Below are 57,671 nucleotides of genomic sequence, written 5' to 3' on the forward strand. Positions count from 1 at the left end.
TTGTGTCATTACCAGGTGTACCTTACGAAATGAAAGCACTCATTACAAATGAAGTCCTTCCAGAATTAAGAAAAAAATATCATTTTCCATACATAAAGCATAAAACATTGCTTACTTATGGTCTTGGAGAGAGTGCCATAGCCAATAGAATTGAAGCTTGGGAAGATGCTTTACCAAGTTTCATAAAGTTAGCCTATTTACCCAATTTAGGTAAGGTTAGGTTACGCTTGTCGGGTAAATCTATGGACAAGAATTTATTGGAGACCGAACTAAAAAAACAAATACAATTAGTATTACCTCAGATCGAAGACATATTTGTTGGTTTTGAAGAGGACGCTTCGTTAGAAGCCATTATTGGTAAGCAACTAATAGCACTTGGTAAAACTGTAGCTGTCGCCGAAAGTTGTACTGGAGGACAAATAGCTAAAGCCATAACAACTAATGCAGGTGCTTCAAAATACTTTAATGGAAGCATCGTAACTTATGCCACAGCATCAAAAGTTAATACTTTAGGTGTTTCTAAAAAAGACATTGAAGCACATTCCGTAGTCAGTAAAGAAGTTGCCGAAGCTATGGCATCTAAGGTTAGGGTATTATTCAATACGGATTATGGGATAAGTACTACTGGAAATGCCGGACCATCAAAAGGCGACTCCGACGCAGAAGTAGGTACAGTTTGGATCGCCATAGCCAATGAACATAACGTGTATTCTGAAGTCTTTAATTTCGGGAACCATCGCGATAAGGTGATTATGAAAGCTACCAATAAGGCTTTCGAAATGCTACAAAAAGAAATTTTGAAAAAGTAGGATTTTAGTTTTGTCAAACTTTAATTATTTACTAAATTTGCACCCTGTTAAAAATTAACACACCTTAAAGAAAGAGTACAATGTCTAGAGTTTGTGAACTTACTGGGAAAAAAGCGATGGTCGGAAACAATGTTTCCCACGCGATGAATAAAACGAAGCGCAAGTTTAATGCTAACTTAATTAAAAAGCGTTTTTACATTCCTGAAGAAGATAAGTGGGTAACATTAAAAGTTTCTACATCTGCATTAAAAACAATCAACAAAATTGGTATTACTGCAGCTTTAAAGGAAGCTAGAGAAAAAGGGTTTTACAAATAATAGCTTGCGGGCTAAAGTCAATTTACAATGGCAAAAAAAGGAAATAGAATACAAGTTATCTTAGAGTGCACAGAGCACAAAGCTTCTGGTATGCCAGGAACTTCAAGATATATTACAACAAAAAATAAGAAGAATACGCCAGGTCGTATGGAGATTAAAAAGTTTAATCCTATCCTTAAGCGTATGACAGTTCACAAAGAGATAAAATAATTAAATCATGGCAAAGAAATCAGTAGCGTCTTTACAGACAGGATCAAAGCGTTTGACAAAAGCTATTAAAATGGTGAAATCACCAAAAACTGGTGCTTACATGTTCGTAGAATCAGTAATGGCGCCAGAATTTGTCAATGACTTTTTAAGTAAGAAATAAGCTTTAAAAATATAAAGTTTTGTAAAACTGCTTTCGTTTGAAAGCAGTTTTTTTATGGCTATATTTGAACGAATCTGACAACTTAGCAGTAAATCATTAAAGGCAAGGTTGTTGTTTCATAGTTTTGGGCGTTACCCTGACGGTAAACATCAGGGTCGGGCTTTTCGCTATATCCAAGACGATACAGTCTGGGGATGTCGCTTCAATCCCTAACGCAAGGCAGAGCAAACAAACGAAAAACGATTAAACGATAGAATGAGTTTTTTTAAAAAAATATTTTCTTCTGAAAAGAAAGAAACCCTAGATAAAGGATTAGAGAAATCTAAATCCTCCTTTTTCACTAAATTGAATAAAGCCGTAGCCGGAAAATCTAAAGTTGACGACGATGTTTTAGATAATCTAGAGGAAGTCTTGGTTACCAGTGATGTTGGAGTTAACACCACGCTCAAAGTTATAGAGCGTATAGAAGAACGCGTAGCAAGAGATAAGTATTTAGGTACTTCAGAGCTTAATCAAATTTTAAGAGAGGAAATTGCCGGATTATTATCAGAAACTAATGTTGGTGAAGATACGGACTATACCATACCAGAGTTGCCCAACCAAGAGAATGGTAATAAAACACCTTATGTCGTTATGGTTGTTGGCGTTAATGGTGTTGGTAAGACTACAACTATTGGTAAGTTAGCCTATCAGTTTAAGAAGAAAGGACTAAAAGTCGTATTAGGAGCAGCAGATACCTTTAGAGCAGCTGCCATAGATCAGTTACAAGTCTGGGCAGACAGAGTTGATGTCCCCATGATAAAACAAGATATGGGATCAGATCCTGCATCGGTGGCTTTTGATACCTTACAATCTGGTGTTAATCAAGATGCAGATGTTATTATCATTGATACTGCAGGGCGTTTACACAATAAGGTGAATCTAATGAACGAGTTGACCAAGGTAAAGCGCGTAATGCAAAAAGTGATCGCCGATGCGCCTCATGATGTATTATTGGTTTTAGACGGCTCTACAGGACAAAATGCCTTTGAGCAAGCCAAACAATTTACAGCAGCAACGGAAGTAACGTCTTTGGCAGTTACCAAATTAGATGGTACAGCAAAAGGAGGTGTCGTTATTGGCATTAGCGACCAATTTAAAATTCCTGTAAAATATATTGGTGTAGGCGAGGGCATTGAGGATTTACAAGTCTTTAATAAATACGAATTTGTAGATTCGTTTTTTAAATGATAAAACTTCATTTTGTCATACTGTCCCGATAGCTATCCGGATTGTTTCAGCATCTCATCAATAAGTCGTAAATAGTCAAACCTTAAAGTTTGTTTGCTGAGGTTGTCTAAGTACAAAACCTGTGAGGTCTTTGTATTATCTTTATAAAGACCGATTGTGATATCAGTATGGCGCTTATAGTATTAAAGTGAACACTGATTAGTAAAAAAAGTAAAAAGTCCTAGTCTATCCGTAAAAAAAGATATCGCAGCTAAACGGAATATCTTATTTTTACCTAAATGGAAAAAACGTACGACATACCAAAGTTTCTTTCCTACTTCAATGGAGAACAACCCAAAAATCATCATATACACTTTACCAAGTACGAGGATTGCCAAAGTATGCGCCTGCAATCGCAACCTATTTCTATAGATTTTTATCTATTGGCAATAAAATGTGGCTATGACAAAAGCCTTGACATTGGGCAAACAACGTACGATATAGCAGATTCATACATTTACTTTTGCCAACCACAAAAAACGCTCGAATGGCAGATTACCCAGCCACTTTCGGGCTATCATATTTTATTGGATACTAAAATCTTCAAGCGTTTTGCTCAAGAATATTCTTTTCTGCATTACAAAAACCACGAGGCACTTTTTCTTAACAAAGAAGAGGAAACAGAACTGTTGGATTTGTTTCAAAAAGCATATAATCTGTATTCAAAAAACAATTTTTCGCAAGACGTATTGTTGTCCTACGCATCATTGATTTTATCTTACACGAACTCGTTTTACAAAAGGCAATTTGAAACGCGTAAAAACATATATAACAAAGTAGTTTCAGATTTTTATAAGGATTTGGAAAACTATTACGACCTTAAAAACGAATCTAAACTGCCATCGGTTCAATATTTTGCCAACAAAGCGAATCTTACGACTAATTATTTTGGGGATTTAATTAGGCATTTCACAGATAAATCACCTCAGAAGCACATTAATACATTCTTGGCGCATATTGCCAAAGACAGATTGCGAAAAACAAGCCATTCCATAAGTGAAATTGCTTACGCCTTAGGTTTTGAATCACCGTCGTATTTTACCCGATTTTTTAAAAAAGAAACAGGGATTACACCTTCCGTATTTCGTCAACAGTAAATAGTGGTACTGATTCCGTAAATAGTTAAAGTCCCAAAGGGGGTTTGTATTTTATCTTTGATGTATTATGCAACTAAAGCAACATCAAAACATGGAGCAAACACGATTTCCCGACACGATTGACCATACCTTAAAAAGCCGAATGGGCGAGCAAGCCTACAAGCGTGCACTTGAACAACAACAAATCATTTCAGAAGAGCATTACGCCGTTATAAGAGGCTTGGCGGAATTTTCGGTGCGTCCGCCATTTAGAACACCAGTTCACAAATTGCCATCGGAGCATGGTATGAACACCTGGGAAGACATCTTTTTCCAGTCTGCCGATGGCGTGCCGTTAGAAGGTTGGTACATACCTGCCGTTATGGGCGAAAGCGATAAGTTAATCATCATCAATCATCCATTTCCATTCAGCCGCTCTGGTTTAGTAGGTCATTTTGGCGAACCCTTTTCGGCTGTAGATGATTTAGAAGTTGATTTTGTGGCGCACATGTCGCATTTGTCAAAAGCAGGCTATAACATTATAGCTTACGATTTACGAAATCATGGGAATAGCGGTACTGCCAACAACAATATCTGTGGTATTGGGCGCTACGAATGGAGAGATTGTGTAGGTGTAAAGCAATACGTGGATAACCATCCGAAATACAGCAAAATGAAAGTAGCACTTTACAGCCGTTGTACAGGTGGTAATGCACAAATTGAAGCTATTTACAGATGCCCTGAATTGTTTGAAAACGTGGTTTGCTTTTTTGGTCCGATGACCATTGAAATGGACGCCTGTATGCAAACCTTTGCCAACCTATCGGGTGTTGGGCAATATTTTGACCTAATGACCTATGAGCAGGTTAAGTTGGGTGGATTCACTAGTGAAGAAATGACACCGATTCCATTCAGTTCTGCAGTAAAAATGCCGTATTTTATATCACAAGTGAAGAATGATAGTTGGACGGATAATCCGGCTTCTGGCCAACGATTATTTGATGCCATTGGCTCAGAGGAGAAAGAACTGTTCTGGATTGAAGGCACTACACGAAGGTTTGATGCCTATAATTACTTCGGAATATATCCTGAAAGAATGGTAGGTTTCTTCGATAGGTATATGAAATAAAACAAATACCAAAAATGCGAATGTATAGAAGACTTGAAAGTCTTTAATAAATACGAATTTGTAGATTCGTTTTTTAAATAGAAATTGATCGCATTTCGTATTTTTATAAAAAATACCAACCATGCGCTACTATTTATTCCTTTTTACCTTTTTGCTTGTTTTTTCTTGTAAAGATTCTGAATCTAGAGAAGCACGAGAACCGATATCAGAATCAGAAACTATTGAAACTACGAAGCCTAAAGACAATTTAAGTGCTATTTCAACCAAGGATTTTAGGGAGTTTAAAGTGCTGGACTCAAAAAATTTGACTAAGGCAGACATTTGGGCCGAGATCAATCCGCAAATGACAGCCTTTACGGAAGGCGATTACAAACGCTTAAAGCCACTTATTCTCGAACAAGATATTCCTACACTTCAAAAACATATTTCGGAGGGTAATTTTGGTTATGAAGAATTGACCAAATTTTACTTATATCGAATCCGTAAGTTTGATCGCGAAAACGAATTATCTCTAAATTCAGTGATTTCAATCAATCCGAATGTGATTAATGAAGCAAAAACACTTGATCAGGCAGACAAGTTAGATGTGGAATTTACACATCCAATTTTAGGGATGCCAATTCTCCTAAAAGATAATATTAATGCTTCTGGTATGGCTACAACTGCAGGTGCGGTGGCTTTAAAAAGCAATGTTACAGACGATGCATTTATAGTAAAACAACTCAAATCCAAAGGCGCTTTAATCCTAGGTAAAGCTAATCTCAGTGAGTGGGCCTATTTCTTTTGTGGCGAGTGTCCAAGTGGCTATTCGGCTATTGGGGGACAAACCCTTAACCCTTATGGAAGGCGTATCATTGATACAGGCGGATCGAGCTCGGGAAGTGGCGTAGCAGCTTCGGCCAACTTTGCCGCAGCAACTATAGGTAGTGAAACCTCAGGGTCAATACTATCACCAGCAAGTCAGAATTCGGTGGTAGGCCTAAAACCTACTATTGGGTTGGTCAGTCGAACTGGTATTGTACCGATTTCTTCAACTTTAGATACTGCTGGTCCAATCACAAGAACAGTAATAGATAATGCCATTGTTTTAGATGCTATATTTGGAGAGGATCAGGCAGATTCTAAAGCGTTTATGATCATGTGGGAATCTGGCTTTTACACTAAGGATTTAAAGAATTCAAGCTTGCAAGGTAAACGATTCGGTGCACCAAAGCGATTGTTGGAAGACACCTTATTTACTAAAGCCATTACAGTATTAAAACAACAAGGTGCAGAGATTGTGGAGATTGACGAAGAGCAACTCGGCTTGCCAAATTTTCTGAATTTACTCAATCTTGACATGAAAAATGATTTGCCAGCTTACATGGAAAATTACGCAAACAAATCCATTACTTTAAGAACAGTTGCCGATATGATGGCTTTTAATTTGGAGGATTCTTTAAAAACCATGCCTTATGGACAAAAGTTATTTCAGGGCATTGTAGATGATAAAGGGGATGCTGTCTTTTTAGAACGTATAAAGGATACCCTAAGCAGAAATGGGAAAAAGTATTTTGATACACCATTTGAGGCGCATCATTTAGATGGCTTCTTGTCAATTAATAATCAACATGCTGGTTTTGCCGCAGTAGCCGAGTATCCTGCACTAACAGTTCCTATGGGCTATACCGATAAAGGTGTTCCTAAAGGGTTGACCTTTATTGCAAAGCGACTTCAAGAAAAGCAATTATTAGAGTGGGCTTATGTCTATGAACAAGCTTCAAGAGCGAGAGTAGCCCCAAAAGATTATAATTAACAAATTCCAAATTCCAAATTCGTAAATCGTAAATCGTAAATCGTAAATCGTAAATCGTAATTTGTTATGTATCTTTGCAAACCGATTTATAAAGACATGCGTACAAAAACACTCAAGAAGAATAGAATTAATGTTGTGACACTCGGTTGCAGCAAAAATGTTTACGATAGTGAAGTGTTGATGGGTCAATTGAAGGCGAGCGGAAAAGATGTGGTCCATGAGGAAGAGGGTAATGTTGTAGTCATTAATACTTGCGGTTTTATAAATAATGCCAAAGAAGAAAGTGTCAATACCATTTTGCATTATATGCAGAAAAAAGAGGAAGGCGAAGTTGATAAGGTATTTGTAACAGGGTGTTTAAGTGAGCGCTATAAGCCCGATTTAGAAAAAGAGATCCCTAACGTTGACAAATATTTTGGCACTACAGAATTACCAAGTTTGTTAAAGGCATTGGGTGCAGATTATAAGCACGAGCTTATAGGAGAGCGCTTAACAACTACGCCAAAGAACTATGCCTATTTGAAGATCGCTGAAGGTTGCGACAGACCTTGTAGTTTTTGTGCTATCCCATTGATGCGTGGTAAGCATAAAAGTACGCCTATTGAAGATATAGTAACAGAAGCAGAAAAGCTAGCCGCCAATGGCGTAAAGGAGCTTATTCTCATAGCTCAGGATTTAACATATTACGGGTTAGACCTATACAAGAAAAGAAATCTAGCCGAATTGCTTGAGCATTTGGTGAAGGTTGAAGGTATTGAATGGATTCGTCTACATTATGCATTCCCAACAGGCTTTCCTATGGATGTTTTGGACATTATGAAGCGCGAACCTAAAATTTGCAATTATTTAGATATTCCACTGCAACACATATCCGATGCCATTCTTAAGAGTATGCGCCGAGGGACTACTAAAGAAAAGACCACAAAGTTGCTCAAAGCATTTAGGACTAAAGTACCTGAAATGACCATAAGAACGACACTCATCGTTGGTTATCCAGGCGAAACAGAAGCCGATTTTGAAATACTCAAGGAATGGGTCAAACACATGCGTTTTGAGCGCTTGGGATGCTTTACGTATTCTCATGAAGAAAATACCCACGCTTACAATTTAGAGGATGATGTTCCGGAAGAAGTGAAGTTACAACGTGCCAATGAAATTATGGAAATACAATCACAGATTTCTTGGGAACTCAACCAAGCTAAGATAGGACAAGAATTCAAAGTAGTTATAGATCGAAAGGAAGGGAATTACTTTATAGGACGTACAGAATTTGACTCACCAGATGTGGATAATGAAGTCCTAATAAATGCTACACAAACCTATTTAAAAACAGGAGAGTTTACCAAAGTTAAAATTATTGAGGCTGAAGACTTCGATCTATACGGAGAAGTTGTTTAAAGCTTAAAATCAATAAGATTTCCTTGCAATTCGAATGGATGAAAGCGTGAGAACAATTCTTCAGAATACCAACCTAATTCTCTGGTTTTCTTAATCATTTCTGTATGTTTTTTGTTTTGGTAGGCGTATTGCATCATAGCGTCACCAGTTTTCCAAAGTGAAAATGTGGCCTGCATTAAGAGTGGCCATTCTCCAATACCTTTCGAAAAGATTAATCCAGCATAACCATCCATAGATTTAGAAACCGAGGGAACGTATTTCCAGAATCTATAAGCTAACTTTGGCTTTATGGTGGCTCTTGTTATTACTGCTAGGGGCTTGGATTTATCATAAACCTTAGTCGCTACAAATGGTTCTTGTTTGCTCCATTGACCGTGTGCTTTTATGGTATGCATTAACACATGGGTGTGTTTCATACATTCTTCGATATATAAACCCATAATATCTGAGGCTAAGAAATCTTTAGCTTCAGTTTCGGAATCGAAGACCGTAAGCAATCCATAAGTCGAAAAATCTGGCCAAATTGAAAATCCATTCCCACTACCACTTCCTAAAGCTTTCCAAAATGTTAAACCTGGTATTATTTCATTGATAAGTGGTGGCCTGCCCATACGAGCTAAGGCGCTCCATTTTCTGCGCTTACCTTGGTATTTAAAGAAAGAAACAACTACTGTTTGAGGCATTTAGCTAATGGAATTCAAGGTATAAAGAAAACTTAATTCAACAATACTGGTTTCCCAAGTCCTAGACCTTCAAGTTTCTCTAATTGTGTTTCTGCATCTCCAACGATGAGATAAATCATTTGGTCAGGTTTGATATAGTTTTCAATTAAAGTTTTAATGTCATTAAGGGTCATATTATTAACAATGGTTTCACGTTGTTTAGCATAGTTATCTGTCAAACCGTAATTACTGATATTGCTTAGCATATTGAGTTTTGCACCAAGTGTTTCAAATGCGCGAGCGGTGCTTTTTATGGTAAAACCTTTTGTGACTTCTAAATCGTTTTCATCATAATTTTTGCCATAGTCTTCCAAGATTTTTTTTACTAGGCTCGTCGCTTCATAGGTAACATTGGTACGTATGCCACTGCTTATTGTAAAGGTGCCTTCATAGGCCGTACCATTGAATCTTGATCTAATGCCATAAGTATAACCTTTGCCTTCACGTAATTCTTGTGTAAGTTGCGAAGCAAAACCTCCACCTCCCAAGCGGTAGTTCATAACTGTTGCTGGGTAATAGTCCTTATCTGTAGCCTTAGGTGCTGGATATCCAAAACGGATAACAGATTGTTTAGCACCAGGAACATCATAAAAATATAAAGTAGATTTTTCAGGATACTTTGGAATAGGTAATTCAGGAATTGCCAATTCTTTTATTTTCCACTCATTGTTGATTTTTTCTAATGCCTTAACCACTTGGGCTTCAGATATAGCACCTACAATATGCATATGAGTTAAGGTAGGTGATAGATTAGTAGTGTAATATTTTTTCAAATCTATCAAGTCAATGCTGTTTACAGATTCCTCACTTCCATTGTTGTTAAAGGCCAAGATGTTATTATCGCTGTATAATAATTTGGCAAACTCATTTTCTGCAATGCGATTTGGATTGGCTTTGCTGCGTCGTATACCACTAATAGTGCTTTGCTTTATAAGTTCGAATTCTTTTTCATCCCAACGAGGTTCTAACAAGATTTCTGTCACTAGTTTCATCGTAGTGTCAAAGTGTTTAGAAAGTGTAGTTCCTGATATGGTAATATTGTCATTGGTTGCATAAGCGTAAATACTTGCTCCGATACTTTCAATAGCATTCTCAAGTTCTTCAGGTGTCTTATTTTTAGTGCCTCTAGTTATGAGTTCTGCTAAAAGATTAGAAACACCAATCTTATTCTTATTTTCAAACAATAGCCCGCCGTCAATTTGTATTTCAAATTGTACTAGAGGGACTTCATCATTTTCAATACCTAAAAGTGCAATACCCGACTCCAATTCTTTTTTCCAAACTTTTGGAATATTTAACTCTGGGCTTTCCCCGTATGGGGGTTCTATACTTCTGTCAAACCTGCTTGGCGTTCTTTCGTAAGTCGCAACAATGCTAGCATCGAAAGTCTCTTCAGCACCATCAATAATTTTTTCTTCGACAACACTTGCTAACTGAGAATTGTCTAATATCAAGTTCTTTTGACCTTTAGGAACAAAACTTGTGGCAATATGATTCTTATCCTTAATGTAGGTATTGTAAACGCGCATCACGTCTTCTGGTGTCACCGCTAAAATGTTTTTTACATCTTGATTAATAAAACCAGGATCACCAGCAAAAATTTCGTATTGTGCTAATTGAAAGCCTTTGCCTAAGACGCTAGACAGACCTTGATAAAAATCGGTTTCCTGTCCTGCTTTGATTCGATTGAGGTCTTTTTCGGAAATACCATTCAACTCAAAATCCTTCAGTCCATCTTTTATTGCAGAGGCAACCGTATTTAAGTCCGTTTGATTAAATGCCGTAACACTTAATGCCAACTGACCAGTAACTTCAGAAGACCATTGATACATGCTTACGTTACTGGTAAGTTGTTGGTCTTCAATAAGAATCTTATATAATGGTGCCTTTTTTCCTTGCGTTAAGTATTGGGATAATACGCGCAATGGATAAGAATCTGGATGATATTGATATACCGTAGGCCATGTCATTGTTAACCTTGGTGCTCGTGCAAAGTTATCCTCATAAAATAAACGCTTAGAGGATTTTAAGGTCACAGGTTGTTTTTCCATTTTTGGAATGTCTTCGCCTCTTGGGATTTCATCAAAATACTTTTTAACCCAAGTTTTGGTTTGCTCAACATCAATATCTCCGGCTATAGTTAAAGTCACATTATTTGGAACATACCAACGTCTAAAAAACTCTTTAACATCATCTAACGTGGCATTTTGTACATCTTCCAGAGAACCGATGACTTCCCAACTATAAGGATGGCCTTCGGGGTATAAATTGGTGTTAATCACATATGAATTATGACCATAAGGTTGATTGTCTATAACTTGTCGTTTTTCGTTTTTAACTACTTGTTTTTCTTTCGCCAAAACAGGTTCAGTAACCGTATTGATGAAGAAACCAAGTTTATCTGCTTCTGCCCAAATCATTTTTTCCAATGCGTCTTTTGGTACGGTTTGAAAATAATTAGTTCGGTCTCGACTTGTCGAGCCATTGGCGCCAGAACCACCAATACGCGCACTCATTTGGTCTAAACCGCCTTTACCAAGATTCTCGGATTCTAGGAATAAGAGATGCTCAAACAAATGGGCAAATCCTGTCCGACCTTCTTTTTCCCTAGCAGAACCGACGTGCGCTGTTAATGCTACGGCCACCACAGGATCAGATTTATCAATGTGAAGAATTACCTGTAGGCCATTATCTAAAGTAAATTTTTCAAACTCTACTTTAAACTCTGTTGCCTCTTCTTTACTTTCTTTCTGCTGGCAAGCAGAGATTATAAAAAGAATTGAAAAACTTAAAATTAAAAGTCTAAAATATTTCATGATTTATTTTTGATAGATGATTGTTTGATGTTTTATAGTCGTCAGTTCAAGTATCTTGACGTTTCCGTAAGGATCTATCGAGGACTATAATTCATAAGCATTATTATTAACTAAGAAAATAGAATTGACTAAAAACAGTTTCCCATTTTCCCAAAAACTTCTAAATAAAGTATTATCGACAAAATAGATAAAGCTTCCACTTCCCATGCGTTCTTCACCAAATACTAACGTTTTGTTGAGGTTACTTAGTGCATCTTTCCCTGCAAAACCCGAATAAACTTTAGTATTGTCTAAATAAGCAATATTATAACCTCTATCTAAAAGGCTATAAGCCGAACTTCCTAATTTTAATGTAAAGTAGTAGTTATCGTAACCGAAAGCCATAGGGTGTGTATGGTCTACTTTGGTTTTAAAAATGGCACCAGTAATAAGGTTATTGGTATACTCGCGTTCACGTTGGGCATATGGTGTAAGATTATCACTATCATTTTCATTTTCCGACGGCTTAAATTTTAAGCTAAAACCATCCTTGCCAGCAAAACTTCGTAATGCGTCATCTATAGCTATAACCTTTCCTCCAGAACGCACCCAATCTTTGAGTTTATTCATATTATTCTCGTTCAAAACACTTCCATAATAGCCGCTTGGTATGATTAGAATATTGTATTTGCTAAGGTTGATGCCACCAAAATCATCAGTATTTAGAGAGGTTAAAGGATAATGCAATTGCTGTTCGAAAAAATGCCAAATAGCACCATAGCTCAAAGATGAAGTACCTTCTCCAGAGAGTACGGCAACTTTTTGTTTGTTGATTAGTTTAACATCTGGCGAACCAATATCTGGCACATTTTGTGAAAAACCAGAATTAATCTGCATTAAGGATCGATCGTGTTTTTGGGCTAAACTATTTAACTTACCAACAAAATCTTCAATATGTTTATTGTCTCCTTTAGTAATGATTAATGCGCCACGTTCAAACTTTGAACCATTTGAGCTAAAAGGTTTTTCAGTAAATCTAATTTTGAAATCCTGTTGTAGCAGGTCTCCTAAAAATTTTGCGTCTTCTATAGAATTCCATTTGCTGACGTAGCCATAGGCATTCTGTAAAGCTTGTGTTGTATTTTGTTCTGAAAATTTATCACTGCTAACTTTTGTAGTACTCGCTATTGCTTCTAAACCATAGGCATAAGGTACTGACCAAGCCGTAATATCGTAAGTGAGAGAGTCGGTCAGTTTGGCATTGGGTTCAAACAGTACTTTGACCATTTTACCCTTAGGCTGACTCGTATGAACGACTAAAGTATTAGAATCAACAGTCATACTTCCTTGCTGGCCTGTGTTATAATCATAGCCTGAAACTCTAGAGCCGTTAGCATTCTCGTATGTAATATCATGCTTATTCAGAAGTGTCTTAAGACTATTTAAGTGGTCTGCATTGCCTTTTATGACGTAACTCTTGTATTTTAAGTTTGAATTATCAAAGAACTTGGCAAACTCGGTATTGATTTGTTTGGCATTTTTTGAAGCCATTTCAACCGTAGAAAGACTTGTTACCGTGTGATGCGTTAAGCGTTCCACTAAAGTGAGAACATGTCCTTCATCATTCAGAATTCCTAGTCCAGCAATGCCATGCCCACCTTGTTCATAGGTCATGCCAATGGCTCCCATATAGGTGGGATACGTATCACCATAACTTGGGTAAAATAAATCGAAGCGTTCTCTGGTAAAAAACAACCAGCCCTCAGCATCAAAGTACTTAGCATGGTTTTTCCCAATTTGCGTTTGAAAATCCCTTTGCCAATCATTTATAACCTCATGAAAAGGTTCTGCGGCTGGCGCAAAATAATAGGGTTCATTTGGTCCCTGCTCGTGAAAATCCACATGAATATGAGGCATCCATCTATTGTAAACTTTTAATCGTGATGCGCTTTCAATTTGTGTTGCCCAGGCCCAATCTCTATTCAGATCAAAGAGATAGTGGTTAGCTCTGCCACCAGGCCATGGTTCGTTATGTTCGCGGGCTTGTTGGTCAATGTCATAGGGTTGGCTGGCTGTTTTATTGTACCAGTTGACATAGCGATCTCTTCCATCGGGATTTACACTAGGGTCAATAATTACTACAGTGTTTTTTAATAGGTCTTTCCTTTCAGTTAGAAGTTTATAAAGTGTTAACATGGCGGCTTCAGTACAAGAGGCTTCATTACCATGTACATTGTAGCTCAGCCAAACGATGGCAATATCTGTGGCACTTGGCGTTCCGTCGAGTAAACCTGTGTTTTTTAGATTGTTCCGTCTTATAGTTTCTAGATTTTTGATATTTTCCTCACTAGAAACATAGGCCACATACAAAGGTCGACGCTCGTAAGTTGTACCGTACTGTTCTAATTTTACTTGATTGGGAACAGCTGCCGCTACAGATTTAAAATAATCGATCACCTCATGATTACGGCTAAATTGTGTGCCAATATCGTAACCTAAAAAATCACTTGGTGTTTGAATATTTTGCGAAGTAACAGTAAAAAGAGTATGTGATGCAATAAAAAATACGATCAAGAAATTGCGCATGGGTGGTGTTGGATTTGTTTCAAAACTCGTAAATATAAAGCGCGATTTTTAGAATAAGGCACTTGTAGTTTGAATTAACTAAAAATTAGGAATTAGAATAATCACTTAATGTATATTTACACATTCGTTAAATTATAATATGCCGACTGACTGTATTCCTTTTAGAGCAACCAATTATTTTTCTGATTTTATTTGTGATTATTTAGATGAAAAACCTACATTGAAAGGGCTATATAATCGCTTTCCAAGATTAGAGGGTTTTAAAGCTCAGATTGAGGAAAAATCATTGTCATTTCGAAGCGAAGCGAGAAATCTCATTGCGCAAGTCATAAAAAATCAATACACTAACCTTAAGACTTCTGAGCTTACTAATGAGAATATTGAAAATTTAGCTTTAGAAAATACCTTTACCATCACTACGGGTCACCAGCTTAATTTGTTTACGGGACCCTTGTATTTTCTTTATAAGATTGTTTCCACTATTAATTTAACAAAGGAGTTAAAGGAAGCGTATCCTGAGTACAATTTTGTGCCTATCTACTGGATGGCTTCTGAAGATCACGACTTTGAAGAAATCAATTATTTTAATTTTAAAGGGAAGAAAATCCAGTGGCATTCTGTGCAAACGGGAGCTGTGGGTCATTTTAATACTGATGGTTTAGATGAGGTATTTGAGGTGATTTCGGCTGAATTTGGTTCGGGTAATTCTGCTCATCAATTAAAGACTTGGTTTAAAGAAGCCTACCTTAGTCATAATAATTTGGCGGATGCCACACGTTATTTGGCAAACGAATTATTTGGTAAATATGGTTTGGTTATTCTAGATGCAGACGATAGGGAATTAAAGCGTTTGTTTATCCCTCATATGGAAAAAGAGCTTCTTGAACAAGTGGCGTTCAAGCACGTTTCAAACACAAATGAAGCATTAGAAGCGTTAGGACTGAAAATTCAAGTGAACCCAAGGGAGATAAATTTGTTTTATATCAATAAAGGCTTAAGAGAGCGCATTGTTTCTGAAGATAACAAGTTTAAGGTTTTAAATACTGATTTATCTTGGACTGAAGAGGACCTGATAAAACATCTTCAAGAATATCCCGAACGTTTTTCACCAAATGTGATCATGCGACCGTTGTATCAAGAAGTCATCTTACCAAACCTGTGTTATATTGGTGGCGGAGGAGAGATGATATATTGGTTGCAATTGAAATCTAATTTCGAAGCTCAAGGCGTTACATTTCCTATGTTATTGCTTAGAAATTCTGCCTTAGTAAAAACAAAAAAACAAGCTGAAAAACTTGAAAGATTGGGTATTTCAGACAAAGATTTATTCTTAGATAGAAATACCTTTATTAATAAAAAAGTACGTAAAATCTCCAATATTGATATTGATTTTTCTGACCAAATAAAGCATTTAGAACAACAGTTCGAAGATTTACATAGCCTTGCAGCACAAACAGATAAATCGTTTTTGGGAGCGGTAAAAGCCCAAGAAGCAAAACAACTAAAAGGTTTAAAATATCTCGAAAAACGATTGCTCAAAGCACAAAGGCGAACATTAAAAGATCAAATACAACGCTGTACCGATTTGCAAGATCAGTTGTTTCCTAACCAAAGCTTGCAAGAACGTAACACTAACTTTTCTGAACTTTATCTGCAATTTGGGGATGAGCTGATATCAGAATTAATGCAAGCCTTAAAACCGTTAAGCGGCCAGTTCTCAATATTAACTATCTAGAGTGTTAAAATAAGCTTTAGAAAAAATCACTGAAATTTAAATTGAGGTATTGCAACACATATGTTTTTTAAACTTTAAAAGAAACTTTATCCGCAATAGGGTTTTAGAATAATTTGAAGTCCACAATTGTTAAAAAAATACCTAAAAAATACTAAAGTGCAAATCTCGAATCTGAAAGCAATTGTTATTTTTGCACATGCAACATAACAAAGTCCTAATTTTAGATTTCGGATCGCAATATACACAGCTAATCGCTAGGCGTGTAAGAGAGTTAAATATTTATTGCGAGATTCATCCATTTAATAAGATTCCATCAGAGCCTGAAAGCTTTAGAGCCGTTATTTTATCAGGTAGTCCAAATTCAGTAAGAGGAGAAGATGTACTGCATCCAGATCTCTCAGGGTTTAGAGGTAAAAAACCCATGCTTGCAGTTTGCTATGGTGCGCAATACTTGGCGCATTTTTCAGGTGGCGAAGTGGCAGAATCCAATACACGCGAATATGGTCGTGCCCATTTAGGGTTTATAAAAACTGATGAGGATTTTTTTGAAAATATCCATGAAGGGAGTCAGGTTTGGATGAGTCATAGCGATACGATAAAACAACTGCCAGATGGTGGTATTTTATTGGCCAGCACGGAAGATGTTGAAAATGCAGCATACAAAATTGAAGGCGAAGATACGTATGCCATTCAGTTCCACCCAGAGGTCTATCATACAACAGATGGGCATCAATTATTACATAATTTTCTGGTGAAAATTGGTAAGATTGAACAGGATTGGACACCAAGTGCTTTTGTAGAAGAAACCGTTGAAGAGTTAAAGGAAAAGCTCGGAAATGATAGAGTAGTATTGGGATTGTCGGGAGGTGTAGATTCTTCGGTAGCCGCTATGTTATTACATAAAGCTATTGGAAAAAACCTCTATTGTATCTTCGTTAATAACGGATTGCTGAGAAAAAATGAGTTCGAAGATGTATTGCATCAATACGAAGGCATGGGATTAAACGTTAAAGGTGTAGATGCTTCGGCACGCTTTTTGGATGCCTTAGCAGGAGAGAGCGACCCAGAGAAGAAAAGAAAAATAATAGGTCGTGTGTTCATTGAGGTTTTTGATGATGAAGCACATCGTATACAAGATGTAAAGTGGTTGGCGCAAGGTACAATATATCCAGATGTTATTGAAAGTGTATCGGCTACAGGAGGACCAAGTGCTACGATTAAGAGTCATCACAATGTCGGTGGGTTGCCAGACTTTATGAAACTAAAAGTAGTGGAACCATTAAAATCCTTGTTTAAGGATGAAGTGAGACGTGTTGGTGCTTCTATGAATATGGATTCGCACCTGTTAGGTCGTCATCCTTTTCCTGGTCCAGGACTGGCGATACGGATCTTAGGAGATCTAACCCGTGAGAAAGTACGTATATTACAAGAGGTAGATGCGATTTTCATTAATAACTTACGCTCTTGGAATCTATACGATAAAGTGTGGCAAGCAGGTGCTATGTTATTGCCGGTAAATAGTGTTGGTGTTATGGGAGATGAGCGCACCTATGAAAAATGTGTGGCCCTAAGAGCAGTAGAAAGCACAGATGGTATGACAGCAGATTGGGTAAATTTACCATATGAGTTTTTGCAAAAGACCTCTAATGAAATTATAAATAAAGTAAAAGGTGTTAATAGAGTGGTTTATGATATTAGCTCTAAACCACCAGCAACAATAGAATGGGAATAAAGAAGTGACTTAGTAGCTGATTTTGTTTCCAAAGCTTTAATTAGCGAAAATTAGATACATGAAGAAATTTTTAACGATCATATTAATAGGCTTTGCCATTAATCTTGGTGCCCAAAACTACACAAAACATACCGTAACTGATGGTGAAACCATCGAGAGTATTGCTAAGAAATATTTGGTGACCCCTTTCGATATTTTTGCATTAAATCCAGATGCCAAATCAAATTTTCAAACCAATACGGTTTTGATTATCCCTAATTCAAAAATTAAAAATGAACCTATTGAGGAAGAATCTAGAGAACTCATAGGTTATAAAAAACATAAAGTCAAACGCAAAGAAACCCTTTACGGACTATCCCAAAAATATGGTGTATCTGAAGAAGATATTAAGAAAGCCAATCGATTTTTATACTCCGAAAATCTAAAAAAAGGAGACAGAATTAAAATACCAAGGTTTAAAACATTTGTTTCTAAACAAACCTTAAAGAATACGATTAAGAAATACACCGTACAGCCCAAAGAAGGAAAATGGCGTATTGCCTATAAATTCGGAATTACGGTGACTGAGTTAGAAGCGCTCAATCCAAATATGAAACCGATTATTCAACCAGGAGATGAGCTTAACGTGCCCAATATTGAAGATGAGGCAGAAAAAAAGGTCGATTCACTTTACAGTTATTACGAAGTATTGCCAAAAGAAGGGTTTTACAGATTAAAAATAAAAACAGGTTTAACTCAAGAAGAATTAGAAAATCTAAATCCAGAATTAAAAGAAGGTGGATTAAAGGCAGGTATGGTTTTAAAAATACCAGATACAATTAGTACAGCCTCTAATGTTTCTAGTGTAGAGACCACTAGGTTAGCATCTAAACTAAGCAATTTTAGAACTAAGAAATTAGCCTTATTGATGCCTTATCGCTTAAACAAAATCGATACAGATTCAGTTGAAGAGACAAAAGCCATGATAAAAAACAATAGATTATTATCCATTGTTTTAGATTTTCATATCGGTGTAAGAATGGCATTGGACTCAGCCAAACAATTAGGGATTTCTACAGATTTAAAAGTCTTAGATACACGCTACAGAGCATCACGGACGCGAGAACTGTTATCAGAGAATGATTTTTCGGACTATGATGCAGTTATAGGTCCAATGGAAGAAAAGAGCTTTGATAGAGTAGCAGTGGCATTGCGACGCGATAGAGTTCCTGTAATCGCAGCCCTGAACAAACCAAAGGAAGTTTACGAAAATGTATTTCAGACGATTCCAGATGATAAGCTATTGGAAAGCGCCATGATTGATTTTGTGAAAAAGGATAGTTTAAAATCTAAGGTAGTAGTAATTGCAGATAGGGCCAATCGTTCAATTGCAGAAAAGTTAAAGTCCAAATTTCCTGATGCTAAGCTTATATTTTCTAGGCCAGATAAGAAAACAGGTAAGGATGCACATTTTATTTATCCGGTTGATTTAGAGAATGTTTTTCCACCTGGAAAGACCATCGTATTCCTCGAGACCAATAGCAAACCTTTTGCCTCTAGTGTCATTAGTATGCTCAATGGACTAGTTATCGATGACATCGAAATTGCTCTGGTCACCTTAGATAAAAACAAGGCATTTGAGGGTAAGGATATTGATAATAATAACTTGTCAAACCTTAAGTTCCATTATCCATCGGCTAAAAAGGATTTTGATGAAACCAAACACCGTAATTTTGTTGAGACCTATAGAAGAGCATACGGCGTTTCACCAAGTAAATATGTGGCTCGCGGTTTTGATATTACTTTGGATATTCTACTAAGATTAGCAACTGAAGATAATTTATATGAAGCCTCTTCTGATATTCTAGAAACAGAGTATATTGAAAATAAGTTTAGGTACAATAAATCTTTGATTGGTGGTTATAAGAACGAGGCCGTTTATATTGTAAAATACGATAATCTAAGAATTGTAGAAGCTGATTAATATGACCTCAAAAGTTACTTATATAGGAAACCTCAGAACAGAAAGTGTGCACATAAAATCGGGAAATGCTTTTATAACTGATGCACCAACAGACAATAATGGTAAGGGAGGAGCGTTTTCACCTACAGATACTGTTGCTACAGGATTGGCGAGCTGTATGCTCACGGTTATGGGAATTAAAGCAAGGGATATGGATGTTGATATGTCTGGTACAACAGCCGAGGTAACAAAGACTATGGCAAGCAATCCAAGACGCATATCCAAAATTAAGGTTGTACTAAATTTTCCGTTCAAAACCGATAATAAAATCAAGGCTATTTTAGAACGTACAGCCAATACCTGTCCTGTGCATTACAGTTTACATCCAGATATTGAGAAGGATATTACGTTCAACTGGCTATAAATGCAATTAAAACATATCATATTTGGTCTAGCCTTTCTTTTTGTTGGAACGATTTCCAATGAAGAAGAAACTATGGCATGGCGCGAACAGGATAAACTCACTTGGGAAGATTTCAGAGGCGAGCCAAACCCTAATTCTGATGCCGTCGCACTAACTGCTTCGGGTATTACTTTTGGTTACTCCGTAAAAACATCTGGGCGTAAAATTATTGGTTTCACAACTTCCGTTGAAGCGCATTTTTATCCAAATAAATCTTGGTACTTAAAAAATAAAGCCAATGATTACATCTTAGCGCACGAGCAGTTACATTTTGATATTACCGAGCTTTATGCACGCAAGTTTAGGCAGCATTTAGACCGTTTGGTGGTTAACCAAAACATTAAAACACAAATGAACCAGATCCATGAAGCAATTAATGACGCGTTGACTAAAACCCAAAAAACTTACGACGACCAAACCAAGCATTCCATAAATGTTGAAGCCCAAAAGTATTGGGATAACTATGTAAAGGAAGAACTCAAAAAGCTCGAAAAATATAAGTCGTAATACATTGGAGGGTAGCAAAGAAGCATTAATTGAACTGGCACATTACAAAATGCCTTTTGGTAAATACAAAGGCGAATACCTAGTCGATATCCCAGAGTATTACTACGCTTGGTTTAAGCAGAAAGGTTTCCCAGAAGGGAAGCTGGGTAGAATGATGCTACAGATGTACGATATTAAGATCAATGGATTAGGTGATATGATCCAGACGATTAAGCGGGATTTTAGGAAGGGTTGAATTTTGTTTTTGTTTTAGTGGAGTGTCAAAACACAATGAAGTTATAGCCGTTATTTTGCTTCATACAATTCTTAATTAATCACCCTTATTGTTTTGAAGTTTTTATTCTGTTTTATAGCTAATTCAAAACTAATTCGGAAAGATATTTTTCAGTCTTTGGGTTAGAAGGTCGACAAAAGAACGCATCAACAATTTTACCATTAGGATCAATCAACGCATAATGCGGTATTCCTAAATGATAAGTGTTTATGTAAAGGAGTTTCATAAAATCATCGTCTATAGCATCTTTGTCGGGGTGTCCTTGGAAGGGAGCTAATAATTGAATATTTTTTAATTTCTTTTGATTAACCATTTTCTTCCATTTTTCTTTTGCTTCTAACTTATCTACGCTAATTCCGATGAACTCTATCGCTTTGTCTTCAAATTGGTTTTCAAGCTTTTTAAGAGAGGGAAATTCCTTTATGCAATTAATGCACCAAGTTGCCCAAAAATCTATATAAACATATTTTCCTCGAAGACTTTCTAATGAAACAATTTCTCCGTTGACATTTTCATAAGAAAAACTTGCTAAATCTCCTTCTGCTTCGTGAAATTTATCGTAAAGGTTAAAAATGTGGTGACCGATACTGTCCGAAGGTTGTTGTTTGTTTATAAAAGCCTCAATAGTTTTGGATTTCCTGAAGTTGTCTTCGCCAAATTGCAATTCTTTATGAAGTGCACTTACCAAGCTTTTAAGAAAATATGTTTTAAAATTTGGATGGTCAATATTTTGATAATAGTTACTTAAACTATCAACTCGGTTTAGTGCAACTAATATTCTTGCAATAACGGATACAAAGTTCTTGCTACTGTTCAATTCATTAGAATCATCTATATTGATGGACATCGCCTTTTCCAGGTCTTTCATAATTGCATCATCAGTAGCTGGATTAGTTTCGAGCATTATCTTATCTATTAATAACTGATTGAAGTATTTATAATCCAATTCTTTTTGTTCGGCTTGCACAAATTGTGGATTTGAAGTGATTTGTTCTAGTTCTTGTTTCAATTTATTAATGTAACTATCACGGAAATAGATAATTTTGTCGCCTGTCTGTTTGGTTATGTAATAATTAGAATACCAGTCAAATTCAGCAGAATATTTTCTTTTTAAGAAATTATTTGGCTCCGAACCTTTACCCGTGATCTTAATGTTATCAGTACCTAAGCTAATATGAATATCTGTGCTAGGTGTTAAGTACAAGTTGATTTGCTTTTCTTTTAAAGCTAAAGTGTAATATCCTGTTGCTAGATGCAGAGCTTCAATTTTATATTCATCAGGTGATTTTATATTATCTATTTGTAACGAATCCCCATATTGATTGAGTAAAAAGATGTCTTGTGATTCTAATTCGTATTTATTATCAACTATATTTAGCGTTATCCTAGTTTTATTAGTTGTGCAACTTGCAAACAACATTAATGCTGCAAGAGTAAAAACCTGTCGAGCAATAATATTCATAATTCTATAGTTTAACTTATTAACCTTAGTTAAGGCTTTTTATTGTATGTGTGGGTTTTAATCAAGCTAGCCTGTTATGAAATGAGTTCATTTTTTACGACATAAATAAGTGGCTAAAGAAGTTATCAGAAAATTTATACTAATTCAAAAAGTTAGGTATTTCATCTGTACGGTTTACCCATTTTCAGATAGAATATAAGCGTCACTTGTTTTTATATCCGAATCCGATAGATGTTTAAAGGTACTAGCAAGTTGACCGTTTTGTAATTTGCTTTCTCGCATTACGAATTTTTGTTCTAAAATCTTAAAATCGTATGTTTTGTGCTGGTTGATGTATGCAGAAAAAGGTCGTCTTGTAATAATGAAGTCTCTCCCAACTTTCATAAGCTTCCACTCTAAATCACTGAATGTCCAGTGGCTATTCCAATTCTTGGTAATCCCTATAGAAGACAAATCGATGCTATGCGACATTAATCCATTAGGTTTTAACCAGTTTTTCATGGCAACAAAAGTGCCGTCCAAATCATCAATGTATTGCAATACAGACTGCGAATAAATAAAGTCTACCGATGCATTATTGATAATTTTAGAATCGTACCAAGGCACATGACATTTTATATATTTATTATTCGGATTTTTAAGATCTAAAATTTCGGATCTAATCGCGTTAAGGCGCTCTTCATTTAAGGACAATTCTAAAACATCATCGTTCAATAGTTTTCTGGGAAACCCATAATGGTCTAATGCAGGAATAACTTTTGGAAACTCATCTTGATTTGGAATATTAGCTCGACTTTTGAACAAATTAACCAGTTCGTTAAAATTATCCAAGTTTCTCTGCGCATCCCAATATTCAATCACATCCAGCGTATGGAGTTGTCGACTGCCACTAAGTAAAGCACAGAATCCGATACCTAAAGACTTACCGGGGCCAAGCTCGGCCACAATTTCCGGAACACCTATTCTATGTTGATTCCAATGATTTAAGTGCCGCATCCATACCGAGTAGCAGTATCTACTTCTTGTTGTACTTCCGCCAGATTTGTACGGTTTTTTTATTCTCAAAAACCGCATTAAAATATTTTTCGCTAAAGGAATAGCCGTCTCTTTATTCATGGTAGCAATTCTTTTCCATAATTTTCATAAACCAATATTAACAACGAGCTATTTACGATACTATACTCATAAGCAGGTTGAAAATTATGTGCTTCAAAAATTGATAAAATTGAACCAGCAAAAAGTGGCTTTAGTTTCATAGGGACACCAATATAACAATAGAATCATTTATTTTTAAGAATTATTCGTTCAAACACCAAATATATCTTTTTAATTGTCATGATAAAGAGTATGTTATAGTACTAATACTAGTTATTGAGAGAGATTGAGATGGCTTATCAAATTATATGAACAAAACGTAGAATACTCGTTTAATTTTGTAAATTTGCCTGCGTTTAATAGCGTAACATGACCACAAACCCTAAGTATATTTTTGTAACAGGCGGTGTGTCTTCCTCTCTGGGAAAGGGCATTATAGCCGCATCTCTAGCCAAACTCTTACAGGCTCAAGGTTACAGGACAACCATTCAGAAATTAGACCCTTATATCAATATAGATCCTGGTACCCTAAATCCATACGAACATGGCGAATGCTATGTTACCGATGATGGTGCAGAAACAGATTTAGACTTAGGGCACTACGAACGATTTTTAAATGTGCCTACTTCACAGGCTAATAACGTCACTACAGGAAGAATTTACCAAAGCGTTATCGATAAGGAACGACGTGGTGAATTTTTAGGAAAAACGGTTCAGGTTATTCCCCATATTACAGACGAAATAAAGCATAGAATTCAAATTCTTGGTAATTCGGGCGATTACGATATAATCATTACAGAAATCGGTGGAACAGTTGGTGATATTGAATCATTACCATATATAGAAGCAGTACGTCAATTACAATGGGAACTTGGCGATTACAATGCCTTAGTGATTCACTTAACATTGATTCCTTATTTATCCGCTGCTGGTGAGTTAAAAACAAAACCTACTCAGCACAGTGTAAAAACCTTAATGGAAAGTGGGGTACATGCCGACGTACTGGTTTGCAGGACCGAACATCAATTAAATAACAGTCTAAAAGAGAAACTCGCGCGCTTTTGTAACGTAAAAAAAGAAGCAGTTATCCAATCGATTGATGCATCTACAATTTATGATGTGCCAAATTTTATGCTAGATGAAGGTCTGGATAAAGTAGTTTTAGAAAAGCTGAATCTTGAAAGTGGTCAACCAGATTTAGAACGTTGGAACGAATTTTTGAAGCGTCACAAAAACCCAAAAAGCGAAGTCACTATAGGTTTAATCGGTAAGTATGTTGAGCTTCAGGATTCTTATAAATCCATTTTAGAAGCTTTTATTCATGCAGGTGCAGAAAATGAAGTTAAGGTTAAAGTAGAAGCTATTCATTCAGAATACCTCAATGAAGATAATATAGAGTTTAAATTAGGGCATTTAGATGGAATCTTAGTAGCACCAGGTTTTGGCGAGCGCGGCGTAGAAGGGAAAATCGATGCAGTAAGATTTGTTAGGGAAAGCAATATTCCATTTTTGGGAATTTGTTTGGGGATGCAAATGGCAGTCATAGAATATGCCAGAAATGTCCTAAATCTCAGTGATGCAAATTCTACGGAGATGGATGAGAGCACAGAGCATCCAGTTATAGATTTAATGGAGTCCCAAAAAAATGTGGTGAATAAAGGTGGTACTATGCGTTTGGGCGCTTGGACTTGTGATATTGTTAAAGATAGTATTGCATTCAAGGTTTACAAAAAAAGCAGTATTCAAGAGCGCCATAGGCACCGTTATGAATTTAATAATGATTTTAAAGCACAAATAGAAACTGCAGGTATGAAAGCCACTGGTCTGAATCCAGAAACCGGACTAGTAGAAATTATTGAAATTCCAGAACACAATTGGTTTGTAGGCGTACAATATCATCCCGAATATAAAAGTACTGTGGCAAATCCGCATCCATTATTTGTAGCATTTGTGGCAGCAGCATTAAAATACAAGAAAAAGAAATAATATGCCACTTTGGCGTTAAATGAATTTTGGACGACTTTTTGAGCGATCTAAATCATTAATTATATATCCGTATTTTCGGAACATATTATGGAAGAAAAGAAACTCGATATCAATTCAATCATAGGATTCATTCTAATATTCGGAATCCTGGTGTACATGATGTATCAAAATACACCTACACCAGAAGAGATTGAAGCACAAAAGCAAGCCGAACAAGAGCAAGTTGAAGCCGAGCAAAAAGCTAGTAAGCAAAATGAAGCCGTAGTTACTACTGCACAAGATTATAGCAGTGCTAAAGTTTTAGATTCTACACAGCTTGCTAAAGCACAAAGTAGATTAGGCTCGCTGTCATACGCACTCACTTTGCCAGGAGAAGAAATGACAACAGTAGAGACCGAAATTTTTCAACTGAAGTTTAAGCGAAACGGCGGTCAACTGGCAGAAGTTAAGTTGAAGAAATTCGTCGATCATGATTCGCTACCGATATACATGGTGAAGGACTTAAATAGTAATTTCAATATTACATTTAGTACCTCAGATAATCGTACGCACAATACCCAAGACTTTCCCTTTCAACCAAGTGTGACAAAAAGCGGGGAAAATACAATTGTATCGATGAAGCTTAAATTCTCCGAGACAGAATTTTTAGAATATAGATACGAATTAAGGCCTAGTGATTATATGATTGATTTTTCAATTAAGTCCCAAGGCTTAAATGGTATATTCAATACATCGCAACCCATTACTTTAGATTGGAGACAAAAAGGAATGCGACATGCCAAGAGTATAAGCTACGAGAATCGTTACACACGGCTCACCTATATGCACGATAAAGACCGTGTTGAGAAACTGTCTCAAATGGGCGATGATGAAGAAACAGTTGAAGATGTAGAGTGGTTATCCTACAGACAACATTTCTTTAGCTCTATTTTGGTAGCTAATGATGCTCCATTTAGTAAGGTAGATATGACTTCACAAAATTTAGTTGAAGACGAAGAAATAGATTCCCTCTTCACTAAGCTGTACACATCTAAAATACCTTTGGCCTTTAGTGGTGGGGAGTTAAATAAAAATATGGGATTGTATTATGGACCAACAGATGCTAAAGTTCTAAAAACTTACGATAGAGATCTCGAGGAAAGTATTCCTTTTGGTTGGGGCATTTTTGGTTGGATTAATAAGGCACTTTTTATTCCATTATTTGCATGGTTGAGTAGCATGTTGCCTTATGGTATAGCTATTATTGTTATGACGGTTTTAGTAAAACTGATGTTGTCTTTTGTACAATACAAACAGTTTTTATCACAAGCCAAATTAAGGATATTAAAACCAGAGTTAGATGCTATTAGAGCCAAGTACAAAGACAATAAGTTAAAGGCACAACAAGAAACCATGGCATTACAGAGCAAGGCTGGCGCAAGTCCACTAAGTGGTTGCTTACCTGGACTGATGCAGATTCCGGTCTTTTATGCCTTATTTATGTTTTTCCCAACGGCTTTTGATTTAAGACAAAAAAGCTTCCTCTGGGTAGACGATTTAAGTTCTTATGATTCTATATTAGAATGGGATACTCATATTCCGATCATTTCAACATTCTATGGAAACCATATGGCTTTATTCCCAATTTTGGCAGCTATAGCGATTTTCTTCTATATGAAAATGACCACAGGCCAACAAACCGCGATGCAAGGACCACCACAAGAAGGAATGCCAGATATGAGCAAGATGATGAAGTATATGATTTATTTCTCGCCATTGTTAATGTTGGTGTTCTTTAATAATTACGCATCGGGATTAAGTTTGTACTACTTTATCTCTAATCTAATCAGTATAGGTATTATGCTAGTGATTAAGAATTACATCATTGATGAAGATAAAGTATTGGCAAAGATTGAAGTGAGTAAGAGCAAGCCTAAAAAGCAAAGTAGATTCCAGAAGAAAATGGCAGAGATGATGGAGCAAGCTGAGCAACAAAAACAGATACAACAAAAACGAAAGAAAAAATAAATTTCCTTGCGGTGTTATAGTGAAAGCCTTGGTAAATACCTAGGCTTTTTTATTTTTAATAAATAATGATATAAACTAAAGAAAGATTAAGAAATGAAGGAGAATATAAAAGCCGAAGTTGTAGAGCAGTTACGAAAAGACATAAGTTTCGGATTTTATGATAGTAACGAATTATTTGAAAACATAGTCGATATGTTTTATGATATAGAAAATTTTGATAAAAATTGGTTGAAGGATGAGATAGAATCGCGACTTGCAAAGCATGAAGACCAAAGTCAGTATTGGGAAAAACCAACTGACTTTGAAAGGCTGAAGGATGCTTTTGATCAGTTGAATGAGAAAGGTATTGTTTCGCTGCATAAAGCAGGATATACAAGGCAAGATGCCGAAAATGATTGCTTAGAAATGATAGATGAACTTAAGGCGATAGGAATAAATGCAAAAGGCTATTGCTACTATCATACTCAAGATCTTGAAAGAGTTCTTGGGGAAGAAAAAATGCTGTTTTTAGGATATGACAGTTACAATGGAGAGGATGAACTTGCAAAGCAAGTGGCTCAAGAAATAGTTGATATTTTAAAGCATAATGGCTTTAATGTCAAATGGAATGGTTCTCTCAATAGTAGAATAGAAGTTTTGGATATAAATTGGAGAAAAACTATAGATGGAATTGATTACAACTATGACAGAATATTTAAGATAATGAGAAATAATCCTGAAATAAAAGATAAAAACGGAAAAAAAGATCCCAAGCCATTTTGGAAATTTTGGTAATAGTTAATATAAGTCTGTCTACTAGTTCTATAAAAAAAACCCAGACATTTGTCTGGGTTTTCTACTAACTAAATCAATCAATATAAAAATGAGGTAATCAGCCTCCACTTTTCTCTTTAATTTGTTGTATCTGGAATTAACACGCTTTCAATAACATGTATTACACCATTATTGGCTTGAACATTTACAACTGTAATATCTATATCTGTATTTCCAGCACCATCGGTAATTTTAGCAGGATTTCCATCGTTACCAGGTAAATTGATTGTAATCATATCACCTTCTAGCGTTGGTGCCATGTCACCATCATTTAAATCTTCAGCTCTTATATTACCATTAGCTACATGGTGAGCTAAAACACTGTTCAATAAATCATCATCAATATCTGCAGGTGAATTCCAGGCCATGTTACTGTTTAGTAAAGCTACAAAAGCATCATTATCTGGTGCAAAAACTGTAAAAGGACCGTCTCCCATTAGAGTAGGTATATACATTGGATCAGCAGCACTGCCATCCGCCTCTGCTAAAGATGCTTCTAAATTATCAAAATTTGGGTCTGCAGTGGCAAATGTCACAACTGTTGGTAAGGCTATAACAGTATCCACAATGTGCACAATACCATTATCTGCCGTGTTGTCTGGATTGTCTACTGTCGATTGTCCGTTAAGAACAACACCGTTAGAAGTATTGAAATAAATATTCAAATTATCACCATCGGCATTAACTGCACCTGTTAACTCATATCCAGCCCCTGCACTAACCAAATCTGTTGATGAAATATCCGAACCACTAATAACATGGTTTAAAAGAATATTGGTAACTAAAGTTTCTTCTTCTGTGGACAAATTATCTAAATCTAATCCAGTGTCGGCTAATAAAGTCGCAAAGGCGTCATTGTCAGGAGCAAATACGGTAAATGGACCATCTCCTTGAAGCACAGATACTAAATCGGTTGCAGTAAGAGCAGCTGCTAGGGAAGATAAGCCACTATCCAAAGCCAACTCCACAACCGTAAACAGTACATTAATAGGTGCACCAGCAACATCTAGCGAGGCACATAAGTTATTGGTGGTAACAATATCAAGTACATCGCCACCAGTAGTAGTACCAAAATTAATAACACTAAGATCTAAGAAATTTGGATCAGTATTATCAGAGGTTTCTGCTACCAAAGTATGTATGGTATATAAACCTGATTCTGTCACATTAAAACTTGGATTAGCGCCAGCTTGCTCAATCACTAAGTTAGTGCCTGATGTTAAAACATAAGTTACATCGTAATTAGCGGGAACTACAATGTCTCCATTAGCAGTAGCACTGATCGAAGCGCTTCCACTTAAGAGTGAAACGGAATCTTCATCTGCTGTAAGAGTTCCAGCGTCTGCTGCACACGCATTTGGATTTTGATCGTTACCATCGTCGTCGTCACTACATCCAGCAACACCTAAAACCAATAGAAATACTGTCAATAGTTTAAGAGTTTTTGAAATAATTTTCATTTTTTTGAGTTTTTAAAATTGTTCAACATTGCTACAAACATTTCAGTTTGTCTAATCAAAAGTACGAAATGATTAAACAAAAAGTTTATCACACATTTATTTTTACAATAATTTTAACACTTGGCTATGCTCAAAAATCGGTTAATCAGTACGATAAAGACGGTAAACGTCACGGTTTGTGGACAAAAAACTACTTTCAGACCGATCAAAAGCGCTATGAAGGTACTTTTAAGCATGGTAAGGAAATAGATACCTTTAACTATTATACCTTATCTAAGGGAAAAAGTGTGTTGAGTGCCACAAAAGTGTTTAACGAAAGGGACAGTATAGCCGAAGTAACATTTTATACCTCTAAAAAGAAAATCATTAGTAAGGGTAAAATGAACGGTAAGCGCTACGTTGGGGAATGGGTGTATTACCATAAGGATTCCCCTAAAAAAATGATTACGGAATATTATAATGAAGAGGGCAAGCTCGAAGGCGAACGTATTGTGTATTATAAAAATGGAAATATTGCCGAGAAATCATTTTACAAAGACGGTGAACTAGATGGTATATCTAAATGGTATGCAGAAGATGATTTATTATTGCGAGAGTCCACCTATGAAGACGGAAAGCTAAATGGTAAAACCGCTAATTATGATGCTGGTGGTAATGTAACCTCTGAAGGTCATTATGGTGGAAATAAAAAAGTAGGTATCTGGAAATACTACAAGAATGGTAAAATCTCCAAGGAAATAGACCATACCAATCAAAAAGTTATCAAAAAATACGAATAGATTTGAGCTATTGAATCAATAGTTTTTACATATGGCAATCACAATGGTATTGCCTTTTTTATTTTGTAATTTTGCCCTTGCTTTACAGACAAATAGCTTTATTAACTCGTCATTTCGAGTATTTTGGCTGTCCCGATAGCTATCGGGATTGAAATGTATCGAGAAAAAGAGTGGATTTATTTAAGTCAATGAACATGAAACGCGTTATTGTAGGACTTTCGGGAGGTGTAGACTCTAGTGTCGCAGCCTATCTCTTAAAAGAGCAGGGTTACGAGGTTATAGGCTTGTTTATGAAAAACTGGCACGATGATTCCGTGACCATTTCAGATGAATGCCCTTGGCTAGAAGATAGTAATGATGCCATGTTGGTGGCGGATAAGTTGGGTATTCCGTTTCAAACTGTCGACTTAAGCGTACAGTACAAAGAACGTATTGTGGATTATATGTTCAATGAATACGAAAAAGGCCGGACACCAAATCCAGATGTGTTATGCAATCGTGAGATAAAGTTCGATGTCTTTATGGATATTGCCATGGAACTAGGCGCAGATTATGTAGCTACAGGGCATTATTGTCGTAAAGCAACCATAGAAAAAGATGGGCAACACATCCATCAACTATTGGCAGGGGTAGATAATAACAAAGATCAATCCTACTTTTTATGTCAGTTGTCCCAAGCACAACTGGCTAAAGCCCTGTTTCCCATAGGAGAACTTACCAAGCCAGAAGTACGGAAAATTGCTAAAGCTCAAGATTTAATCACAGCCGAGAAGAAAGATTCCCAAGGCCTTTGTTTTATAGGTAAGGTACGACTACCAGAATTTTTGCAACAACAACTCAAACCCAAAGAAGGTGTTATTGTTGAGGTTGATGAGTCTTTAGATGTTTATAATCAAAGTCAGCCAGAGTTTAATACAAAAGAAAGTGAATTGGCATTTTTAGCAAAGAAACCTGAATACACAATTTCCGATGGAAAAGTGGTAGGTCAGCATCAAGGTGCACATTACTTCACTAAGGGTCAACGTAAAGGATTGGCTGTTGGTGGTACCAAAGAACCACTATTTGTCATTGAAACTGACGTTGAAGAGAATGTTATCTATACAGGGCAAGGTAAAAATCATCCAGGTTTGTTACGCAATGTCTTATTTGTTTCTAATAGTGAATTGCATTGGGTACGCGAAGACTTAGCTTTAAAGGAAGATGAGACTATGGAAGTGATGGCAAGAATTCGTTATAGACAACCATTGGAAAAAGCAACACTTCATAAAGTCAATTCTGGACTTTACGTTGAATTTAAAAACAAGCAATCTGCCATTACCGAAGGCCAATTTGTAGCTTGGTACGTCAACGACGAATTATTAGGCTCTGGTGTTATCTCATAGATCACTAATGATCTCATAATGTTAGAATGTTAGTTTGAGTGTCCCGACGCTTGCTGTCGGAATGTATCTATAACTTTTATAACTGGTAAAACCTCTCGATGCAACAAGCTATCGCTTGCCACTCGAAGTGACATAGTTAAAATTATCCCATTAACATTCGCTAAATTCACTCGAATTGACGAATTTTATGGCAATTAACATAAAATCATGATTAACAGAATCACCTCACTCTTTAACATCAAGTATCCCATTGTCCAAGCAGGAATGATCTGGAATAGTGGTTGGCGTTTAGCGTCTGCAGCCAGTAATTCAGGTATTTTAGGATTAATAGGCGCAGGTTCTATGTACCCTGAGGTTCTGCGGGAGCACATCCAGAAATGTACAGCCGCGACCGATAAGCCCTTTGGTGTTAATGTGCCAATGCTCTATCCCAATATTGAAGAGATTATGGATATCATTGTTGCCGAAGGGGTGAAAATTGTCTTCACGTCGGCTGGAAATCCTAAAACCTGGACCTCATGGTTGCAAGACAAAGGGATTACGGTAGTCCATGTGGTAAGTAGCGTCAAATTTGCACTAAAAGCCCAAGCCGCAGGTGTCGATGCGGTTGTAGCTGAAGGTTTTGAAGCAGGAGGTCATAACGGACGCGATGAAACGACAACCTTAACGTTGATTCCGATGGTGAAAGAACAATTAGAGATACCATTAATAGCTGCGGGAGGTATCGCTACTGGTAGAGCGATGTTGGCTTGTATGATCCTTGGAGCCGATGGTGTACAGGTAGGTAGTCGATTTGTAGCCAGTGAGGAATCCTCAGCACATCAGGATTTTAAACAAGTGGTAGTGGATGCCAAAGAAGGAGACACTCAATTGACCTTAAAGGAATTGGCGCCAGTACGTTTGATTAAAAATAAGTTTTATAGCGAAGTACAGGAGCTTTATAAAACAGGCCCATCTGTTGAAGAGTTGAAAACTTTATTAGGCAGGGCCAGAGCCAAACGAGGTATGTTTGAAGGCGATTTAGAGGATGGAGAGCTCGAAATTGGTCAAATCTCAGGCTTAATTCACGATATCAAACCCGTAGCCGAGATTGTACAAGATATGGTCGCTGAGTTTGAGGAAGCTAAAAAGAGTATTACTTCACTTTAGATAAAACTACGTAGTTCTATATATTGATTTTCTGGGGTTTAAAAGCTACTAGGGCATAAGTTATATCATTATTGGATGTTAATTTATGCTAAGTATAGAACCAGATTTTGTTTAAGCGTTATTTGTCAACCTATCCATTAACAACAAATATAGTTGTAATCCGTAAAACAACTAATTTGGTTGTTAATTAAAATTCAACTATATTTGTTGTATGGATAGTGTAGAGTTAGTTATTATTGGCGATGTTATTAAATCAAGGAAAAAATTTGATCCAAAGGAATGGAATCATTTTCATCAAATGATTAACAAGATTAACCAGGAATTTAGCTCATCGTTGAAAATCCCTCTTACAATATATGCTGGGGACAGCTTTGGAGGAATTTGTGATAACGTTGATTCAGCAACTAAGATTGTATTGGCTATTCAAGAATATCAAGGTCATCATAAATCAAGAGTGGTTTTGATTGAGGATAAGGTCGCTTATGGATTGGACAAGAAAAACTTTTTAACATTAGAAGGTCCGGCGCTATGGAAAAGCGAAAATCAGCTTAAAGAACTGAAAAAAAAATCGTCATTTTTTTTAGCAGATCTTAAGGATGAATTAAAAACAATTGCTATTAATACAATTTTAAACTTAATTTTATCAATCCGAGATGGTTGGAGCAAAATAGAATGGGAAGTTTACAAAAATGCAGGATTAGAAATTAAACAGAAAGAATTAGCTCTTAAATTGGGAGTAACTCAACAGTATATTTCAAAAATCATAAAAACCTCAAAGCTAAAACTAGTCAACGAGGCTGAAACTAATCTAATATCAATACTAAATGGAATCAATAATTACATTCATAAAGACTAACAATACTTTGGTTAAAGGGTTGATTATAATAATTGGGTATTTTATCACATTTTTTATCACCAACTTACTAGTAAAAAAGATAGTACTCGAAGGGAAAAGGAAAATTGATGTTGATGGCGATGGGGATATTGACGAAAATGATAAGAAAATAATTAAAGATGGCTATATAATCGGCAAATGCGAGAATATTATAATTTTAAGTTTTGTATTAGCAGGGGAAATAACAGGACTTGCTTTAATTTTTGCTGCAAAAAGTTTAGCTAGGCAAAAACAAATAAATGACAACGCTGGATTTTTTCTTGCCGGTACAATGCTTAACTTCACAGCCACTTTAGTGATAGCATTCATTTTAAAACATATCTTAACCATAATACCACAATGATGTTTGATCTCGAAAACATAATCCATATATAAGCCTATAGCTACTGAACAAGTGTGAAATTTTAAGTTTAGTTCGTAAGCACAACGATCAATCATACATTCAAGAATAAATTAAAACCCTAATCACAAAACCATTACCTTCGCGGCATGGTTTTGCGTCACTATATAAAAGAATTTCAATACAACCTAAAACTAGCTTCGCCAGTGATGCTAGGCATGCTTGGGCATACCTTTGTGAGCTTTATAGACAATGTCATGGTTGGGCAATTAGGTTCTGCAGAACTGGCTGCGGTATCTCTGGGAAATAGCTTTGTTTTTATTGCCATGTCTTTGGGTATTGGATTTTCAACAGCCATTACACCATTAGTTGCTGAAGCCGATTCTGAGCAGAATTTTCCCCAAGGGAAATCCGTATTTAAACATGGCTTTTTTTTGTGTTCTGTATGGGGTATACTTTTGTTCTTAATCACATTACTGGCAAAACCTTTAATGTATGTTATGGATCAGCCAGAAGAAGTAGTTGTATTGGCAGTTCCCTATTTAGATTTAGTAGCTTTTTCTTTAGTGCCATTAATTATGTTTCAGGCATTCAAGCAGTTTAGTGATGGCTTATCACTTACAAAGTATCCTATGTTTGCAACAATCGTTGCCAATATTCTAAATGTAGCCATCAACTATGTGCTGATTTTTGGAAAGTTTGGTTTTCCCCAAATGGGTATTGTTGGCGCTGCAGTTGGGACCTTAGTATCACGCTTTGTGATGTTGTTTTTTCTTTGGTGGTTATTGGCACAACGAAACAAATCCAAAGCCTATGTTACCAACATTAAATTCTTCGAACTAAGCAAAAAACCTTTGAAAAGAATAACTAATCTAGGATTGCCAAGTGCTATGCAAATGTTTTTTGAGATCGCCGTTTTTACAGCCGCTGTTTGGCTTAGCGGCCTTTTGGGAAAAAATGTACAGGCAGCCAATCAGATTGCCTTAAACTTGTCATCTATGACCTTTATGGTAGCAATGGGATTGAGTGTCGCAGCTATGGTACGTGTTGGTAACCAAAAAGGATTGAAAGACTACATCAACCTAAAACGCATCGCCGAATCCATATTTTTGATAGGTTTTATGTTTGCCGTTCTATTTGCTTTACTATTTGTAGTATTTCATAAAGCACTACCAGATTTGTATGTTGATCTAGACAATCCAGCTAATGTCATGGATACGGCTGAGGTAGTTAAGATTGCAGCGACCTTATTGCTAGCAGCTGCTGTATTTCAGATTAGTGATAGTTTTCAAGTTATCGCACTTGGAGCTTTACGTGGTTTGCAGGATGTCAGGATTCCGACGTTGATTACGTTTATTTCGTATTGGGTTGTTGGTTTTCCGATAAGTTATTTTCTAGGAAAGGAAGCCGCTTATGGTAGTTTAGGGATATGGTTTGGCTTAATAGCAGGATTGACTACTGCAGCAAGTTTGTTGTATGTACGGTTTAATTATTTGACGAAAAAGTTGATAGCTAAGTAAAGTGTCACCTTGAGCGCAGTCGAAAGGTCTTTTACGTGCTATCATTATTAGGGTAACGACTCACTTCGATTGTAGTTTACCCTGTATGTGTCACACTTAGCCAGAGGAAGTTCAGTCGAACGGCTCAGTGACCAACCCCCAGCAGAACTATCGAGAAGTCTTTTCAATTCAAGCAGTTATCGATATAACTTTCTTACTTGGACTATGTTTCGACAAGACTTCGACAAGCTCAGCCTGACACGCTTAGTTACAGAGAGAATCACTCGAACTGACATCTAGGTTTTAATAGTACTTAACTCCTAACTAAATTTGTATTTTTGTACTATAACTAGTACGCTTCAAGCAACGTGCTTCAAACCTCAAACTAAAGAAATGGAATTACCCAAATTCATACTAGGTGATAATACTGATCATCCTGATGCTATTTATATCATTCACACAGAGTTTCCAAGGTTTATCATCAACCTAGAAAATGACGAAGTAGAATGGTTTGAAGAATTTGACCAACACGACCAAAAGGAACTAGAGACCGAAACCGAAAATTATATCAGACAAGCTACGGAGTTTTACGATAGGGAAGTAGCACGTTACGACGACTAATGCTCGATAAGCTTTTAGACTTAGATACCGAACTTTTTGTATATCTCAATGGCCTTGGATCGCCATCATGGGACTGGTTATGGTTGGCCATAACCAACAAAATTACCTTTGTGCCGCTATATGCTTTACTATTATTCCTTATTTATAGAAAATTGGGATGGAAAGCCTTACTATTGATTATGGTAAGCATTACGCTAATGATTTTGTTTACAGACCAAATGACTAATGTAGTAAAGCGTTCAGTGTTACGATTTAGACCCTGCGCTTGTGATGAAATCAAAGATACTATTCGTTTTATTGCAGAACGCTGTAGCTCTAACCGTAGTTTTTTCTCTGGGCATGCGTCCAATTCTATGGCAGCAGCAGTTTTTGGTGGCTTAGTATTACGTCCTTATTTTAAAAATCTCATTTTTATACTTCTGTTTTGGGCATTTTTAGTTGCCTACAGTCGTATTTATGTAGGTGTACATTTCCCAGTAGATATTATATGCGGAATGACCTTTGGCGCTTTAGCAGGCTTTGGTTTTTATAGATTAAACAAGTACTTATTGAAACGGTTTCTTAATACCTAGCTTACTCTTTTCGAGAAAGGCGATACATCTTATTCACTAATCTAGACCGATGTGCTCTTGTGTCTTTTTGGGCCGTATTTAAGTCGTAAGTGGCAATGAATACAATGTGATATAATTCTGAAAGCTCTTTAATGTCTTCGAGGTTTTCGTTGCCAATTAATAGATTAAATTCTCTCTCGGCAGGAATGATTAAACCTTCTTCTGTTTTTAACTTAGGAATTTTATCACCAAAATGGTATATCGCTTCTGGAGACACGTAATTTAAACTATACAAAGGGATATTTGTGTTGATTAATTCCGAAACGGGTTTGTAATCCTCTTGTACTTGAATTTTTGACAAAGGTAATCCTACAAAACCAACACTCATTATGAAGCAGATTAATAAATAAAATGCATTTTTAATCTTTTTTGTTTTTAGATTTTTAAATAATAAAATAGAAATACAAAGTAAGATGATTGATAGAATAATAAATCTCATTAAAACCCATCCAGTCAAAACTGACCCAAGGAAAAAGCCAAATACCCAAAATAAAAAACCAACAATACCAATCAATCCAAATTGTATATACACAGGAATCGTTTCTCGAATATCTTTCAGATTTTTGAACTCACGGATTAAATAATCTATATAAAACCCAATATTGATGGCCAAAGGAATCAATACTGGCATTAAGTAACGCGATTTCTTTTCAGGAATTACAGATAAGAGAATCACGGCAATAATCGTCCAGAAAAAGCTAAATCGGTAAGCCTTTAAATTTGAAACACGAGATTTCATATAAGGATAAAGCAAACTCACAAATGCTGCGATGGTCCAAATACCACTCTGTACAAAGAAGCTCCAGTAATAATAGAAAGGTCTTACATTGTAACTGCTCCAATTTGAAGTTTCTTTTGAAGCGATAGCGGTAAATGTCTCAGGATCTGCTATCCGAACATAAAAATACCACCAGCCACCCAGAACAATTCCAAAAATCAAAAGACTTATGAGCTTCAAAAAGTGTAGAAGGTTTCCTTTTAATTTAAAGGCAATAGCATAAGCAATCACAAAAGACAAAAACAATACGTAAAGTGATACAGGTCCTTTAGACAATACAGAACCCGCTAAAAATATAACGAATAGTAAGCTTTGTACAATGCTTGTCTTTTCATTTTTAAGCATTATATAAAGCTGGTAAAGTGCCATCAGCATAAAACCATGCGCGTAAATATCCCAAGGAGCTTCTATGATAATCCCAATGACATAAAACGAACTTAAAACTACAAATCCGTTGATTAAACTATGGGATTTGCCAAGTTCTAGTGTCTTTGATAGCAAATAGGTGGAAATACCAATACTGGCAAGAAACAGGAGTGCAGACCAACGTAATGCCAATACCGATTTTATTCCAAAAAGCATTCCAAAAAAAGCCGTAATCCAAGTTGGTAAGGGTGGTTTTTGGTAACGCGCTTCGCCATTCATGGTGGTTAAAATCCAATTCCCATCAGTGAGCATTTCTCTAGCTGATATAAAATTGCGAGCTTCCATAATGGTGACAGGAACGGCATCAATGGTAAACCCTAACATCACCATGACGAAAAGGATTAGGCTTAAAATCGGATATTTTTCTATAAGCCTCATCATTTGTTTCGTCGCATTAAATAGGCATTACGTGCATAAATAATCATGCCAAATAAATGTCCAACAAATAAAACAGGATCTTCCCTAATAATTGCATAGGTTAAAATTAAGGCGGCTCCCGTTAAGCTTAAAACCCAAAATCCCATAGGTAAGGTAGATTCTTTATGTCGCTCAGCATGAATCCATTGATATACAAATCGAAGTGTAAATATGATTTGAGCAACGATTCCAAGTATCAATAACCAGACAGGAATAGATTCGTTTTTAAATAAAAGCTCAATATCGATTTTGTTGTTATTGTAATAGAAAATAACAATCAAGACAGGGACTAAAAATAGAAAATAGCGCATAAATACAGGGTACTTTTTCCATTGCCCTTGTAATTGTAAATTTCTTATATAGATAAAATAAGTTAAACTTTGACCTAGCATGATTGCAAAGTCTAATCTAAGATAACCATAGACAAATAGTAAAAAGGATGCAATTAGGCTTAAGGTCCAAAAAATACTTGGAGTAATAACTTTACGTTGTCTTTCGGATGTTATCCACTGAATAATAAGACGCGCAGAGAATAGTATCTGAGCTATAAATCCGATGCTGTAAATTAACCAATCCTTCATTTACTGGTTTTAGCTACATCGTAGTTGATATATTTTTTTTTCATCCATAAGTATGCAAAACAGTCCATCAAAGGGCCAATGAGACGGTTCCAAAGACCAAATTTTGCAGTACCAGCAATTCTTGGAAAATGACGCACTGGAATTTGGGTGACCCTCCCATTTTGTAGCATAATCATTGCAGGTAAAAAACGATGTAGACCTCTAAACATTGGGATACGTTTGGCATATTCGGTTTTTATGATTTTAAGAGGACAGCCTGTATCATCCATACCATCTTTAGTGAAAGCACGCCTAATACCATTGGCTATTTTAGATGACATATTTTTTACGAATGAATCTTTACGGTCTGCACGCACACCAGTTACCAAGTCATGGGTGTCAATGTGCTCTAATAGAATGTTAAAGTCTTCAGGAGCAGTTTGAAGATCAGAATCTATATAACCAACTAATTTGGTATCAGCATAGTCAAAGCCCGCTTTAATAGCAGCACTCAAGCCCTTATTTTCTTTAAAAAGAACATATTCGAAAGCTTCATTTCGTTCACAGATGCTTTCAATTAAAGTTTGGGAATTGTCCTTTGAGCCATCATTAACAAACAAGACAGAAGCAGGAACCTTGGCAATCTTTAGATAATTGGATAATTCGGTTTCAACGCGTTCAAGATTATCCTCTTCATTATATACAGGAACAATGATAGTTAACTCGTATTTCATGCTGTTAATAGAATTTCTGGCACAAAAGTATGCTTTTTTAGTATTACAGCGAATGCATATTGTTTTAAACCTAAAAATCGCTTTACTTTGCCCCAAATTGTTTATAAACTTAACCATGAATATTTTAGTCACCGGAATAGCAGGTTTTATTGGTTCTCATACTGCGGAACGTTTATTGAGTTTAGGTCACAATGTGGTGGGAGTAGATAATTTTTGTGATTACTACAGTTTAGAGCTAAAGAAAATGAACGCTAAGGCTGTTAAGGATAAGGGTGCTGAGATCATAAAGATGGATTTAAGACATCCTGAAGCATATCACCAATTGTCTAAGAGTTTTCATTATATCTTTCATTTTGCGGCACAACCAGGTATTTCGCAAACGTCTACTTTTGAGGATTACTTTACGAACAATATCATCGCTACAAAGCACCTTATTGATTTTGCTTTGGAATGCAAGGATTTAAAGCTATTTGTTAATATTGGTACATCCTCTATTTATGGTTTAGAAGCAACATATCCTGAAGATGTTATGGCCAAGCCAGCATCGCACTATGGCGTTACTAAATTGGCAGCAGAACAATTAGTGCTTCAAAAGAGTAGGGAGTTGCAAATGCAAGCCTGTAGCTTACGTTTATATTCTGTAATTGGCCCAAGAGAGCGTCCGGAGAAAATGTACACGAAATTGATCGACTTAGGTTTAAAGGACAAACCGTTCCCGCTATATGAAGGAAGTGATAAGCATTTAAGAAGTTTTACTTATGTTGGTGATATAGTAGATGGAATTGTCAGTGTCATTGGCAATGAAGATAAGGTCGATGGAGAGATCTTTAACCTTGGTACCGAAGTAGAGCATACAACACAAGATGGTATTGATGCTGTTGCAGAAGTATTGGGAAAAGAGATAAAAATTGATATTAAACCCAAACGTGCAGGCGATCAGTTAAGGACTAAAGCCAACATAGATAAAGCCAGACGTTTACTGAATTACAATCCACAAACCACATTGATTGAAAGTGTACGTTCACAGGTTGAATGGTTTAAGGCGAATTGTGTTTAATAGTCACTTCGAGTGAAATTCTGAAAGAATTTAGTATTGAGAAGCAGATATTAGTTTTCTTGTTTTAGATGTATCTCGACGTTTTCACTTCGACTCTAGTTTACCCTGAGCGCACGAGTGTTGCTGAAGCTTCTCGGCCGTCGTAGATTCTTGCTACTAAGGCAAAGTCGGCAACGTAAGCACAGTCGAAGTGCTCACTGACTGCTTTTGGCAAACTCAAACTGACGAAAATCTCTTCTTACAATCCTAACAAATATTCCGCTGCTGCAAACGGCGTAGTTTTTCCGGCTTCTACCAATGCAATTTGCGTTTTTAGCTCAACTTTTATTTTTTCAGATTTGTAGAAATCTGATTTTAAGCGTTCTTCAATAGTCTGTAGTAACCAAAATTTATTCTGGTTATTTCTATTATGCTCAAAATAATCGTTAGAAGATGTTGTTTTTAAATAGTCTTGGATTAATTCCCATATATCTGAAATGCCTTCCTGTTTTAAGGCACTGCATAAGGATACTCTAGGCGACCAACCAGAGTCTTTTTCGGGATAGAGATGTAAAGCTCTGTTGAATTCAACTTTGGCAGATTTAGCAGCTTTTAAATTATCGCCATCTGCTTTATTGATAACGATAGCATCAGCCATTTCAATAATACCGCGTTTAATACCTTGCAATTCGTCGCCTGCACCAGCAAGTTTTAGCAATAAAAAGAAATCAACCATGCTATGCACGGCAGTTTCGCTTTGTCCAACTCCAACCGTTTCAATGATAATCGTATCAAAGCCAGCCGCTTCACAAAGAATAATGGTTTCTCTCGTTTTTCTGGCAACACCACCAAGGGAATCACCAGAAGGCGAAGGTCGTATAAATGCATTTTTATCCTTCACTAAATCTTCCATTCGGGTTTTATCACCAAGAATACTCCCTTTACTCAATGTACTACTTGGGTCTACGGCCAAGACCGCAACTTTTTTGCCAATGTCAGTAAGAAAACTTCCAAAGGCCTCTATAAATGTGCTTTTACCTACACCTGGCACACCTGTAATACCAATCCTAACAGAATTGTTGGCATGTGGTAAACAGGCTGTAATAATATCATGTGCTTTTGCAGTATGTGTTTCATTGGTGCTTTCTACCAAAGTTATGGCCCTACTTAAATCGGTAATATTTCCTGAAGTAATGCCAGCTACTAAATCGTTTACTGATGGTTGTTTTTTTCGCTTTGCCTTAATGGATTTAGCTGAATCGGTACTTAGTGTTTTAGGAGGTTTTATACCTTTTTGTTCTTGCAAAGCTGGCTTATATGTTTTATTTGATTTGGCCACTTTGTATTTAAGGATTATAGGGATAAGTCTGCATAGGAATTTCAATTAATGTCTGATCCCAAGCCATAGTCAGTTTTAAATTCCCAGTTTTATTATCAAAGGCTATGGTGAATTTTTCAACGGTTTCTTCAATATTTTGCTTTTGGACTTCTATTTCTATGGCATCGAAATTGGGATCCCACATGGGTTGCATTTTTTCGTTAACGCCCCATTCGTATTGCTTGGTGTTAAACATTACTTTCCATGATTGTTCCATAGGTACGGTCCAAAGTGTATATTTTCCTTTCTTTAAAAGCATACCATCGATCATTAAGTCCTTGTTGGTTTCAAAAGTAGTAGCCTCATTAGCACCAGTTCGCCATACTTTATTGTAAGGAACAAGAGCGCCAAAAATAGCACGGTCACGTTTGGAGGGTCTATTATATTCTACTTTTAACTTTAAATCATTGAGTGTGATTTTAGCGGTATCCTTTGGACTCAATCGAGGAGAAAATATGTTTTCTACAAATGTACAATACACTAGCAATCCAATGGCTATTATGGATAATAGAATGAGTAAGCGCTTTAGCATAATTATAAATCTTAGGCAGTTCTAATAGCGAATTTAGTTTAAATTTTAAAGATAACTCAATTCATTAAATTTATAGAACAGAACGCTTAATTTTAAAGAAATCTTATAAAATTTCATTTTTTTGCCACACTTAGTTTTTTGTGTCGTCTTTAGAGTGAAACCAATCAAGAAAACCAATAAATCATTAGCACGTTTCAAATTCATATTGTTGAAAAATGCAAAAAGAACGATCGTCAAGCGCAGATGCAATTGTACAATCAGTATTGTGATGGCATGCTCATAGTTGCGCTTCGTTTTGTGAAGGATACGATGGAAGCCGAAGATATTGTTCAAGAAGCTTTTATTAAGGCTTTTTCCAAACTAGATCAATACAGGGCAGAAGTAAGTTTTGGAGCATGGTTGAAACGCATTGTTGTAAATAGGTGTATTGATGTTTTAAAATCGAAACGCCAACGTTTAATAGAATTAGAAGACCATCATCTCAATGTGGTTGATACCGATTACGAAAGTGAATGGCTGGTTGATGACGATATAACAATAGATGATGTAAAAGCAGCGATTGAGCAGCTGCCAGAGAAGTATAAGTATGTTGTGATGCTCTATTTAGTTGAAGGTTATGACCACCAGGAGATTTCGGAAATTCTGAACATCTCGGAGGTTGCCTCAAGAACACAGTTGTCTCGAGGAAAACAAAAATTGCAAGCAGCATTAAAAACAAAGAAAAATGGCACAAGATCTTAGAAATTTATTCGAGAAAGATTCAAAACTACAGAGCGCAAAGATGTCTAACGGTCATGAAGCTCGCTTTCTAGAAAAGCTAGAAAAAGAACTGCCGGTAGAGAAAAAGTCGAGTGGTTTTAGTTTTTTAAGCATTGCGGCGAGCGTAGTTGTATTGTTAGGATTGAGCTTTGGCACATATCAGTTTTTTCAAAATTCAGGTGAAATAGAACCAGATCAACCAACAGTTGTTGAAGCGTCTGAGATAAAAACCATGGGTGCGTTTTCACCAGAGTTAAAAAAAGTAGAAGACTATTATTTGGCAAGCATCAATCTAGAATTGTCCAAGGTACAATTAACTCCAGAAAATAAGGACTTGGTGGATGGTTATATCCAAAGACTTAAAGAGTTGAATGATGAGTACGAAAAGCTTACAATAGAGCTCAATGAAAACGGACCTAATTCTATTACGCTAGATGCATTGATCAACAATTTAAAGTTGCGATTAAATCTCGTAACACGTCTTAAGGATAAATTAGAGGAATTTAATGATGATTCCTTTGAAGCAGAAAGTATATAAATACAATCAATAATTATAATAATCAATTCGCCTTTGTCTAATGTTATGGCGAATAAAGTCAAAAAACGAACAGTTAAATCAATTCACTTACGCTAAGGCAATGGTGAACAAAATCAGAAAAATCATGAACACTATTAGAATTTTAGTATTGTGCCTCTTAACCACCTTTGGTTATGCACAAAAGAAATTGAGTAAAGCATCACAATCTATTAAGGTTAATAAAGACGTAGTGATAGACTTAAATACCAGTTATGCGGAAATAGAGATCGGTACTTGGAATAAGGATATTGTTGAGATTGAGGCATATATAGAGAGTGATGAATTGTCAGAGGAAGAACTAGAGCGGGCCTTAGAAGCTTGGAAGCTTAGAGTTGAAGGCTCTGACGATAAAGTCACAATCTCCTCGAGCGGAGCACGAGCAATAAGTTTATATGCAGAAGCCGATTATGCAGATGTACTAAGAGATTTGGAATTTGGATTGGCAAATATGCCAGAACTTCCTGAAATGCCAGAGGTTATTGTTATGCCTAATATTCCTAATATGGAAGAAATGCCAGAGATGCCAGAGATGCCAGAAATGCCTGAATTTCCAGAGCTTCCAGAATTACCGGATGGTATCAGAACTATAAATTTTGATTATGACAGATATCAAGAAGAAGGTGAAAAATATCTTACCGAGTGGAGTAAACGTTATGAAAAGGAAGGTGGTAAGGAATTGCAAAGGCGCATGGAAGAATGGGTTAGAAAATTTGTAGAGTCTGGCTACCAAGAAAAAATGGAAAAATGGGGAGAGGAATATGGAAAACGTTTTGATGGTAAATGGGCTGAAGAAATGGAAAAATGGGGCGAGAAGTTTGGAGAAGAGTATGCTAAAGATATTGAGAAATGGGGAGAAGAGTTTGGTGAAAAGTTTGGTGAGGAATGGGCCAAAAAGATGGAAGCTTGGGGCGAACGTTATGAAAGACAGATGAAACGACAAGCCGAACTTCTTGAAAGACAGTTAGAACGTACTGCTAGAATGGCCGAGAAAGAAGCTAGAATAGCAGAACGCCAGGCAAGAATTGTAGAACGTCAAGCAGAACGTACAAGAGAATTAGCCGAGCGCACAGCTGAAATAGAAGGGAGAAGAAAGGAAATAAGAGAAAAAAGAGAATCTATTTTAGCGAGACACCTTGAGTCTGTTGGAAATGACAAAGTAAAAAAGGTGATAAAGATTAAAATCCCTAAAAAGGCAAAACTTAAAACCAACATAAGACACGGTGAGCTAAAACTATCTTCGGTTATCTATAACTTAAGTGGAGATATATCCCATGCATTTTTGGTAGCTGATAACATTGATGGAAGCGATACTTCCATCAATGTATCATATTCTCCTGTAATTATTGATACATGGAATTTAGGAACACTCAATCTAAATTATGTAGATAAAGCCCAAATTAAAAATGCCAACAATTTGGTGTTGAACTCTAAGTCGTCTAATATTAGTGTTGAAAGTTTAACGGATACCGGGATTATAGATGGCAGTTTTGGGGATCTTATTATTTCCAATCTTGCAGAATCATTCAAGAATCTTAATTTGATTCTTGAGAATAGTGATGCCTTAATTAACTTACCACAGAATGTAAATTACAATATGTACTTTAAAGGAGATCGTTCTAAATTCAATAATAAGTCAACATCCCAAAAAACCATTAGAAATCACCCAGAAGGACAGAGTGCTGACAAAACGATTATTGTAAATGCCAAATATAGCAGTGTAGTTATGAATTAATATGTCTGTAACTGTTAGGTTGAGTATAGTTGAAACCTAATATACATTCTTAAACTCTTATTTGATTGAAGTAGAAGTTTGTTTACAACCCTTTCTCCATGTTTTCCATCAAAATAGATTCTTATTTTAGTGGAAATTTTGTTTTTATGCAGTTTTCTTCCTTTAAAGATTTACTCAAATCTCTCCGTCCACATCCTTTAGTTGATCCTAAAATTTCCTTTGATGCCTACGTACCCTTGAACTTATCCATAGATAATCCAGAGTTAAAAAATATTGATGTATCGAGTTCCAAAGCCTTGGAAGTTTTTATTAGAAATCATATATCCAAACAGGCTGCAAAGGTAGCCTTTGGAGGATATTTAGAACAACGAAGTATCTATAACCGTAGCGATTATTTCAATCAAGAGAACCCAGAAGAAGAGCGCAATATACATTTGGGCTTAGATATATGGATTGGTGCCAAAACACCAATTTATGCACCACTAAGTGGTGATATCCATAGTTTTAAAAATAATACCAATTTTGGAGATTATGGGCCAACGATTATTTTAAAGCATAACATTCAAGACTTTGAATTCTACACACTTTATGGCCATCTGAGTCTTGAATCTATCAAAAATTTAGAGGTCGGAGCTAAAGTGGAAAAAGGGCAGCGAATTGCCACTTTAGGAATAGCAGAGGTCAATGGTGATTATCCGCCGCATTTACATTTTCAGATTATAAATGATATTCAAGGATATGAAGGTGATTATCCTGGTGTGAGCAGTCAACTTGATCTGGAATTTTATAAAGTTAATTGTCCAGATCCTAATTTACTTTTAAAGCTAATGTGAATACAAAGGTTTTTTCGAGAACTAGTTAGTAATGAATCTCTCAAAATCATCAATAGCAAAGGCCTCATTATAGTCGGCTTCGCCAATCTTGCCTCCTTCAGAAGAATCATAGTCCATCGTTATTTTCCATTCGCCATCGATCTTTTTTAACAGAACATGAAATTGACCATAATAGGTTTGTTCTTTATCTGTGCCCCTATTGCGTATGAGTCTATAAATACCACGTTCGCTAGCCGTAGAGTCATTGCACAGTCTTTCAAAAAAGCGCAATGAGATATTACTGGTTTGTCCAGCGGTCTTATCGCGATCAAAACCCGTTTTGTAGTTATTGATGTATGTATCATAATCCAAAATACGCCTGCCACCAGAAATACGGACTAAATCTTTAGAATGAATCGTTGCCATTAAGGTATAATCGAGGTTTTTGAAAGCCTTATAGAATTTTGCCCAAGTTGTATTGATGGCTTTAAGGTGCGTCTCTTTTTGTGAGTAACAAAGGGTCATCGAAAAGCAAATCAAAAAGTAGATGAGAAGATATTTTTTCATTGCAAAATGATTTAATCATGCCTTTTAAGGTAATAAAAAAATCCTGATGAAAACCATCAGGATTTTTCAAATTAATAGTTTTAGGTTTATTTAGGTATGGTATAAAGGATACTTACCTGAAATGCATTTTGCCTTAGATTCCCTGCATCAACATCTACATCATTTATGTTCGTCAGATCAAAAGCAAATCTTAAACCAGCCGCAAGTCCAGGCACCAAATCTTCTAGTCGGTATAGTGCGCCTATAGCTGCACCAATAATACCAGATTTATAAAACTCACTGATATCTTCAAATCCATCATTAGATCCATCTATTTTTTGTTCTATAGACAGCAAGATATTATACTGCGGTCCTCCTTCTATTACCAAGTTGTCGATGACTTCGTATTGCAATAGTATAGGAATACTAAGGTTACTTGTTTTTACTTCTCCAGTAGTGGATTCATTACTAAAGTCCCATTCATTTCCACCAGTACTAAAATAAACTTCCGGCTGTACAGCAAACTTTTCGTTAAGATTATAGTTTACAAAACCACCAATATGGAATCCTATACGCGAGGAGGTGGAATAACTATCGTTTTCAAAACTGATACCAGCAATATTTAGACCTGCCTTAGCTCCGAAGTTTAAGTCTTGGGCATTGATTGAAAAAGCAATACATAAAATAAAAGTAAAGCTTAACGTTAATTTTTTCATGATTATAAGTATTGGTTATGACTTATAATCGAAAAGAAGCTAAAATGTCATCAAAAAAATGAAACTCTAATCAATAACAGGTAAAATGTAGTTGCCATCGTAACTTCCAGAAATTACCTGACCATCATTTCGGGTAAAAGTGAAAGTAAGTTTTATATTAAACTCTGTGAAATTAGTGATGGTCACCGAACCCGATTGTGCGTAAACGTCCGACTCCGAATCATTATCCGAAAGCAATACTGTACCATTATTAAATTCACTGTCAATTATAGAACTGTTAGTCGAAACAGCATAATCATCAATTTCATCGTAAGTCGTATTCTGAATGGTAACATCATCAAAATCGAAATACACAAAGTTAATATCTGTTAAGTCTGAGTTTCCTGCAAGTTCGGCAGCAGATTTGTTAAATATGCTAATGCTTATTTCGCTAACATTGTCTGACGACGTATCTTCATCATTGATCACGGCAGTAGTTAAATTATAAGTCTCACCGTTAAAGATAAATTGATTGGTATTCTCGTCCGTATTTGAATTCGTATCGTCGTCTGAAGAGCAAGCCAAGAAAGTTATGGCCAGTAAAAATACTAATACTTGGGGCAGTTTTGGTATCATAATAAATTAAATATAAGTAGGTTACAGTTGTAAATATAGTAAATATTTTCTCTTATCAGAATTCTAATATTATAGAAATTTAATAGCAATTTAAGTCAGAAAAATAACACAAGTAAATGATTTTCAGATACTTATATGAGAATTAAAATTGAAATTCTCATTAAAATTAAGTATCTTATAGAAGTTAAATCAATCTCTTAAGTATTATGGGTTATATCAAATCACTCAATAAGTGGGCGAATGCGCACACTTATTATCCGCTAGATATGTTACGTATTGCTCTTGGTATTTTTTTGTTTTACAAGGGTGTTTACTTTATGTCTAATCTACATTTGCTTATTGATCTTATTGCACCTATAAAATCCGTTGTAGGTGATATGATGGTGGTTCACTATATAGCACCAGCACATTTTGTTGGTGGATTTTTAATTGTTTTTGGACTGCTAACACGCTGGGCCATTATAGCGCAATTGCCTATTCTAATTGGTGCAGTAATCATCAATTTCGTGGGTGAGATGCAAACAGGTAATCTTATACTGTCCTTATCAGTTTTACTCATCTGTATTTTCTTTTTGTTCTATGGATCTGGGAAGCACTCGGTAGATAAGTATTTGAAGATGCAGCAATAGTTATAGGTACAAGGCGGTAAGACTTCTCGATACATTCTGGCACTTACGGCCAGAACACTCGAAGTGACAACAGAATGTACTAATGTCGGTTCGAGTGTACTGACGTTTTCGTCAGGACGTACTTCGACAAGTGTAATACTGAGTTTATCGAAGTGCTCAGAAGAGCTATAGAAAACTAAATCATTTACAATCCGCTTGAACGACTTTGTGTTTCCACTGAATCCAATACTCCTGTAAACCTTCTTTGGTGGTTTTTAGTTTACCGATATATTGTTAATGCCCTTGCATTAAAGCATATTTAAGTTGTTTCACTTAATTATATATCTTTTAAGCTTGGACTTAGCTAATTGTAAAAATCTCAAAGGGTATAATTTTTCAATATTTAGTTCGTCTTGAATAAAAGAGGAGTGTGCATCATTTGATATTCATTCGAATTCAATTAAGAATTTTCTTATGAAAAACTATTTGAGATATTTATTCATTTCTCTTTTGAGCACCTTACCCGAATTTTTTATAATCTCTTTTGGGTCTAATCCATCAATGTGCATATCATCAATCCACTGACCGAGCATTTGCTCTAATGCTTCAGTATTTAAAATAAGTAATTTTTTATTGTAGGTTGAGCATAATAACCTAAACCTACTTAATAAATCCTCGTTTATTGTTGAAGATGTCAAAATAGCCACTGTATTAAACTCTGATTTATCAATTTGATTAAGAATTTGACCTAACAAAACGGCACCGTTTTTATTCCTAGCCGTTAATCCAGCATTACCTGATCCTAATTTTGCAAATACAAAAAGTTTTAATTGTTGATTTCCTACACCATATTCTCCTTGCAAATCAGATATTTCAATGTTTTTATGTGGTAGTAAAACAGGACGCTTTAATGTTCTTCCTACTAATGTCCTCAAACAAACAAATTCATTACTCATAATACATTTTGAACAGTTAGAGTCAGACATATTATCACATTTTTCTCCTAATAAATGTAAAATGTTATCTGGTAAATTATAACTGTATTTCTTCCTGAGTATTTGCTTGAGTTCATTGATCTCTAATGGATTAATTTCGGTCACGAAATTAGTTTGTACATTTCCGTATGCTCTATTTATATCTAACTTTATTAAATTAGATTCAATTCTAAAGGGTAATGATATAACGTTTTGTAAATCTGGGTATTGAGAAATCAATGATTTTGTTAAACTTAATAATATTTCGATTAATTTAGGAGTAGGCGTAAGTATTGCCTTATCCAAAGCTTCATCAATTTCGATTACATCACCAGTTTCCTTGTTAACTATTTGAGATACCTTTTTGTCACTAATAAAAGAGATCAATTCATAACTACCATCTGGCTCTAATTTTAATTTAAATTGATTATCATATTCACCAAAAAAGTATTCACCTATTTCGCCTTCTATAACCAAATAAAATGGATTAAAATATTTATTAATTGCTTGACTTAATATTATATGTCCAGGTGTAAATGATTTCTCCGATTCTTTATTTAGCAACATATTGGTAATTGCTATGAACAGTCTAAAAATTTCATTTCTAACTGATATATTAGCAATTGAAGTTATTTCTTTAGATGACTTAATACCCAAAGAGTTGATTATTTTTTCAAACTGACCATCTGCTGCAAGAGCATCTAACTCATTAGCAACTTTAGTTAGTAACTTAAGACTGAAATCTCTTATTTCAGAAATGGTTACTTTTTGAGGTATCCATAACTTTCCAGTTTCAGATGTAACCCCTAAGCCCTGTTCTTCAATACCTCTTAATGGTATTCTATAAAAACTTTCTTTTCTTGTTGCGTCTATATTTTCCTCTTGTTCTCGGGCTATTTGTTTGGTAGATAGATTATCATCCCCTAAAGTTATATTTTGAGGTAATTGAATTTCATTTGAATTAACAAAATATTGAGCTCTTTTTACAGAGTCAAAACTTCCGATTTGATTTAATAATGGTTTGGTGAGATGAAGTGCATTTAATTCAATCTTAATAGCATCTTTAATAACTCTAAACAAGTCATCTCTTTCCTTCTTTGTATGGCAAGATAGAATGGCTTTGTTACTCTTTAAATCAATTAAAGCTAAGCCATAATTTAGCTCATAGATATTTGCAAGTTTATAATTAGTATTCCAGTACCAGTGTATTTTATGCCAAAGGAAATGAAGTTCAATAATATCTTTAGTTTTATTAACCTCAAACAATTGATAGCTCCTTATAGCGGGATATCTTTCAGTATCTTTTTCTTGATTTAAGAGTTTAAGTTTCGATTCGATTTTTCTTTTAGTTACTAAATCTTGACTGTAAGAACTTTTATCTTTAATAAAGGTTAAATAAAAACTTGGTTTAAATGAATAATTAAGATTGTCAATTCGTGATTTTAACGTCTTATTTTTTGACAATTTTTCCTCTATTAAAGTAATTAATTCAGATTTACTCTTTCCCTCTGAATCTTCAAAAAGTAAAATATTTAAATCATTCAAAAGTATCCTTAAATCTTCTATAGACTGGCTTTTTAATTTTAAAGTACTTAATAAATTACCCATAATTTAATTACTCTCTGATTTTCTTATTTAAATATAGATTTAATAAGCGCATTGTTTGTTTTATTTAAACCACTAGTAAAGCTAGTAATTTAAATATTAACTATTATACGTAGTTCTACGTATTTTTCTAAAAATAAAAGAGTTATATAGGATGGTTTTGCGGTTTCCTTTAAGCCACTAATGAAGTCATATCATACTACAGCTATAATGGTCATTGCGATAATCCCGATGGCTATCGGGAGATGTGGTAATCTTTTGAACTAACTAGAGTGATTTAAGAGATTGCAACAGCACACCTTTAGTGTGCTTCGCAATGACAAAAGAACTTTCCAATGTCAGTTCGAGTGTCCCGACTGTAAACGTCGGGATGTATCGAGAACCGTTTTAGTTTCAGACGCTTTATTACTTGTTCTCATCATTTATCGGCGAAATCATAATATGTGCTCTATGTGTTCCTGGGTTCATAATCCAAGGATGGTTGGCGGCTACTGGGACTTCTGGTAATCCTGTAGATTCTGCTGTTGCCCATGGCATATACACCACATAGCGGAGTTTAGCGTCAGCAACTTCTGAAGTTTCAGGATCATAGATGGTTTTGTCGCCATAGTAGATATGTAAAGTTGTACCCGTTGGGATTTTAAGTTCACCAGACTTCATTTCTGCTTCTCTTGTAGCAAAGACTTCTCTTGCGGACTTTCCTTCCTGTCGCAGTGCTCTTCCTCTAGCCATAAAGGGTTCGAGACCTTTATGGTAACATGCCGCATTAAACCCATCCTTTTTAGGATTATCAGCAAGTACAATAAATTGATTGTCACCTTCACGAAGGGTTACAAAATCACCAGCCATATTATAACCAATAACTTTGCAGTTAGCCCTACTTTCTTTCGGTGCGGCCATTAATGCTGTGGCAATTAAGGCTTCATCTGTAGCTATGTCTTTATACGAATCATAGTTTTTTTCAGTTATACCTTCTACTGAAGTTTCTTTTGTTGACTCTGCTTCTTTGGTTGTTGACTTGTCCGATGTATTACAGGCTACTAAAATTCCTGCGAGCATACATAGTTTGATAATTCGTTGCATACGATAATGTGAATGTTGTTTTGACACTTTCCCTTTAAAAATACAAAAAATCCTGATGGCTATATCAGGATTTTTGTTTATATCATCTACTTCTCGATACATTCCACCACTTACGGCTGGAACACTCGAAGTGACCACTGGTTTTCTGTTTATAGATTCCTGCCTGCGCAGGAATGACAAATTAATCATTTACTAAAACCCATTCACCTTTATCAATCAACGGAATGGCTTGCTTGTATTTGACTTCTTTACTTTCGCCACTCATCACATGCTTAATCGTAACACGTTCGTTACGGCCAATCTTGGGTTGTTCCCTAACAATGGTCTCTACAACTTGTGGTTTACGGGAGGCGTTTTGCCCAGCAGCTCGACTTTGTGCTGCACGTTCATCCATATTTGGAATTTCCTCTTTTTGCGTTTCGAGCTTCTCTTGCTTTCTACGCTTTGCTTCTTGGATATTGTTCGCCGTTTCTTGAGGAATTTCACCTTTAAATAAGAACGAAATTACATCTTTATTGACCTGATCGATCATACTCTTAAAGAGCTCAAACGATTCAAACTTATAGATCAATAATGGATCTTTTTGTTCGTGTACGGCTAATTGTACAGACTGTTTTAACTCGTCCATTTTACGCAAGTGCGTTTTCCAAGCATCATCGACAATGGCTAAGGTGATATTCTTCTCAAAATCATTGATCAGTTGTGTACCCTTAGTCTCATATGCTTTTTCTAAATCAGTGACTACTTGCAGATTTTTTACGCCATCGGTAAATGGCACTACGATACGCTTAAAACGATCACGTTGGGTATTGTACACATTTTCAATAACTGGATAGGCCAAATCAGCCGCACGTTGCATCTTTTCGCGATAGTGCTTAAAGGCTTCCTTATAAATCAATCCGGCAATCTCTTGTTCTCCCATTTTGGCAAATTCTTCTTCAGAAATAGGTGAAGCCATAGAGAAGTAACGGATCAGTTCAAACTCAAAGTTTTTATAATCGTTGGCTGCTTTGTTATTCATGGCGATACCTTCAGAAGTATCGAAGATCATATTGGCCAAATCTACACGTAAACGCTCACCGTGCAAGGCGTTACGACGACGTTTGTAAACCACTTCACGTTGTGCGTTCATCACATCATCATACTCTAACAAACGTTTACGGACACCGAAGTTATTTTCCTCAACTTTTTTCTGCGCACGCTCTATGGACTTAGAAATCATAGAATGTTGAATCACTTCACCTTCCTTAAGTCCCATACGGTCCATCATTTTAGCAATACGCTCAGAACCGAACAAACGCATTAGGTTATCTTCTAACGATACATAGAATTGCGAGCTTCCTGGATCTCCTTGACGACCAGAGCGACCTCTTAACTGTCGGTCAACACGACGCGAATCGTGACGTTCTGTACCGATAATGGCTAAACCTCCTGCTTCCTTCACCTCATCAGTTAATTTAATATCGGTACCACGACCTGCCATGTTGGTCGCTATCGTTACTTGACCTGGTTGACCTGCTTCTGCTACGATATCCGCTTCTTTTTTATGTAATTTAGCATTTAAGACGTTATGCGGAATCTTACGAATGCTCAACATTTTTCCTAGCAGCTCAGAAATCTCAACGTTAGTCGTACCAATCAATACTGGTCGACCAGCATTGGATAAGCCAACAACTTCGTCAATTACCGCGTTGTATTTTTCGCGCTTGGTCTTATACACCAAATCGTCTCTATCATCTCTGGCAATTGGTCTGTTGGTAGGGATTTCTACCACATCCAATTTATAGATTTCCCAGAATTCACCGGCTTCAGTGACTGCCGTACCTGTCATACCAGAGAGTTTGCGATACATTCTGAAGTAATTCTGAAGTGTTACGGTTGCAAAGGTTTGGGTAGCAGCTTCAATCTTTACATTTTCCTTGGCTTCAATCGCTTGGTGTAATCCATCAGAGTAACGACGACCATCCATAATACGTCCTGTTTGCTCATCAACAATCATCACTTTGTTATCCATCACTACATATTGCACATCTTTTTCAAAAAGTGCATAAGCTTTTAATAGTTGGTTTAGCGTATGGATACGTTCGGACTTAATGCCAAAATCTCTGAATAGTTCTTCTTTTAGAACAGCTTCTTCTTCAGGCTCTAAGCCTTTTTCTTCAATCTTCGCGATTTCGGTTCCCATTTCGGGCATTACAAAGAAATTAGGATCGTCTTTACCAGATAGATAATCGACACCTTTATCGGTCAATTCTATCTGATTGTTCTTTTCATCAATCACATAATAGAGTTCTGCATCTACTTTAGGCATCTCTCTATTGTTATCTTGCATGTAGAAGTTTTCGGTTTTTTGAAGGAGTTGTTTTACGCCTTCTTCACTCAAAAACTTGATTAAGGCTTTATTCTTTGGAATACCTCTGTAAACCCGTAATAACTGAAAACCGCCTTCCTTGGTATCACCTTCTGCGATTAACTTTTTAGCTTCGGCTAAAACACCGACCAAATGTTTACGCTGCACGGCTTCAATTTGTTCGATCTTTGGTTTTAGCATATCAAATTCGTGCTCATCGCCTTTTGGTATAGGGCCAGAAATAATCAATGGTGTACGTGCATCATCAATCAATACGGAATCCACCTCATCAACAATGGCAAAGTGGTGTGGACGTTGTACCAAATCTTCTGGTGAATGTGCCATATTATCACGCAAGTAATCGAAACCAAATTCATTATTGGTTCCGTATGTAATATCTGCATTATAGGCTTTACGGCGTGCGTCTGAATTTGGTGTGTGATGATCGATACAATCTACACTTAGACCATGGAATTCGAATATTGGAGCCATCCACGCGCTATCACGCTTGGCTAAGTAGTCGTTAACCGTAACCAGGTGTACACCTTTACCTGCCAAGGCATTCAGATAAACTGGTAATGTTGCTACAAGCGTTTTACCTTCACCCGTTTGCATCTCGGCGATTTTGCCTTGGTGCATGGCGATACCACCAATTAATTGTACATCGTAATGAATCATGTCCCAAGTGATAGGCTTACCTGCAGCATCCCAAGAGTTAGACCAAATGGCTTGGTCACCATCTAAAGTGACATACTCTTTTGCTCCGGAGACTTCTCTGTCAAAGGCATTGGCCACTACTGAAATCTCGGTATTATGTACAAAACGTTTTGCTGTTTCTTTAACTACGGCAAAAGCTTCTGGTAGAATAGCGTTAAGGACGTTTTCTGTGAGTTCGTAAATTTCGTCCTCGATTTTATCGGCTTGTACGTAAATCTCTTCCCGCTCGTCAATATCTTCGGTAACTTCTGCTTTGGCTAATAATTCATTTTGCTTTTCGAGCAACGGTTTTCTGGCTTCAGCAATCTTATCTTTAAATTCAGCAGTCTTCGCTCTAAGTTCATCGTGCGATAAAGCTTCAAGAGCTTGCTCAAAGCTTTTTATTTGGTCTACAATTGGTTGTATGGCACTAACGTCTTGTTTGGATTTATCTCCAACAAATACTTTTAGTACTTTATCTAATATACCCATGTTTTATGTTTTATGCTGTCATTTCGAGCGTAGTCGAGAAATCTCAACTTATTGGTAAATCAGACATCTCGACTGCGCTCGATGTGACAGTGATTGTAAATTTTGTCTTTCGGATAAGTTGTCCGAAAATAAAAAAAGTCTCTCAGTTAAGATAACGCAAGAGACTTTTTTGTGATAATTATATATATTAATATTCGTCCTCGTTCCAGAGGTAATCTTCATCAGTTGGATAGTCTGGCCAAATCTCTTCAATAGAGTCATAAGAATCTCCTTCATCTTCTATCGCCTGTAAATTTTCTACAACTTCTAAAGGTGCTCCAGTTCTAATTGCATAGTCAATAAGCTCGTCTTTTGTTGCTGGCCAAGGTGCATCACTTAAATATGATGCCAATTCTAATGTCCAATACATTTGCGTTATGGTTTTAATTTTTTGCAAAAATAATTTTTTAGCTGAATAATTCAAGAAAAAATTAAATTAATTATTCATTAATAAAAAGAACGTGTATTATTCAACTTTTTAAAGTCGAAATATTGCATTTTTAGAGCAATATAGTTGTGCTTAAAAAGACTAGGATTCTTTTTGTGGAATCCACTTTATCTCTTCAGCTTGCAAATCATGTGACAACTTCCGTGCCAATACAAAAAGGTAGTCTGAAAGACGATTGATATACATTAAGGTTTCGGGCTGAAAAGGCTCTAATTCATTGAGATGAGACGCCAAACGCTCAGCTCTACGACATACTGTACGTGCTATGTGACAGAATGACACGGTTTGATGGCCTCCTGGCAACACAAAATGAGTCATGGGTGGTAAACTAGCTTCCATATTGTCCATTTCCTTTTCTAAGCGTTCTATATCTTCATGAGATATTTTTGGAATATTCAATCGGGCCTTACCACTTTTAAGGGTCGCTTTTTCTGGGTCAGTAGCCAAGATGGCACCAACTGTAAACAACCGATCTTGAATATGCATCAAGGTATTCTTGTATAATGGATCGATATCTTGATCTCTAATGAGTCCAATATGTGAGTTAAGCTCATCTATAGTGCCGTAGCTTTCTATGCGGATATGGTGTTTAGGGACTCGTGTACCTCCAAATAGGGCAGTAGTGCCTTTATCGCCTGTTTTTGTATATACTTTCATGTGGTAAAGTTAAGGAATAAGGCTTGAAGTAGGAAGTCTAAAGTTGATTGGTTTACTTGCTAATTCCTAAGCACTAATTACCA

The 57,671-nt window shown here is 36.1% G+C and carries 51 protein-coding genes (1 of these 51 only partly in view); 32 read left to right on the forward strand and 19 right to left on the reverse strand.

Going from position 1 to position 57,671, the window contains the following annotated elements:
• The 9 genes from Q0972_RS04650 to rimO form a co-directional block, all read left to right on the forward strand.
• Positions 1 to 809, forward strand: the 3' portion of a protein-coding gene (locus Q0972_RS04650) for a competence/damage-inducible protein A (RefSeq protein WP_299363226.1). The gene continues 439 nt to the left of window position 1, outside the view; only the last 809 of its 1,248 coding nucleotides appear in the window; its start codon lies beyond the left edge, outside the window; it ends in the stop codon at positions 807 to 809.
• A gap of 80 nt (positions 810 to 889) precedes the next feature.
• Complete coding sequence (gene rpmB, locus Q0972_RS04655; protein WP_299363229.1) at positions 890 to 1,126, forward strand: 50S ribosomal protein L28; 237 nt, start codon at positions 890 to 892, stop codon at positions 1,124 to 1,126.
• Between the two features lie 27 nt (positions 1,127 to 1,153).
• Positions 1,154 to 1,336 carry a 50S ribosomal protein L33 gene (gene rpmG, locus Q0972_RS04660; RefSeq protein WP_299363231.1) on the forward strand — a complete coding sequence of 61 codons (183 nt, stop codon included), beginning with the start codon at positions 1,154 to 1,156 and terminating at the stop codon, positions 1,334 to 1,336.
• 7 nt (positions 1,337 to 1,343) lie between these two features.
• Positions 1,344 to 1,496 (forward strand): DUF4295 domain-containing protein, encoded by a 153-nt coding sequence (locus Q0972_RS04665; protein WP_179351793.1) that lies wholly within the window; start codon positions 1,344 to 1,346, stop codon positions 1,494 to 1,496.
• Between the two features lie 255 nt (positions 1,497 to 1,751).
• The gene (gene ftsY, locus Q0972_RS04670; RefSeq protein ID WP_299363234.1) at positions 1,752 to 2,726 is read left to right on the forward strand and encodes a signal recognition particle-docking protein FtsY; all 975 of its coding nucleotides are present in this window, start codon (positions 1,752 to 1,754) and stop codon (positions 2,724 to 2,726) included.
• Between the two features lie 278 nt (positions 2,727 to 3,004).
• Positions 3,005 to 3,862: an AraC family transcriptional regulator gene (locus tag Q0972_RS04675; RefSeq protein ID WP_299363237.1), complete on the forward strand. Its 858-nt coding sequence runs from the start codon at positions 3,005 to 3,007 to the stop codon at positions 3,860 to 3,862.
• 91 nt (positions 3,863 to 3,953) lie between these two features.
• Positions 3,954 to 4,970: an alpha/beta hydrolase gene (locus Q0972_RS04680; RefSeq protein ID WP_299363240.1), complete on the forward strand. Its 1,017-nt coding sequence runs from the start codon at positions 3,954 to 3,956 to the stop codon at positions 4,968 to 4,970.
• A gap of 121 nt (positions 4,971 to 5,091) precedes the next feature.
• Positions 5,092 to 6,765, forward strand: coding sequence for an amidase family protein (locus tag Q0972_RS04685; protein WP_299363242.1), 1,674 nt, complete (start codon positions 5,092 to 5,094; stop codon positions 6,763 to 6,765).
• Positions 6,766 to 6,861: 96 nt separating this feature from the next.
• Positions 6,862 to 8,163, forward strand: coding sequence for a 30S ribosomal protein S12 methylthiotransferase RimO (gene rimO, locus Q0972_RS04690; protein ID WP_299363245.1), 1,302 nt, complete (start codon positions 6,862 to 6,864; stop codon positions 8,161 to 8,163).
• Here the strand turns inward: rimO and Q0972_RS04695 are convergent.
• The 3 genes from Q0972_RS04695 to Q0972_RS04705 form a co-directional block, all read right to left on the reverse strand.
• Positions 8,160 to 8,846: a hypothetical protein gene (locus tag Q0972_RS04695; protein ID WP_299363247.1), complete on the reverse strand. Its 687-nt coding sequence runs from the start codon at positions 8,844 to 8,846 to the stop codon at positions 8,160 to 8,162. The two genes, rimO and Q0972_RS04695, sit on opposite strands and share 4 nt — an antisense overlap.
• Before the next feature lie 32 nt (positions 8,847 to 8,878).
• Positions 8,879 to 11,701 (reverse strand): pitrilysin family protein, encoded by a 2,823-nt coding sequence (locus tag Q0972_RS04700; protein WP_299363250.1) that lies wholly within the window; start codon positions 11,699 to 11,701, stop codon positions 8,879 to 8,881.
• An 84-nt stretch (positions 11,702 to 11,785) separates the two neighbouring features.
• Positions 11,786 to 14,266, reverse strand: coding sequence for a M14 family metallopeptidase (locus Q0972_RS04705; RefSeq protein WP_299363253.1), 2,481 nt, complete (start codon positions 14,264 to 14,266; stop codon positions 11,786 to 11,788).
• A gap of 139 nt (positions 14,267 to 14,405) precedes the next feature.
• On the opposite strand from Q0972_RS04705, the gene bshC reads away from it, so the two are divergent.
• The 6 genes from bshC (at position 14,406) to Q0972_RS04735 (ending at position 20,880) form a co-directional block, all read left to right on the forward strand.
• On the forward strand, positions 14,406 to 16,001 hold the full coding sequence (bshC, locus tag Q0972_RS04710; RefSeq protein WP_299363255.1) for a bacillithiol biosynthesis cysteine-adding enzyme BshC: 1,596 nt from the start codon (positions 14,406 to 14,408) through the stop codon (positions 15,999 to 16,001).
• A 196-nt stretch (positions 16,002 to 16,197) separates the two neighbouring features.
• Positions 16,198 to 17,733, forward strand: coding sequence for a glutamine-hydrolyzing GMP synthase (guaA, locus tag Q0972_RS04715; RefSeq protein WP_299363258.1), 1,536 nt, complete (start codon positions 16,198 to 16,200; stop codon positions 17,731 to 17,733).
• Between the two features lie 58 nt (positions 17,734 to 17,791).
• Positions 17,792 to 19,696, forward strand: a complete 1,905-nt coding sequence (locus Q0972_RS04720) for a LysM peptidoglycan-binding domain-containing protein (protein WP_299363260.1) — start codon at positions 17,792 to 17,794, stop codon at positions 19,694 to 19,696.
• A gap of 1 nt (position 19,697) precedes the next feature.
• Positions 19,698 to 20,099 (forward strand): OsmC family protein, encoded by a 402-nt coding sequence (locus Q0972_RS04725; protein WP_299363263.1) that lies wholly within the window; start codon positions 19,698 to 19,700, stop codon positions 20,097 to 20,099.
• Positions 20,100 to 20,645, forward strand: a complete 546-nt coding sequence (locus Q0972_RS04730) for a DUF922 domain-containing protein (protein ID WP_299363266.1) — start codon at positions 20,100 to 20,102, stop codon at positions 20,643 to 20,645.
• Positions 20,646 to 20,649: 4 nt separating this feature from the next.
• Positions 20,650 to 20,880, forward strand: coding sequence for a DUF3820 family protein (locus tag Q0972_RS04735; protein ID WP_299363268.1), 231 nt, complete (start codon positions 20,650 to 20,652; stop codon positions 20,878 to 20,880).
• A gap of 118 nt (positions 20,881 to 20,998) precedes the next feature.
• Here the strand turns inward: Q0972_RS04735 and Q0972_RS04740 are convergent, their stop codons facing one another.
• Positions 20,999 to 22,381 (reverse strand): TlpA disulfide reductase family protein, encoded by a 1,383-nt coding sequence (locus Q0972_RS04740; RefSeq protein WP_299363271.1) that lies wholly within the window; start codon positions 22,379 to 22,381, stop codon positions 20,999 to 21,001.
• Between the two features lie 174 nt (positions 22,382 to 22,555).
• Complete coding sequence (locus Q0972_RS04745) at positions 22,556 to 23,497, reverse strand: methyltransferase domain-containing protein (protein WP_299363274.1); 942 nt, start codon at positions 23,495 to 23,497, stop codon at positions 22,556 to 22,558.
• A gap of 348 nt (positions 23,498 to 23,845) precedes the next feature.
• Here Q0972_RS04745 and Q0972_RS04750 point away from each other — a divergent pair, with 348 nt between their 5' ends.
• The 3 genes from Q0972_RS04750 (at position 23,846) to Q0972_RS04760 (ending at position 28,243) form a co-directional block, all read left to right on the forward strand.
• Complete coding sequence (locus Q0972_RS04750) at positions 23,846 to 25,462, forward strand: CTP synthase (RefSeq protein ID WP_299363277.1); 1,617 nt, start codon at positions 23,846 to 23,848, stop codon at positions 25,460 to 25,462.
• A gap of 87 nt (positions 25,463 to 25,549) precedes the next feature.
• The gene (gene yidC / locus Q0972_RS04755) at positions 25,550 to 27,469 is read left to right on the forward strand and encodes a membrane protein insertase YidC (protein ID WP_299363278.1); all 1,920 of its coding nucleotides are present in this window, start codon (positions 25,550 to 25,552) and stop codon (positions 27,467 to 27,469) included.
• A gap of 93 nt (positions 27,470 to 27,562) precedes the next feature.
• Positions 27,563 to 28,243, forward strand: a complete 681-nt coding sequence (locus tag Q0972_RS04760) for a hypothetical protein (protein WP_299363280.1) — start codon at positions 27,563 to 27,565, stop codon at positions 28,241 to 28,243.
• 116 nt (positions 28,244 to 28,359) lie between these two features.
• On the opposite strand, the gene Q0972_RS04765 is transcribed toward Q0972_RS04760, so the two are convergent.
• Complete coding sequence (locus Q0972_RS04765; RefSeq protein WP_299363283.1) at positions 28,360 to 29,742, reverse strand: fasciclin domain-containing protein; 1,383 nt, start codon at positions 29,740 to 29,742, stop codon at positions 28,360 to 28,362.
• A 68-nt stretch (positions 29,743 to 29,810) separates the two neighbouring features.
• Here Q0972_RS04765 and Q0972_RS04770 point away from each other — a divergent pair, with 68 nt between their 5' ends.
• From Q0972_RS04770 to Q0972_RS04805, 8 genes are all read left to right on the forward strand, one after another.
• Positions 29,811 to 30,521, forward strand: a complete 711-nt coding sequence (locus Q0972_RS04770; RefSeq protein WP_299363285.1) for a toxin-antitoxin system YwqK family antitoxin — start codon at positions 29,811 to 29,813, stop codon at positions 30,519 to 30,521.
• 194 nt (positions 30,522 to 30,715) lie between these two features.
• A complete protein-coding gene (gene mnmA, locus Q0972_RS04775; RefSeq protein WP_299363287.1) occupies positions 30,716 to 31,903 on the forward strand; it encodes a tRNA 2-thiouridine(34) synthase MnmA in 1,188 nt (395 codons plus the stop codon).
• 207 nt (positions 31,904 to 32,110) lie between these two features.
• On the forward strand, positions 32,111 to 33,052 hold the full coding sequence (locus tag Q0972_RS04780; protein ID WP_299363289.1) for a nitronate monooxygenase: 942 nt from the start codon (positions 32,111 to 32,113) through the stop codon (positions 33,050 to 33,052).
• 211 nt (positions 33,053 to 33,263) lie between these two features.
• Positions 33,264 to 33,908, forward strand: a complete 645-nt coding sequence (locus tag Q0972_RS04785; protein ID WP_299363291.1) for a SatD family protein — start codon at positions 33,264 to 33,266, stop codon at positions 33,906 to 33,908.
• Positions 33,877 to 34,290: a hypothetical protein gene (locus Q0972_RS04790; protein WP_299363296.1), complete on the forward strand. Its 414-nt coding sequence runs from the start codon at positions 33,877 to 33,879 to the stop codon at positions 34,288 to 34,290. Before Q0972_RS04785 ends, Q0972_RS04790 begins: the two co-directional genes overlap by 32 nt.
• A 146-nt stretch (positions 34,291 to 34,436) precedes the next feature.
• Positions 34,437 to 35,807: an MATE family efflux transporter gene (locus Q0972_RS04795; protein WP_299363298.1), complete on the forward strand. Its 1,371-nt coding sequence runs from the start codon at positions 34,437 to 34,439 to the stop codon at positions 35,805 to 35,807.
• A gap of 372 nt (positions 35,808 to 36,179) precedes the next feature.
• Positions 36,180 to 36,407 (forward strand): hypothetical protein, encoded by a 228-nt coding sequence (locus tag Q0972_RS04800; RefSeq protein WP_299363301.1) that lies wholly within the window; start codon positions 36,180 to 36,182, stop codon positions 36,405 to 36,407.
• Complete coding sequence (locus Q0972_RS04805) at positions 36,407 to 36,979, forward strand: phosphatase PAP2 family protein (RefSeq protein WP_299363303.1); 573 nt, start codon at positions 36,407 to 36,409, stop codon at positions 36,977 to 36,979. The genes Q0972_RS04800 and Q0972_RS04805 overlap by 1 nt, the downstream gene beginning before the upstream one ends.
• 1 nt (position 36,980) lies before the next feature.
• Here the strand turns inward: Q0972_RS04805 and Q0972_RS04810 are convergent, their stop codons facing one another.
• From Q0972_RS04810 to Q0972_RS04820, 3 genes are read right to left on the reverse strand one after another with little or no spacing between them, the layout of a single operon-like run.
• Positions 36,981 to 38,603, reverse strand: a complete 1,623-nt coding sequence (locus tag Q0972_RS04810; RefSeq protein ID WP_299363305.1) for a glycosyltransferase — start codon at positions 38,601 to 38,603, stop codon at positions 36,981 to 36,983.
• Positions 38,600 to 39,220 carry a lipid-A-disaccharide synthase N-terminal domain-containing protein gene (locus Q0972_RS04815; RefSeq protein WP_299363308.1) on the reverse strand — a complete coding sequence of 207 codons (621 nt, stop codon included), beginning with the start codon at positions 39,218 to 39,220 and terminating at the stop codon, positions 38,600 to 38,602. Before Q0972_RS04815 ends, Q0972_RS04810 begins: the two co-directional genes overlap by 4 nt.
• Positions 39,217 to 39,933 (reverse strand): glycosyltransferase, encoded by a 717-nt coding sequence (locus tag Q0972_RS04820; protein WP_299363312.1) that lies wholly within the window; start codon positions 39,931 to 39,933, stop codon positions 39,217 to 39,219. Before Q0972_RS04820 ends, Q0972_RS04815 begins: the two co-directional genes overlap by 4 nt.
• Positions 39,934 to 40,048: 115 nt before the next feature.
• Between Q0972_RS04820 and Q0972_RS04825 the strand changes: the two genes are divergently transcribed.
• Positions 40,049 to 40,990, forward strand: coding sequence for an NAD(P)-dependent oxidoreductase (locus Q0972_RS04825; RefSeq protein WP_299363351.1), 942 nt, complete (start codon positions 40,049 to 40,051; stop codon positions 40,988 to 40,990).
• A 238-nt stretch (positions 40,991 to 41,228) separates the two neighbouring features.
• Here the strand turns inward: Q0972_RS04825 and meaB are convergent, their stop codons facing one another.
• Positions 41,229 to 42,308: a methylmalonyl Co-A mutase-associated GTPase MeaB gene (gene meaB, locus Q0972_RS04830; RefSeq protein WP_299363315.1), complete on the reverse strand. Its 1,080-nt coding sequence runs from the start codon at positions 42,306 to 42,308 to the stop codon at positions 41,229 to 41,231.
• Between the two features lie 7 nt (positions 42,309 to 42,315).
• A complete protein-coding gene (locus tag Q0972_RS04835; RefSeq protein WP_299363317.1) occupies positions 42,316 to 42,879 on the reverse strand; it encodes a DUF2911 domain-containing protein in 564 nt (187 codons plus the stop codon).
• A 183-nt stretch (positions 42,880 to 43,062) separates the two neighbouring features.
• On the opposite strand from Q0972_RS04835, the gene Q0972_RS04840 reads away from it, so the two are divergent.
• The 4 genes from Q0972_RS04840 to Q0972_RS04855 all read left to right on the forward strand — a co-directional run bounded on the left by Q0972_RS04840 (position 43,063) and on the right by Q0972_RS04855 (position 46,780).
• The gene (locus tag Q0972_RS04840; protein ID WP_299363352.1) at positions 43,063 to 43,620 is read left to right on the forward strand and encodes an RNA polymerase sigma factor; all 558 of its coding nucleotides are present in this window, start codon (positions 43,063 to 43,065) and stop codon (positions 43,618 to 43,620) included.
• On the forward strand, positions 43,604 to 44,176 hold the full coding sequence (locus tag Q0972_RS04845) for a hypothetical protein (protein WP_299363319.1): 573 nt from the start codon (positions 43,604 to 43,606) through the stop codon (positions 44,174 to 44,176). Before Q0972_RS04840 ends, Q0972_RS04845 begins: the two co-directional genes overlap by 17 nt.
• A gap of 124 nt (positions 44,177 to 44,300) precedes the next feature.
• Positions 44,301 to 45,947 (forward strand): hypothetical protein, encoded by a 1,647-nt coding sequence (locus Q0972_RS04850; protein ID WP_299363321.1) that lies wholly within the window; start codon positions 44,301 to 44,303, stop codon positions 45,945 to 45,947.
• A gap of 98 nt (positions 45,948 to 46,045) precedes the next feature.
• Positions 46,046 to 46,780 carry a peptidoglycan DD-metalloendopeptidase family protein gene (locus tag Q0972_RS04855; protein ID WP_299363323.1) on the forward strand — a complete coding sequence of 245 codons (735 nt, stop codon included), beginning with the start codon at positions 46,046 to 46,048 and terminating at the stop codon, positions 46,778 to 46,780.
• A gap of 21 nt (positions 46,781 to 46,801) precedes the next feature.
• Here the strand turns inward: Q0972_RS04855 and Q0972_RS04860 are convergent, their stop codons facing one another.
• The 3 genes from Q0972_RS04860 to Q0972_RS04870 form a co-directional block, all read right to left on the reverse strand.
• A complete protein-coding gene (locus tag Q0972_RS04860; protein WP_299363325.1) occupies positions 46,802 to 47,326 on the reverse strand; it encodes a nuclear transport factor 2 family protein in 525 nt (174 codons plus the stop codon).
• Positions 47,327 to 47,412: 86 nt separating this feature from the next.
• The gene (locus Q0972_RS04865; protein WP_299363329.1) at positions 47,413 to 48,021 is read right to left on the reverse strand and encodes a porin family protein; all 609 of its coding nucleotides are present in this window, start codon (positions 48,019 to 48,021) and stop codon (positions 47,413 to 47,415) included.
• Positions 48,022 to 48,087: 66 nt separating this feature from the next.
• Complete coding sequence (locus Q0972_RS04870) at positions 48,088 to 48,636, reverse strand: hypothetical protein (protein ID WP_299363334.1); 549 nt, start codon at positions 48,634 to 48,636, stop codon at positions 48,088 to 48,090.
• Between the two features lie 206 nt (positions 48,637 to 48,842).
• Between Q0972_RS04870 and Q0972_RS04875 the strand changes: the two genes are divergently transcribed.
• Complete coding sequence (locus Q0972_RS04875; protein WP_299363337.1) at positions 48,843 to 49,265, forward strand: DoxX family protein; 423 nt, start codon at positions 48,843 to 48,845, stop codon at positions 49,263 to 49,265.
• A 461-nt stretch (positions 49,266 to 49,726) separates the two neighbouring features.
• Here the strand turns inward: Q0972_RS04875 and Q0972_RS04880 are convergent, their stop codons facing one another.
• The 5 genes from Q0972_RS04880 to Q0972_RS04900 form a co-directional block, all read right to left on the reverse strand.
• Positions 49,727 to 51,826 carry a hypothetical protein gene (locus Q0972_RS04880; protein WP_299363338.1) on the reverse strand — a complete coding sequence of 700 codons (2,100 nt, stop codon included), beginning with the start codon at positions 51,824 to 51,826 and terminating at the stop codon, positions 49,727 to 49,729.
• 402 nt (positions 51,827 to 52,228) lie between these two features.
• On the reverse strand, positions 52,229 to 53,086 hold the full coding sequence (locus Q0972_RS04885) for a hypothetical protein (protein ID WP_367182390.1): 858 nt from the start codon (positions 53,084 to 53,086) through the stop codon (positions 52,229 to 52,231).
• Position 53,087: 1 nt separating this feature from the next.
• On the reverse strand, positions 53,088 to 56,444 hold the full coding sequence (gene secA / locus Q0972_RS04890) for a preprotein translocase subunit SecA (RefSeq protein WP_299363339.1): 3,357 nt from the start codon (positions 56,442 to 56,444) through the stop codon (positions 53,088 to 53,090).
• 187 nt (positions 56,445 to 56,631) lie between these two features.
• Positions 56,632 to 56,853 (reverse strand): DUF2795 domain-containing protein, encoded by a 222-nt coding sequence (locus Q0972_RS04895; protein WP_008272287.1) that lies wholly within the window; start codon positions 56,851 to 56,853, stop codon positions 56,632 to 56,634.
• 159 nt (positions 56,854 to 57,012) lie between these two features.
• Positions 57,013 to 57,588 (reverse strand): cob(I)yrinic acid a,c-diamide adenosyltransferase, encoded by a 576-nt coding sequence (locus tag Q0972_RS04900; protein ID WP_299363343.1) that lies wholly within the window; start codon positions 57,586 to 57,588, stop codon positions 57,013 to 57,015.
• Positions 57,589 to 57,671 lie beyond the last annotated feature (83 nt).

The organism is Winogradskyella sp., from assembly GCF_028282165.1.
Lineage (GTDB): Bacteria > Bacteroidota > Bacteroidia > Flavobacteriales > Flavobacteriaceae > Winogradskyella.

Bases quoted from the DNA above. Each gene is read 5' to 3' on its own strand.
- rpmB (WP_299363229.1), top strand. From the start codon at position 890: ATGTCTAGAGTTTGTGAACTTACTGGGAAAAAAGCGATGGTCGGAAAC.
- rpmG (WP_299363231.1), top strand. From the start codon at position 1,154: ATGGCAAAAAAAGGAAATAGAATACAAGTTATCTTAGAGTGCACAGAG.
- Q0972_RS04665 (WP_179351793.1), top strand. From the start codon at position 1,344: ATGGCAAAGAAATCAGTAGCGTCTTTACAGACAGGATCAAAGCGTTTG.
- ftsY (WP_299363234.1), top strand. From the start codon at position 1,752: ATGAGTTTTTTTAAAAAAATATTTTCTTCTGAAAAGAAAGAAACCCTA.
- Q0972_RS04675 (WP_299363237.1), top strand. From the start codon at position 3,005: ATGGAAAAAACGTACGACATACCAAAGTTTCTTTCCTACTTCAATGGA.
- Q0972_RS04680 (WP_299363240.1), top strand. From the start codon at position 3,954: ATGGAGCAAACACGATTTCCCGACACGATTGACCATACCTTAAAAAGC.
- Q0972_RS04685 (WP_299363242.1), top strand. From the start codon at position 5,092: ATGCGCTACTATTTATTCCTTTTTACCTTTTTGCTTGTTTTTTCTTGT.
- rimO (WP_299363245.1), top strand. From the start codon at position 6,862: ATGCGTACAAAAACACTCAAGAAGAATAGAATTAATGTTGTGACACTC.
- Q0972_RS04695 (WP_299363247.1), bottom strand. From the start codon at position 8,846: ATGCCTCAAACAGTAGTTGTTTCTTTCTTTAAATACCAAGGTAAGCGC.
- Q0972_RS04700 (WP_299363250.1), bottom strand. From the start codon at position 11,701: ATGAAATATTTTAGACTTTTAATTTTAAGTTTTTCAATTCTTTTTATA.
- Q0972_RS04705 (WP_299363253.1), bottom strand. From the start codon at position 14,266: ATGCGCAATTTCTTGATCGTATTTTTTATTGCATCACATACTCTTTTT.
- bshC (WP_299363255.1), top strand. From the start codon at position 14,406: ATGCCGACTGACTGTATTCCTTTTAGAGCAACCAATTATTTTTCTGAT.
- guaA (WP_299363258.1), top strand. From the start codon at position 16,198: ATGCAACATAACAAAGTCCTAATTTTAGATTTCGGATCGCAATATACA.
- Q0972_RS04720 (WP_299363260.1), top strand. From the start codon at position 17,792: ATGAAGAAATTTTTAACGATCATATTAATAGGCTTTGCCATTAATCTT.
- Q0972_RS04725 (WP_299363263.1), top strand. From the start codon at position 19,698: ATGACCTCAAAAGTTACTTATATAGGAAACCTCAGAACAGAAAGTGTG.
- Q0972_RS04730 (WP_299363266.1), top strand. From the start codon at position 20,100: ATGCAATTAAAACATATCATATTTGGTCTAGCCTTTCTTTTTGTTGGA.
- Q0972_RS04740 (WP_299363271.1), bottom strand. From the start codon at position 22,381: ATGAATATTATTGCTCGACAGGTTTTTACTCTTGCAGCATTAATGTTG.
- Q0972_RS04745 (WP_299363274.1), bottom strand. From the start codon at position 23,497: ATGAATAAAGAGACGGCTATTCCTTTAGCGAAAAATATTTTAATGCGG.
- Q0972_RS04750 (WP_299363277.1), top strand. From the start codon at position 23,846: ATGACCACAAACCCTAAGTATATTTTTGTAACAGGCGGTGTGTCTTCC.
- yidC (WP_299363278.1), top strand. From the start codon at position 25,550: ATGGAAGAAAAGAAACTCGATATCAATTCAATCATAGGATTCATTCTA.
- Q0972_RS04760 (WP_299363280.1), top strand. From the start codon at position 27,563: ATGAAGGAGAATATAAAAGCCGAAGTTGTAGAGCAGTTACGAAAAGAC.
- Q0972_RS04765 (WP_299363283.1), bottom strand. From the start codon at position 29,742: ATGAAAATTATTTCAAAAACTCTTAAACTATTGACAGTATTTCTATTG.
- Q0972_RS04770 (WP_299363285.1), top strand. From the start codon at position 29,811: ATGATTAAACAAAAAGTTTATCACACATTTATTTTTACAATAATTTTA.
- mnmA (WP_299363287.1), top strand. From the start codon at position 30,716: ATGAAACGCGTTATTGTAGGACTTTCGGGAGGTGTAGACTCTAGTGTC.
- Q0972_RS04780 (WP_299363289.1), top strand. From the start codon at position 32,111: ATGATTAACAGAATCACCTCACTCTTTAACATCAAGTATCCCATTGTC.
- Q0972_RS04785 (WP_299363291.1), top strand. From the start codon at position 33,264: ATGGATAGTGTAGAGTTAGTTATTATTGGCGATGTTATTAAATCAAGG.
- Q0972_RS04790 (WP_299363296.1), top strand. From the start codon at position 33,877: ATGGAATCAATAATTACATTCATAAAGACTAACAATACTTTGGTTAAA.
- Q0972_RS04795 (WP_299363298.1), top strand. From the start codon at position 34,437: ATGGTTTTGCGTCACTATATAAAAGAATTTCAATACAACCTAAAACTA.
- Q0972_RS04800 (WP_299363301.1), top strand. From the start codon at position 36,180: ATGGAATTACCCAAATTCATACTAGGTGATAATACTGATCATCCTGAT.
- Q0972_RS04805 (WP_299363303.1), top strand. From the start codon at position 36,407: ATGCTCGATAAGCTTTTAGACTTAGATACCGAACTTTTTGTATATCTC.
- Q0972_RS04810 (WP_299363305.1), bottom strand. From the start codon at position 38,603: ATGATGAGGCTTATAGAAAAATATCCGATTTTAAGCCTAATCCTTTTC.
- Q0972_RS04815 (WP_299363308.1), bottom strand. From the start codon at position 39,220: ATGAAGGATTGGTTAATTTACAGCATCGGATTTATAGCTCAGATACTA.
- Q0972_RS04820 (WP_299363312.1), bottom strand. From the start codon at position 39,933: ATGAAATACGAGTTAACTATCATTGTTCCTGTATATAATGAAGAGGAT.
- Q0972_RS04825 (WP_299363351.1), top strand. From the start codon at position 40,049: ATGAATATTTTAGTCACCGGAATAGCAGGTTTTATTGGTTCTCATACT.
- Q0972_RS04835 (WP_299363317.1), bottom strand. From the start codon at position 42,879: ATGCTAAAGCGCTTACTCATTCTATTATCCATAATAGCCATTGGATTG.
- Q0972_RS04845 (WP_299363319.1), top strand. From the start codon at position 43,604: ATGGCACAAGATCTTAGAAATTTATTCGAGAAAGATTCAAAACTACAG.
- Q0972_RS04850 (WP_299363321.1), top strand. From the start codon at position 44,301: ATGAACACTATTAGAATTTTAGTATTGTGCCTCTTAACCACCTTTGGT.
- Q0972_RS04855 (WP_299363323.1), top strand. From the start codon at position 46,046: ATGTTTTCCATCAAAATAGATTCTTATTTTAGTGGAAATTTTGTTTTT.
- Q0972_RS04860 (WP_299363325.1), bottom strand. From the start codon at position 47,326: ATGAAAAAATATCTTCTCATCTACTTTTTGATTTGCTTTTCGATGACC.
- Q0972_RS04865 (WP_299363329.1), bottom strand. From the start codon at position 48,021: ATGAAAAAATTAACGTTAAGCTTTACTTTTATTTTATGTATTGCTTTT.
- Q0972_RS04870 (WP_299363334.1), bottom strand. From the start codon at position 48,636: ATGATACCAAAACTGCCCCAAGTATTAGTATTTTTACTGGCCATAACT.
- Q0972_RS04875 (WP_299363337.1), top strand. From the start codon at position 48,843: ATGGGTTATATCAAATCACTCAATAAGTGGGCGAATGCGCACACTTAT.
- Q0972_RS04880 (WP_299363338.1), bottom strand. From the start codon at position 51,826: ATGGGTAATTTATTAAGTACTTTAAAATTAAAAAGCCAGTCTATAGAA.
- secA (WP_299363339.1), bottom strand. From the start codon at position 56,444: ATGGGTATATTAGATAAAGTACTAAAAGTATTTGTTGGAGATAAATCC.
- Q0972_RS04895 (WP_008272287.1), bottom strand. From the start codon at position 56,853: ATGTATTGGACATTAGAATTGGCATCATATTTAAGTGATGCACCTTGG.
- Q0972_RS04900 (WP_299363343.1), bottom strand. From the start codon at position 57,588: ATGAAAGTATATACAAAAACAGGCGATAAAGGCACTACTGCCCTATTT.